Raw genomic sequence first — 57671 nt, forward strand, 5'->3', positions numbered from 1 at the left:
GTACCCCCGGTGAGCCCGGCCAGCCCGGTCAGCCCGGCCAGCCCGGTCAGCCTGGTGAGCCCGGCCAGCCCGGTCAGCCTGGTCAGCCTGGTCAGCCTGGTCAGCCCGGTCAGCCTGGTCAGCCCGGTCAGCCCGGTCAGCCTGGTACCCCCGGTGAGCCCGGCCAGCCCGGTCAGCCTGGTACCCCCGGTGAGCCCGGCCAGCCCGGTCAGCCTGGTACCCCCGATCCCAGCCTCCCCGATAACAACAAGGGTGGTGGCGACTGGAACATCGGTGGCGGCGGCTACTACGAAGGTGACTTCAACCTCAACGGTCACTACCAAGGTGGCTGGGACTTTGGCGCAACCGTTCCCGGATGGGGCCAGTGGGACAACGGCGGTGACGACTGCTTCCAAGGCGGCGGTAATTTTTTTCAGGTAACTCCTGGGGAAAATAATGCCGTAACGCCCGCACCTAACGGTCACGGCGGTCTTGGTTGGGTAGGCGATAACGCTACTCCTAACACCCCAGGTAATGCTGGAAATACGCCCGCACCTAACGGTCACGGCGGTTTGGGTCAGACTGGCGATACCCCGCAGTCGGTAGCTCCTGACACCACTGGTCAGGGCGGTCTCGGTCAGGTTGGTGGCAACACCACCACCGAAACTGGACAGGCTACCGGAAGCGAAAGCCAGGGTGCACAGTTCGGTCAGCTGAGCGAGAGCTACACTCGCACTTCTGAAGGCGAAATCCTCCAGGAGCAGCAGCGTCATCAAGATCATGGCGGACTGGGCCTGACTGCTGATAACGATTCCGACAACGGTCGGGGTGGTTTGGGTCAGACCGGTGACAACCGGGCTCCCCAGCGTCAGGGTACTGTGACCATCAGCAACGATGTCGATATTGACCTCAACGCTGGCGCGGTATCCCGCGGTAGCGAGGCCGTGAACACCAATGCTTCTGAAGATGTTAATGGTGGCGGCGCCGGTCTTGTTGGCAACGGTTCTGAGAATAACAATGGTGGCGGCGCTGGCCTCGTCGGCAATGCTCCCAATGTTAATGGCGGTGGCGCCGGTCTCGTTGGCGATAACGGCAACGGCGGTTCCGCACAGGTGAACGGCGGCGGCAACGCAGCTGTTAACCAGGCCACTCAGGCAGACAACGGTAGCTCCGCGAGCTCCCAGAAGTCAGGAAGCTTGGCACACACCGGTGTCAGTGGCGTTCTGTTCGCCGCTGGGCTGGGTCTGCTCTCCCTGATGACCGGACTTGTGGTTCTGTTGACTCGCCGCAACAAGGCCTAATTAACGACGAATTGTCGTTATAGAGGTTACAAATTCGGGGTGGGTATCTCTCTCATGAGGTATCCACCCCGTTTTTGTGCGTAAAGGCGGTTATTGCCTAGATGGGGGCAGTGTACATACAGCTTTCGAAGTGGCGTAGCACGTATGAGAGATGTAGTATTAGAGCTTGATTAGAAAAATTTAGGCATCATTAGAAATACTTCAGGATGCCGTAACGGCGTTTCTTCAGAGGATACGTACATAAGATCTTCCGGCTTAGATATTGAGGGAACACCATAAGAAAGCTGATGGCTGTGTGACACCCGCATATCTGGGAAGTTTCAGAATAGAGAGAAAACAATGGCACAAACTTCACAACAGTCTTCGCCAGCATCGGATGCGAGTGATGTTGCCGCAGATACTGATCTGAAACGCGGTCTTTCTGCACGTCATATGCAGATGATCGCCATCGGCGGCGCTATCGGCACCGGTCTGTTTGTTGCATCCGGCAAAACTATCTCTACCGCCGGGCCGGGCGGCGCTATCGTTGCTTACGGGCTGATCGGTATTATGGTGCTGTTCCTCATGCAGTCTCTGGGTGAGATGGCAGCGCATCTGCCCGTCCCAGGTTCGTTTCAAACCTACGCAACACGTTACGTTTCATCATCCTTCGGGTTTGCCATGGGGTGGAACTACTGGTTTAACTGGGCAATCACCGTCGCGGCCGAGCTTGTAGCGGTCGGGGAAGTGATGAAGTATTGGCTTCCTGAAACTCCCTCGTGGGTGTGGGCGGGCATCTTCTTAGTTCTCTTGACGGGGCTTAATGCTCTTTCTGCCAAAGCCTACGGTGAGGGCGAATTCTGGCTTGCCACTATTAAGGTGGTCACCGTTATCGTGTTCTTAATTGCGGGAATTGCGATGATCTTCGGGGTTCTCGGAGGCGCATCACCGGGTACTTCAAACTGGACCACGGGCGAAGCTCCTTTTGTAGGCGGGCCCGTCGCTATTTTCGCTATCTTCATGGTCGCCGGGTTCTCTTTCCAGGGTACCGAGATGATCGGTATTGCCGCCGGAGAATCCAAGAACCCCCGTCGCGATGTGCCGCGCGCACTCACCAGCGTATTCTGGCGCATCATGCTGTTCTATATCGGTGCCATGGTGGTTATAGGATTCCTTATTCCTTACACCGATCCGAATCTGCTCACCGCAGCCGAAGGCGATATTAACATTTCTCCCTTCACCCTTATCTTTGAACGCGCTGGTATTGCCTTCGCCGCTGCAGCGATGAACGCCGTGATTCTTACCGCCGTGCTCTCTGCAGGTAACTCGGGCCTCTATGTCTCGGCACGCATGTTGTTCTCACTCGCGCAGGAGGGTAAAGCCCCCAAGATTTTCACGAAGGTCAATAAGGGGGGCGTGCCGATGCCCGCTCTCATGGCAACTTCCGCCGTGGGAGCTATCGGATTTATCGCCTCCGTTATTTCGCCGGATGCGGCCTACCTGTGGCTAGTCAATGTTTCGGGTCTAGCCGGTTTCATTACCTGGGTTGGTATCGCGGTGGCACACTATAGGTTCCGCCGTGCATATATGCGGCAGGGGCATAACCTTAACGACCTTCCCTATACGGCGCCCTTCTTCCCGGTGGGGCCGATTATTGCCTTCATTATGTGTCTGCTGGTGATCGGTGGGCAGAATTACGAGGCGATCCTTGCGGGAGACTGGGTGGGCGTGATGAGCTCATATATAGGCCTGCCGGTCTTTGTGGCAGTTTGGGCTATTCACGCTATCGTAACCCGCGACCGTTTGATTCCGCTGGAACAGGTGGATGTCTCGGGCCTTGAGGTTAAAACGAGCAAGTAATTTCGGCGAACGGAATTATCAATAAAAAGACCGCCGGAGGAATATCGTGAGGTATTCCCCGGCGGGTTTTATTGCTATAAAATCACATTTTGATAAAGAGTTTCACGGTAAACTATTATGCGGTAGTACCATTTTTAACGGTATATATGTTTTAACTCCGTGGGTAAATATAAAGATATAATAAAGTTTGCCCGAAATGCTTTACCTCCGTGTTGTGAGCAGGGTATGTTTGTAAAGACATAGAACGTTCACTATTGTGAACCTTCTCTTATGTACGATATGAAGCTTCCTGACCTTTGGTTCGTGCATGCGTAGGTTTACGATCGGTTAAGCCTCATGTGAGCGCTCTATGAGAATACCCCGTAAGGTATCGTCGGGGATGTATAGATTCGTTTGAAGCACTCACTGTTTTCAGGGGATGTGCCCTCTGGGAAAAAGCACAGACATGAATGCTCAAGCTAGGATAAGACCCCCGTAGCGTGTTTAGGGTAGAGGCACGGCGGGGGTCTAAGCCTGCCCGTGCAGGAATTGATGTGAACGCACTAAAACTGGGGATTTAGACGCGGCAGTATTTTCTTTTGATGATGAAAATTTTTATATATACTCCACAATAAAATTAGAAAATACTTTCGTCCGGAAAATATCATATATATAGAGCATGTAGTCATACATCGATAATATACATATCCTGGCGGGCCACCTATCTTAACGTTAGGTGTACCAGACAGATTCTCCGGCGTAGGATTGGCACTATGGATATAGTTATTAAGCGCATATATGAAGAGCCTTCCCCGGATGACGGATACCGGGTACTCGTTGATAGGCTTTGGCCGCGCGGAGTCTCAAAAGATAAGGCTCATCTTGATGAATGGGCGAAGGACTTAGCTCCTTCGACGGAGGCTCGCCGAGATTTTGGGCATAAACCAGAGAATTTTGAATCCTTCAAACAACGCTATCTGAACGAGCTTGACAGTAATTCAGAGGTGTACCCCGAGCTTGAGCGTATGGTTGCGGGTGCGCAGAAGCTCCAGTCCTCTCGCGTTACGCTTTTGTACGGCGCTAAGAGCCCTACCTGCAACCACGCGGTCATTCTGCGTGATTACCTCATAGACCGGCTGAAGAGCCTCTGAAATTTTGGCTGATACGCGCTGTACATAAGCTACTGTAGAAAGATGGTTGATGAACATTCAGCAATTGATACGGCACAGAGAATTGTGCATGTTTCTGCAGTGGTAATCCGCAATCACGCCGGGCACGTACTGACCGTGCGTAAAGCCGCCTCACATGGGTTTATGATGCCCGGAGGTAAACCCGATGCGGGGGAGAGCCCCTTGTATACGGCGGTGCGTGAGGTTACTGAAGAGCTGGGATTTGCGCCGGATCCTGCCCAGATGGTGTACCTTGGCAAGTTTGACGCCCCCGCCCTGAACGAAAGCGGATTCGTGGTACGTGCCGAAACTTTTGAATATATGCCGCATCCGCAAGAGGAAAAGATACTTGAGCAGCTGAGCCCGCATGCCGAAATTGCTGAATTACGTTGGGTAGACCCCGCAGCGGACTATACCGATCAGGCACCTCTGAACACTGAGTGTATATTCCCGCTTATCTGCAGAATAAGTCCTGGCGAAACGCCATCGGTGCCGCTGTGAATCCGCTGAAAATATGCGCGATATGAGCGATAAGGCTTGCGCTCGGCTGCGCGGGGGCGGTAGGGTGCATAGGGATAAATCACCCGTAAAAATTTTACGTTGACGCACGCGTTCCGCGCACCGTCGCGTGTATGAACGCATCCGATGAAAGAAGCAGAACATGAGAGATAGTTTTAACCTTGCCGTGTATTGCGGCGCTACTATGGGCAATGACCCCGATTTTGCCGCCTGCGCCCGTGAGTTGGGAACCCTATGCGCAAAACGTGGCGTGGGGGTAGTTTATGGAGGCGGACGCACCGGTCTGATGGGAACCGTCGCGGGCGCGACCCTGGATGCGGGCGGCAAAGTCTACGGCGTGGTCACCCACCAGCTCGTGGAGTGGGAGGGTGTGTACCCCGGGCAGACAACCCTCGATATTGTCGATACCATGCATCAGCGTAAGATCGCCATGATTAATAAGGCCGACGCCTTCGTTGCGATGCCCGGCGGCCCCGGAACCTTGGAAGAATTCTTCGAGGTTTTCAGCTGGCAATTCCTCAAGATTCACACGAAGCCTGTGGCGCTCCTGAATGTTAATGGGTACTGGGATAAGCTCGTTGAGGCGATGCAATATATGGCCAGCACCGAGCTTTTGCGCCCTTCATACCTGGAACGTTTGATTGTTGTTGACACTCCCGAAGAACTTATGAAGGTTCTTGGGAAATAGCCCGTTGAAGTTCTGGAGAACCTAGCCTTTTACATGCCCGTAGCCTGAGCGCTGCGGGCGTTTTTGCATCACCCGTCGGTTAGGTCGTGGACGCGTCTAGTTTTTACCGCGCGCCCTGCTCAGAAGCGAAGAAAGCGGCAGAATATGCACAATAATCCATACGGGCGTGAGCGTCATCATCAGCATATAGAGAACCCGAATCAGGGACTCCATGTGAGGGTCTTCTGAGAGCATGCCCAGATAGACCGTCAACCCCAGTACCACGCCGGTGGTGAGTATCAAATAGAGTAATGCCCACAGCACTTCGGAGCGGCTGGCGTGCCCGCGACCGAGCGTATAGAAGCGGTAAAACCGCCCCACCGCCTGAAGGAACGAAGCACCTTCTAACGCCTGCGCGGGTTCACGAACAGCGGCTAGCGCCTCCTGCTCATCATCAACGCCGATTTCGCGCAGGGCATCGGGGGTATCCTGGAGAAGAAAAACGGGTTCTTCTTTGTGACGGTGTGTGCGTGCCATACCTCTAGGGTACCCGACGACGTGTAAAGGACAACGATGACAAAGACCCTTCTCATCACCTATTTCGGCCCGTTTCCCGGCGTGAGCGTGAACCCGAGCGGGGTAACAGCGCGGCAGGTAGCTGATGTACTCGCCAACGAATCTGCGGTACGGGTTATAACCCGTGAGGTTCCGGTGAGCTATACAGGGTCTTCAGAGGCTTTAGGAGAGATGCTGACCGATATTCGCCCGGATGCGGTGCTCAGCCTGGGCGTGGCAGTCGGGCGGGATAAGGTGAGCTTTGAGAAGGTCGCCATCAACCTGGACTCCGCCGATATTGAGGATAATGACGGTGTGGTGCGTGTGGATGAGGCGATCGCCCCGGATGGACGCGAAGCGTATTTTTCGACCCTGCCTGTGCGGGCAAGCTATGAGCGTTTGCGCGGTGTGGGGCTACCGGTTGAGATTTCGTACACCGCCGGAACCTATGTGTGCAACCACGTATTTTATGAGGCACACCGTATTCTGGAACTCCAGGGGCGGCGGATTCCTGCGGGGTTTGTGCATATTCCCGCCACGCGAGTCGATCACGAACCTGCTGACGCACAGACAACGCTCACTGCGCATGCCGATGCTGGGGGAGTAGAGAGCGAATCGGTGCCGACTCTGCCTGAGGCAGTGGTTGCGCGCATCGTGGCGGAGCTGGTGCGCGACACCCTCAAGGTTATGTAGGCTCATTCATGCCGTAGAACTGGGAAGACGAACGAAAGCGGCGGTTAAAACGCGGTGCCCCCGATGAGAGATTCATCGGGAGCACAGCGCATATTAGCCTAGGGCACTGCTACTTGCGGTGCTTAAGGTAGTAGTCGATCAGGGATGCGGTCGAAGAATCCTGGCGTGCCAGAACCTCGCGGTCGCCCTTGATAGCGGGCACCAGATCGAGCGCCAGCTTCTTGCCGAGTTCGACGCCCCACTGGTCGAAGGAATCGATACCCCACACGATACCCTGCACAAAGGTGATGTGCTCATAGAGGGCAATCAGCTCGCCCAACACACGCGGGGTCAGGCGGGAGGCCATGATAGAGGTCGAAGGACGGTTGCCGCTGAAGATACGGGCGTTTACCACATGCTCGGCGGTACCTTCGGCGCGTACCTCATCCTCGGTCTTGCCGAAGGCAAGCGCCTGAGTCTGTGCAAAGAAGTTTGCGAGGAAGAGCTCGTGCACATCCTGCTCGCCATCCTTGGTGGGGTGAGCCGGGTTGGCGAAGGCCAGGAAGTCCGCAGGGATAAGGCGGGTGCCCTGGTGGAGCAGCTGGTAGAAAGCGTGCTGACCGTTGGTGCCGGGCTCGCCCCAGAAAACCTCGCCCGTGGAGTAGTCCACGAAGGAACCGTCGGCGCGTACGGATTTGCCGTTGGACTCCATGGTGAGCTGCTGCAGATAGGCGGGGAAACGGTGCAGATATTGGTCGTAGGGGAGAACCGCATGGGTTTCGGCACCCAAGAAGTTCACGTACCATACGTTAAGCAAGCCCATGAGTACGGGCACGTTCTTTTCAAAGGGGGCGGTGCGGAAGTGCTCGTCCATGGCGTGGAAGCCCGCGAGGAATTCCTCGAAAACCTTCGGGCCGAAGACGATTGCCAGCGAGGTGCCGATCGCCGAGTCTACGGAGTAGCGACCGCCAACCCAGTCCCAGAAACCAAAAGCATTTTCGGGGTCAATGCCGAAGGCAGCAACCTTATCGAGCGCGGTTGAAACGGCGATAAAGTGCTTAGCCACGGCTTCCTCTGCGGTTTTTCCCTGCAGGGCGTTCGCCTCGCCAAGCGCGGTGAGCAGCCAATCGCGTGCCACACGAGCGTTGGTCAGGGTTTCTAGGGTACCGAAGGTCTTCGAAGCGACGATGAACAGAGTAGTTTCGGGGTTAAGATCAGAAACTTTTTCGGCAACATCGGTCGGGTCGATATTTGAGATGAACCGTGCGGAAATCCCGGCATCGGCGTAAGGCTTAAGCGCCTCGTACACCATCACGGGACCAAGGTCAGAACCGCCAATACCAATATTCACCACGGTCTCGATGCGCTTGCCGCTCACACCGGTCCACTCGCCTGAACGCACACGATCGGCAAAAGCGTAGATCTTGTTCAGAACGGCGTGAACATCGCTATCGACATCCTGCCCATCAACAACGAGGGCGGGGGAGTAGCCTTTGGGGCGGCGCAGCGCGGTGTGCAGAACCGCGCGGTCCTCGGTCACGTTAATGTGTTCGCCAGTGAACATAGCATCGCGGCGTTCGGCGAGGTTCACCTCTTCGGCGAGTTTGAGCAAAAGCTGCACGGTCTCTTCGGTGACGAGGTTCTTCGAGAGGTCTACGTGCAGGTCTGCGGCATCAAAACTAAGTTTCTGGGCGCGGGAAGGATCCTGCTCGAACCAGGCTCGCAGATTCGGAGTGAGCGATGCTTTGTGCTGGGTTAGTGCTGACCACGCGCTGGTGGTCGTCGGGTTCGTAATAGTCATGGTTCTTATTTTCTCTCTTTCAACCCGGTGATGTCACCTTCATACAGGCGTTTACCTGAAGGTTTTGCGCGTTCTTGCGCTTTTGGTGACCACAACGTTTGGGTGCGGCACATAATTCCCGCCAGGCATTATCTAATGAACGGCGCGCATTGGAAGAGAACCTTTACGAACCCTCAGGATGCCCTTAAGAGTTAGCAAATCGTCCTCTAAATGCACACGAAAATATGCATACATTTGGGAAAATACCGGTGATAGACTGGGAGAGTTTTCATGAGCCTGTCCTAGGTATCCGGTAATGTGGGCATGAGCGGGCAGGCTTTCGCACGGCGTGCGTGGAAATTCTCGACGACGCGGCGCATTATGAAAACTCACTCACGACTACCATATTCACTCCAGGATATTTTTATGCCTATAAACCCGCTGCGGGGAATTCGTGTACCCGTTGCAGAGCACACCCCGCCGTATGAATCGTTTCTGGAATCTCGCGGATTCCGCCCCGAAATTCAGGGTTTGCGCGCCTTCGCCGTGCTTCTCGTGATGCTTTACCATGTGTGGATTGGCAAAGTTTCCGGTGGTGTGGATGTTTTCCTCTTCATTTCGGCTTTCTTGCTTTCGCTCTCGTTCATGCGGAAAATCAACGAGGGCAAAGCGCTGAACCTACTGGCCTACTGGACTCATGTGTTCGCGCGCCTGTTACCTGCCGCAGCCGTGGTGATCGTGCTGACTCTTGCGGCTTCCTTAGCTATCTTGCCAGCGCTGTATTGGAACGCGCGCGCCGTTGATGCCCAAGCCTCGCTGTTTTACTACCAGAACTGGAACCTGGCGAATGGTGCGGTCAATTATTTTGCTCAGGGTATAAGCGATAAATCGCCCTTCCAGCATTTCTGGTCGCTCTCGATTCAGGGACAAATTTTCCTGCTCTGGCCGGTACTTTTCGCGGTGGCTGCGTTTCTTGTGCATCGGGTACGTTTCAAGCCCGTACCCGCGGCGGTAACGGTATTCGGCACTGTATTCATGACCTCGTTTGCTTTCTCAATCTGGGAGACAAAGCAGATTTCCGCCTACGCATATTTTGATCCCCGCACCCGCCTGTGGGAGTTTGCGATTGGTACCCTGCTTGCGGTGATGACGCTGAAATGGAAGCCTCGCCATGTGAGAACCCGCGTGGTGATGGGATGGGTGGGCGCCCTGGGACTAGTAACCTGCGGCGCTGTTTTACCGGTTGAACGAACCTTCCCCGGCTACCTGGCGCTGTGGCCCGTGCTCTCCGGCGCGCTGGTGATGATCGCCGGGCGTACCGACCATAAATTCGCGATCGACCGTCTGCTAGTCTCCACGCCGCTGCAAAGCTTGGGCAATATTTCTTACGCCCTGTACCTGGTGCACTGGCCCCTGCTCGTGCTCTACAGTGCTGCGGTTAATAAACCTCGCGTGAATTTTCTGGAAGGCACGGTGATTATCGCCGTTTCAATCGGTTTGGCATGGGTTTTGAGCACCTATATCGAGAAGCCGCTGCGCAGCCGATCCAGCGTATTTCTTGATAAAACGGTCTCGAAACTGCGCGTGACCACGATTTTCACCCCCACTCTCTGGGTGAATCAGCTCGCCTATGTACTCGTGATTCTGCTGGTGATCGGAGCGCCCGTTCTGAGCGTTCGCGCCTGGGCACAGCAACGCGATATAACCGTGATCCAGAATACTGAAGAGCTAGTGAAAAATGATGAGGCAACATATCCAGGCGCCCGAGCAGTCGGCACGGACCAAATGTCGCGCGTATCAAAGCCTATTCCGCAGGATATCCCCATCTACGGCATGCTCGCTGACTGGGGAGGGGATGCCCCGCACCCTTTACCCCCGTGCATGAATCTCTGAATACATCCTGCGCCGTCAAACAGAACGGGGACGATTCGGCACCGCTCACCATTGTTGTTGGCAGCTCGCACGCATTACAGATGACGGCTGCGTTCGAGCCTATCGCCCAGCGCACCGGCACCAATCAGATGAACCTTCTAGAGACAGGATGCCCCTACCCGTTCGCAGCCCCCGAGGGCTACCTCAACGACCGTAAGAAACGCTGCATAGCGTTCTCACAGAACGCCACGGAAGAAATTCTGCGCCTTAAGCCGACGACCGTAGTGATTATCGCAACCACAACCGACACAAGCGCTGACGCCGAGACCGCAGACCCCAACCTCGACGAAACCCTGCGCGTCTTCACCGATGCGGGCATCCAGGTGATCGGTCTGCGCGATAACCCGCGATTTGCCCAAGATATGTATGTGTGCGCAATTAGGGCTCAGGGGGATAAGAGCAGCTGTTCTGAACCCATTGAGCAGAAATATGGTGATAATCCCGCCGCACCAATTTTCGAGAAATATGCAGACCGTGGAGCCTATCTGCTCGATTTGAAGGATATCTACTGCCCTGACGGTCTATGCCGCTCGGTTATCGGCAACGTATATGTGTACGCGGATACTAACCACCTCACCAAAGCCTTCGAACATACCCTCGCAGAGACAATATATGAGCGTGCCCTCGCCGCAGGCTGGAAGCCGGAAGGATACCCAGGGTCATAACTCTCAGGCCGCCGGGCTAGTGAATAGACTGCAGAGATACGCTCTCGCTTATGCCAGATGAGCAGGCGTATCACGTGCGCAGACAACGAGTTGGTGGTTTTAGGTATATTTTTCAGACCGCATGGGCACAGGAGCGAAGACCGCATGCGGTAGAGTGGAAACTATGAGCGTGCAGCAGAATCTTTACCTGGTTATTTCTCGACGTGGAGAAACCCTTATAAACCGTGACGGAACCGTTCATTACCTGCCCGAAGCGCCACAAAACACCATCATCGAAACCAGCCTGGAACCTAAATTTAGAAAGCCCTCCGACCGGGAAGGCACCGATTATTGTGCAGCCTACCTGGAGGATGAAGAACTGCTCGCGCTCGCAGAAGATCTCTCCCGCGCTAACGCGGATGCGCCCATCACCGCATCGCAGAACGGGTTCCGCTTCTACCCCGTGCACAAAGACTCCGCCGGGCGAGCCCGCTACGCCGCCGCCCTTGCCAAGCGCGACTACCTTCTTGAAATGGAGTATTCCGCGTATTCGGGAGATCCCGCCCTGATCGACAGGGAACGCCAGGTGCGGCGCACCGCATCCGGCGAGCTCGTATTCCCGCGCATCGAACCGGCGGTTATGGCGCTCGTCCTCAGCCGCGACGGCGAACGGGTACTCTTGGCGAATAATCGGCTCTGGCACGAAAACCGCTTCGCCCTCATCGCCGGGTTCGTGGACCCCGGCGAGAACCTCGAACAGGCAGTAGCCCGCGAAGTCTACGAAGAAACCGGGCTGCAGGCTCTCAACCTTGACTACCGCATGAGCGATGTATGGCCCTTCCCGCGCTCGCTCATGATCTGCTACCGGGTGACGGTCGATGACACCCAGCCCGTGGAACATCTAGACGGAGAAATCCGGGCCGCACGCTGGTTCACCGCGCCCGAGTTGGCGCAGGCTATCGCCGAATCTGAAGCTATACGCCAGAAACAGGGAGTGCCCAAACTGGAGCTGCCCGGCACGAATGCGGTTGCCCGCCGCATGCTGGATGACTGGCTGCACGAGAAAAATGCCGGGCGCTGAGTCGAAGCCGACTAAAACCTGCACTCAAGACAAACTAGGGCAAGTGGTACACTAGATAGGTAAGCCCGAGACAGAGGCGCGTTTTGGCGCGCCCGCATGAGAACGCTCGGGCATGCAGCACTGATATCCGCGTCGCGTATCTAAGCTCACGCACCTAACGCGGCGTGCCCCTAGTATTCCCTAGATTTAAGCGAGAAAAATTACGCATGTCTGAAAACACCGCTTCGCGCCCTGATTTGCGCAACGTGGCGATCGTGGCACACGTTGACCACGGCAAAACCACCATCGTGGATGCGATGCTCAAGCAGACCCACGCGTTCTCGGCGCACGCAGACGTCGAAGACCGCGTGATGGACTCCGGCGACCTTGAAAAGGAAAAAGGCATTACCATCCTCGCGAAGAACACCACCGTGTTCTACGATGGACCCTCCGCGAACGGTGAAACCATCACCATTAACGTGATTGATACCCCCGGACACGCCGACTTCGGCGGCGAAGTCGAACGCGGCTTGTCTATGGTCGATGGCGTGGTGCTGCTCGTGGACGCCTCCGAAGGTCCGCTGCCGCAGACCCGCTTCGTGCTGCGCAAGGCACTCGCCGCGAAGCTGCCCGTCATTTTGGTGGTGAACAAGGTGGACCGCTCGGATGCGCGCATCGACGAGGTCGTCAGCGAAACCATGGATTTGCTGCTCGGCTTGGCATCGGACCTGTCCGAGGAGGTGCCCGACCTTGACCTCGACAGCGTGCTCGATGTGCCGGTCGTCTATGCTTCCGGCAAAGCCGGTGCCGCATCGCTGAACCAACCCGCCGACGGCGCCCTGCCCGATAATGACGATTTGGAACCGCTGTTTAAGACCATTATCGAGCATGTGCCCGCCCCCACCTACAACCCTGATGAGGTGCTGCAGGCGCATGTGACCAACCTTGACTCTTCGCCGTTCCTGGGCCGTCTGGCGCTCGTGCGTATCTTCAACGGCACCCTCAAGAAAGGGCAGACCGTCGCTTGGGCACGTCAAGATGGCGATATTAAGAACGTGCGTATCTCCGAGCTGTTGGCAACCAAGGCGCTCGAACGTGTTCCCGCCGAAGAAGCAGGCCCCGGCGAAATCGTGGCGGTCGCCGGTATCGAAGACATTACCATTGGTGAAACCCTGACCGATGCCGAAAACCCCAAGCCTCTGCCGCTTATTAAGGTGGACGACCCGGCGATCTCCATGACCATCGGTATTAACACCTCTCCGATGGCGGGCCGGGTCAAGGGCGCGAAGGTGACCGCACGCCAGGTCAAGGACCGTCTTGACCGCGAGCTTATCGGTAACGTCTCCATCAAGGTTCTGCCCACCCAGCGCCCGGATGCTTGGGAAGTTCAGGGCCGCGGCGAACTCGCCCTCGCTATTTTGGTGGAGCAGATGCGCCGCGAGGGCTTCGAACTGACCGTGGGTAAACCGCAGGTAGTCACCAAAACCATCGACGGCAAACTGTACGAGCCGATGGAACACATGATTATTGATGTGCCCGAAGAGCACCTGGGTGCCGTAACCCAGCTGATGGCGGCACGTAAGGGGCGCATGGAGAACATGTCGAACCATGGCACCGGCTGGGTGCGCATGGAATTCGCGGTACCCGCGCGCGGCCTGATCGGCTTCCGCACTCAGTTCCTCACCGAAACCCGCGGCGCCGGTATCTCGTCGTCGTACTCGATAGACCCCGAACCCTGGGCTGGCGATATTGAGTACCGCACCAACGGTTCGATGATCGCCGACCGTGCCGGTGTGGTTACCCCTTACGCCATGATTAACCTGCAGGAACGCGGCACCTTCTTCGTGGAACCGACCTCCGAAGTATACGAGGGTATGGTCGTGGGCATGAACTCCCGTGCGGACGATATGGAAGTGAATATCACCAAGGAAAAGAAGCTGACCAATATGCGTTCCTCCACCGCAGACAGCTTCGAAAACCTGACCCCGCCCAAGAAACTCACGCTGGAAGAATGCCTCGAATTCGCCCGCGAAGACGAATGCGTGGAGGTCACCCCCGAAGCTATTCGCATCCGCAAGGTTATTCTGGATGCGAACGAGCGCGTGCGTGAATTCCGCCGCCGTGCCCGCGCCAACTAGGGCACACAAGCATAGCTAACCGCCGGGAGCAGTACGGGCGTTTGTCGTCATGACAAGCCACGATAACCGTACCGCTCCCGGTTGTGGTTTAAGATATAGAAGAACTGTTCTTTGACAGAAGGTCACCTGACACTATGCCTGAAACTTCCGCGCCGCAGTACCCCGCCCAGGGGGAACACCTGATGAAAAACGCGAAACGCGACCTACTGCCGAGCGGCTACACGCCCTCCGAGGCAGTGATGTTGTTCGTACACGCGCATCCAGACGACGAGACCACGGCAACAGGCGCAACGATGGCGTACTACGCCAAGAAGGGTGCCAAGGTGCATTTGCTGACCCTCACCCGAGGCGAAATGGGAGAAGTCATTCCGCCGAAGCTGCAGCATCTTGAAGTGGGCAAACCCGGCAACAGCGACAACGGCGAGGCACTGGGGGAGTACCGAACCGTTGAGCTCAACAACGCGACGGCAAAGCTGGGTGTGCGCAAGCGTTTCTTCCTGGGAGAGGAACCCGCCACGGCGCCGGGCGCGCTCAACATCTACCGTGATTCCGGCATGGCGTGGGGCAAAGACGGTAAACCGGTGGCGAACCCGAAGGCGAGTGAAGATTCCTTGACCGCCCAGCCGATCGCCCCGCAGGCCGAGGCTATTGCTAATGCCATTCGCGATATTAAGCCCGATGTTCTGATCACCTATGACCTCGACGGTGGCTACGGGCACCCCGACCATGTGCGCACTCACCAGGCTGTGCTTGAAGCACTCAAAATCTTGGGCGATAGTAACGACCGCCCCATACTGACCTGGGGCATTGAAGGAGAATTCTCAGAGCAGGATGCGCGCCAACAATGCGCTATCACCGGCTCAGTCGAGGCCAAACGTGAAGCGATGAAAGCCCACGGAACGCAGATCGTGGTAACCGGGGACACCACCTTTGAATTCTCAAACAAGGTAGAGCAGAAAATTTCGGCGGTTGAAACCTACCGCCTGCTCGACGGTAACGCACAGCGCAAAATTCCCGAAACCCCCACGCAGGCAGGCATCGTATCGCTTCTGATAACTTGCATTCTTCTGGGAACCCTCGCAGGTATTGCGGGCTCAATCTACCACGCCTGGGTCATGTATACGGGCGAAACTCCGCTTCCTGTCGGGCTCGTGTTCGGCTTCGCCACCGTATTTTTTGCATCGCTGTGGGCTTCCCTCGCGCTATGTCGCGGCGGGGCAACGGTTATCACCGGTGCCTTCGCATTCCTGGTGATATATGCGCTTGCCTTTATGCGCCCGGATTCGCCCTTCGTACTGGTAAACCCGGACTACCCGCCGATTGGTTTATACGGCACACTATGGCTTTTGGGTACGCCCGTTATCTCTCTGCTTGCCTTTTTCGTCTTTACCCGTACCAAAGAAGGAAACGCCTTCTATAACACCCCGCGGCAGGTCCATTTGCGCCATCGCAGGGCCGAAGAGAAAGCGCGCCGAGCTCAAACGCTTAATAATTCTTCGCGCACTGCACCATAAGCTGTGATGAAGCTAAAGAATGACATAGAGGCGTCACGAAAAATGTTGTGATGAATATAACTTTCAAGAGTATTTATTTTAATTTCTTGGCTTTGACTAGGGTAAATAATATTTGCTCGCAGGAAAGCCTAGCCTAAAAAATACCGGCTAAGGGTCGTATTATGGCTGTCTGCTACGACACGAAAATCTGCTTAAATGCCCTGTGCAAGCTAGACTTATACACAGACTTCCACGAGGTCATAACCCTCGTGATAACGTGCGCCGGACGACGACCCTGCAGGATTACAGGGCAGGCACACGCTGCTAGGTTTAGAAAGGCACCCATGACTTACGTAATTGCACTGCCCTGCGTAGACGTGAAAGATCGCGCCTGCGTTGAGGAATGCCCCGTTGACTGCATCTACGAGGGTGACCGCACACTGTATATCCACCCCGATGAATGCGTGGACTGCGGAGCCTGCGAACCCGTTTGCCCCGTCGAGGCTATCTACTATGAAGATGACGTACCCGAAGAATGGTCCGAATACATTACCGCCAACGCCGAATTCTTCGACGACCTCGGCTCACCCGGCGGCGCCGCAAAGATGGGACCAACCGGTAAAGACGTCCCCTTCATCGCCGCCCTTCCGCCGCAGGGGGAGTAGCTGGCGCATTCGGCGCACCCTTACGTTGAAAACTTAAGACAGGCTAAAGCCCCCGAATCTCGCACGCTGGGAACGGGGGCTTTGCCGTACCCTCAGCACTCAAACGCGCGATACAATGACTACGCACGAAAGAACAGCCGGTATCTGCCGGTTTACAACGCCGCACAAGGAGAACCATGCGTGCCTACGGTCTAGATCTACCCGAATACCCCTGGGAAACCCTTATTCCCTACCGCAAACTTGCTGCCGAACATCCGGGTGGGACTATAGACCTCTCCATCGGCACCCCGGTCGATGACACCCCGCAGCTGATTCAGGATGCGCTCACCGCCGCATCCGACGCCCCCGGATACCCGACCACGCACGGAACTGTTGAACTGCGCCAAGCGATCGTGGACTGGTTTGCACGCTGCCGCGGGGTCACCGGGCTAAGCACCGACCAGGTGATGCCTACGGTTGGTTCCAAAGAACTTGTGGCGTGGCTTCCGTTTCTACTGGGACTAGGAACTGACCCCGGCACTCAAGAGCGCGATGTGGTGGTTTACCCACGCGTGGCGTACCCAACCTACGATATAGGGGCGCGCTTCGCTGGCGCGCAGTCCGTGCCCGCAGATTCGCTTGATGAGCTGCCCGAAGATGTGCGCAGGCGTGTGCGGTTGGTGTGGGTGAACTCGCCCGCCAACCCGAACGGCGTGGTGCGTGATGTTGCTGAGCTTCGCGAGATTGTGCGGCAGGCACGCGATATCGGTGCCGTGGTAGCCAGCGACGAATGCTATGCGGAACTCGGCTGGGGCGCGTGGGATGAAGCTCGCGGCGGTCAGCGGGTGCCCTCTATTCTTGATCCCCGCGTATGCGACGGCGACTTTACCGGGCTTTTCGCCGCATATTCGCTCTCAAAACAGTCGAACCTGGCGGGGTACCGTGCCGCGTTTATTGCGGGTGATGCGCAGCTTATGCCTAACCTTATCAACTCCCGCAAGCACGCCGGGATGATTGTTCCCGCACCCGTGCAGCGTGCGCTGATTGCTGCCTTGGGAGATGAAGCCCATGTGGCGGCGCAGAAAAATAAGTACCGCGCGCGCCGGGAAGAGCTTCTCGCAGCTATTACCGCCGCAGGCGGGCGCGTCGAAAACTCTGAGGCTGGGCTGTACCTGTGGACCACTTTCGGTGAGGATACGTGGGCATCTATCGAACGTTTGGCCAAGCTGGGAATCGTTGCGGGACCGGGGGTCTTCTACGGTGAAGACGGCGCCGGGTATGTGCGTATCGCGCTGACCGCATCCGATGAGGATATTGCGAAGGCATCCGAGCGTCTTACGGCGAGCGCTGGGATAGGAAATGCCGTAAGAGAATAAATACCGCCTGAGAAACAAAGATACCCGGAACCCCCAGTGCAGGAAGTTCCGGGCATCTTTTATACCGGATGCGCGCCTCCGATTATTTGCGTTTGCCGGGGAGCAAGAACATCTGGAGGGTGGGCGGATTCGGGTTATCGACCTCGCCGGGAACCAGATCCACCTTGCGAACCTTCGAGGAAGTACGTGAGGCGAGGAACGAGGACAGCCAGGTTGCCAGCGCCGTGAGCGCGAAGTTCACGATGACGAAGAGCGCCGCCGCCAACAGAAGGGTCTGCAGCACGTTGCCGTCACCCGAGCCGATGCGTCGTGCGGATGCCAGCAGCTCGGGGTAGGAAATAATGTACCCGAGCGCGGTGTCCTTGAGAATCACCACGAACTGGCTGAGCATCGAAGGCATCATGGCGTTGAAAGCCTGCGGCATAAGAATCGTGCGGAGGGTCTGACCGGGGGTCAGGCCGATTGCTAGACCCGCCTCACCCTGACCGCGCGGCAGCTGTTTGACACCCGAACGCAGCAGCTCTGCAATCACGGATCCGTTATAGAAGGTCAAACCGATCACGACCGCAAGGAACGGCAGCTGTGAGGGGTTAATCCAGCTGAACCGGCTGAGGAACAGCCAGAAGAAAATCATCATCATCAGCACCGGAACGGCACGGAAGAACTCAACCACAATGGTGCCGAACCAACGAAGCACGCGGTTCTGCGCCAGGCGTGCCATGCCGAAGATAACACCGAAAGCGATAGAGGTAATTACCGAAATACCCGCCGCCTGCAGGGTTGAAACCAGACCGGGCAGGTAGTAGGAACCCCAAGCTTTTGCGGTGAAGAGATCGGTCCATTTTTCTGCCTCAAGCTGGCCCTTAGCGCCCATCACGCTCAGCACATAGACAGCGAACGCGATAAAAACCAGAATCGCCGCGATATTGAAGACACGGGTGCGAGCCTTCGCACGGGGGCCGGGAGCATCGAAGAGGACAGTGGTGCTTGTGGTTACATCAGAATTAAAGAATTTCATCGCTTCACCGCCAATTTACGTGAGGACCAGGTGGTCAAGATACCTAGAGGCACCACAATCGCCACGAATCCCAGCGCGAAGATCAGGAAGATCGCCAGCACCATGTTCGCATCGAACTCAATCATGGACTTCATCATGCCTGAGGCTTCGGCAACGGATGCTACCGATGCGACCGTCGTGTTCTTCGCCAATGCAATGAGCGTATTGCCCAGCGGAGTGATGGAGCCGCGCAACGCCTGCGGAAAAATAATCATGCGCGCAGTATCCATAAAGCCGAGGCCGATGGCACGAGCCGCCTCCGCCTGACCGGTGGGAACCGTGTTCACACCCGAACGGATTGCCTCACACACAAAAGATGCGTGATAGATCGACAGCACGATCACGGCGTACACGAAGAAGTTTGTCTCAAAATCGGTCGAGAACGACAGCTGAAACTGTGTCCACACGCCCAGCAACGCTAGAGTCATCAGAATCGTCAGCGGGGTATTGCGGAATAAGTGCACATAGATCGTACCCGCCCAGCGCAGCGAGGGGACCGGGCTGATACGCATCAGCGCTAGGATCGCACCGAGTACGAAAGACCCGATCGCGGCCCAGAACGTTAGCTGAATATTCACCCAGAACGCGCCCAACACATCGTATTTGGCGAAGAGAGCGCCGAGTTGGTCAAAGAATGACATCGTTTTCCTCTCTTCCGTGCCTAAGCGCAGGACGCCGAAGGCTTTGGCGGATTCTTTTCGGTGTTGTAGCTGTAGCCGGTGCCGTCCGTGTGCTTCTTCACCAGGTTCTCCCAGGTGCCGTCTTCTACCATCTCGTTAATAGCCTTATTGATGGCTTCACACTTATCGGTACCCTTAGGCAGACCAACACCGTACTTCTCAGTGGTGAATGTTTTGCCAACCAGCTTGAGTTTGCCCTTATTCGCCTTGGTCGCGGCAAGACCCGCAAGAATAATATCGTCGGTCGTAACCGCATCTACCACGCCGCCGTTAAGTGCGACCACGCAGTCCGAGTAGCTATTCTGCTTCACCAGGTTCACGTTTTTGGCGTAGGTATCCTGAATCTTTTTGGCGCTGGTCGAACCGGTCACCGAGCATAGGTTCTTTCCGTTCAGGCTATCGGGCCCGGTAATGCTCGTTTCATCGGCGCGCACGAGCAAATCCTGCCCGGCAACGTAGTACGGACCAGCAAAATCAACACTCTTCTTACGGCTGTCGCTAATGGAATAGGTCGCCAGAATCATATCGACCTGACCGTTGGAAAGCATATTCTCACGGTTAGCACTGGGGGACTCTACGAACTCGATCTGGTCCTCCGAATAGCCGAGCTTACCAGCAATGTAGCGTGCCACATCTACGTCAAAACCGGTGTAATCCTGCCCGTCCTGGTAGCCCAAGCCAGGCTGATCGTACTTAATGCCGATGCGAATCTTAGGTTTAGAGTCCGAGGCGCTGGAGCACCCGGTCAACGTGAAACCGAGGGCAAGCGCAGCTGCTGTACTCGCGGCGAAAAACTTGGTGGCGGCGCGGTTAAAGAATGATTTTTTCATGGCACACCCCCTAGTGGTCGATGATCTTGGAGAGGAAGTCGCGGGCGCGCTCGCTCTTGGGTTTGGTGAAGAATTCATCCGGAGTGGCTTCTTCAACAATCTCGCCGTCCGCCAAGAAGACGATGCGGTCGGCGGCCTTACGGGCGAATCCCATCTCGTGGGTTACGACGATCATGGTCATGCCGTCGCGGGCGAGGGAGACCATGGTATCGAGCACTTCGTTCACCATCTCGGGGTCAAGTGCACTGGTGGGCTCGTCAAAAAGCATGACCTTGGGTTTCATCGCGAGGGCGCGGGCGATGGCGACGCGCTGCTGCTGACCGCCGGAAAGCTGGGCAGGCATTTTTTCTGCCTGGGAATCTACCCCGACCTTGGCGAGAAGTTCCATAGCTTCGGCTTCGGCCTGCTCTTTGGAGAGTTTGCGGATGCGGCGTGGGCCTAGCGTCACGTTATCAAGGATGGTTTTGTGCGCAAAGAGGTTGAAGGACTGGAATACCATACCTACTTCTGCGCGCAGCTTGGCGAGCTCGCGACCTTCTTTGGGCAGTTCTTTTCCATCGATATGTATAGAGCCTGAGGAAGTAGTTTCGAGGCGGTTGATGGTTCGGCAGAGGGTTGATTTGCCGGAACCGGAAGGGCCGAGAAGGATAATAACTTCGCCTTTATTGACCGCTAAATTGATGTTCTTGAGCACGTGGTTGGTGCCGTAATATTTATTGACCTCGTTGAGCTCTACGAGTGGTTTTTCTGCGGGTGCAGATGCCTGTGTCACGGTGATAACCCTTTCATGTGAGATGCATCTATGACGTGGGTTTCATAAAACGAATGAGATTCTAGCTTACGTCAGGTTTGTAACGGGTATGTAACAGCTGCCGGGTTTTCTGTAAAAATTATTGAAAAATTTATCTTCTGTGCATAGTTATAGTTTTGGTGACTCGAAATAGAAGCCATATAAAAGCAATAAATACCATGTAAATATATGAAACTCACGCAATACCGTATGTTGTTTTTATTGTACTTCAGGTGTACTTACGTAGAGTTAAAAATATAAAAGCCGGGTGCCTTATGCAAACTTATGCATAAGGCACCCGGCTTAGGAACCTCTCAGTGAGGCAGTTGGCTAGGCGTCGTACCCATTCGGGTTATTTTTCTGCCAGTTCCAGTGATCGCGCACCATAGTGTCAATATCTCGGGATGCGCTCCACCCCAGATCAGCAAGCGCCGAGGAAGGATCGGCATAGGAAACGGCAACATCGCCGGGGCGGCGTGCCACGATCTTATAGGGCAACTCTTTACCGCAGGCTTTCTCGAAGGCATGCAGCACCTCAAGCACCGAGTAGCCGTTCCCGGTACCCAGGTTCCAGGTGTGCAGACCACCGTGCTCGCTAATGTAATCCAGCGCCTTAAGGTGACCATCGGCAAGATCGACGACGTGAATGTAATCGCGCACACCGGTGCCATCGACGGTGGGGTAGTCGTTGCCGAACACGTTCAGATGCTCGCGGCGGCCGACTGCAACCTGAGCGATAAATGGCACCAAGTTGTTGGGAATACCCGAGGGATCCTCACCGATACGCCCGGATTCATGCGCACCCACGGGGTTGAAGTAGCGCAGCAGAGCGATATTCCAACGGTCATCGGAAGCTGCCAAGTCTACGAGCATGTCTTCAATATGCTCCTTGGTGCGGCCGTAGCATGACTGTGCATCCATATTCAGCTTCTCAATGAGCGGCATGGATTCGGGCTCGCCGTACACGGTTGCGGACGATGAGAACACGATAGAACGGCAGTCTGCGGCATCCATGGCGTAGAGCAAGTTCAGGGTACCGGCGACATTTGTCTGGTAGTACCATAGCGGCTTCTCGGCGGATTCACCCACGGCCTTCAATCCTGCGAAGTGGATAACTGCATCCGGGCGGATCTCGAGGAAGAGTTTCTTCATGCCCTCAAAATCCAGCAGATCAACCTTATGGAACTCGGGTGCGCGACCGGCGAGCTCGGCAACACGCTGTAGCGAAGTTTCAGAAGAATTCGACAGGTTATCCATGACGACAACCTCGTGTCCGGCATTGAGGAGTTCAAGAACGGTGTGAGAACCAATGTAACCGGCGCCACCGGTGACGAGAACCTTCATCATTGTCCTTTCGCGGAAGGCGCGAGGCTTTGCCCGTGCTTCCTCATGGTGTGTGGGTGAGTGTTCACCCCGTGATAACGTCGCTTAATATAGTAGCCCGCCCACGATGCGCGTGCCGGATTTTCCGTGGCCTGTGAGGCTGTGTTGTGTATGTCTTAACGGTATGCTGACCTGGAGGTTCTTCGCGTATTTCACGTTTGAAAACCATCTGTACCACTTAGCCCTGATCCGCGTGACTTTTGGAATACTTTTTATGCCGAAAAGCCGCCCACCGGTTGAACATGTGAGACCAATAGGCGACTTTTCGTGTGAAAAATTTAGGGGAGCGGCATTAGTTCAGGTGCAGCGCATCGTTGAGTTCCACGGTGTTCTTGGCACGCGGCAGAACCTCGATTGCACCCGAGACCGAATTGCGGCGGAACAGTAGGTTTGAGACCCCAGAAAGCTCGGCGGCTTTGACCACGCGCGGTTCCTCGCCCGGAATGAGCACGCTCACGCGCGACCCGGCGGTCACGTACAGACCGGCTTCCACCACACAGTCGTCGCCGAGCGCGATGCCGATCCCCGACTCCGCACCCAGCAGGGAACGTTCACCAATCGAGACGCGCTGCGTGCCGCCGCCGGAGAGCGTGCCCATCGTAGAAGCACCGCCGCCCACATCGGAACCGTCGCCCACCACAACGCCTTGGGAAATGCGACCCTCAACCATCGACGTACCCAAGGTGCCCGCATTGAAATTCACGAAGCCCTCGTGCATGACTGTGGTGCCGGGGCTCAGATGCGCACCCAGACGCAGGCGGTCGCCGTCGCCCACACGCACCCCGGCGGGAACCACATAATCCACTAGGCGCGGGAACTTATCGATATGGCTCACGCTCAGGTGCCCGAGCTTACGAAGCCCCAGCGCAAGTTTCTGAAACTCGCTGGCGAGTACCGGCCCGTGATTCGTCCACGCCACGTTTGCCAGCTTGCCGAACAGTCCGTCCAGATTGATGCTGTTCGGGCGTACCAGCGTATGCGAAAGTAAGTGCAGGCGCAGGTAGGCATCGACCGCATCCTCGGGGGCCTCATCCAGGTTGATGGAGGCAGTGCGCACCTCAGTACGGGCGTTACGTTCGGGGTGGTCGGCGACGAGCGCATCCAGCTCATCGGCGAGAGAAAGGTCGGGGGTCTGGGTTAGCGCGGGAGCGGGGAACCAGGCATCGAGTACGGTCCCAGCCTCATTCCCGGCGGCCACGACATTCACCAGCGCGACACCGGAAGCATAACGTGATTCGGAAGATAGGTTTTCAGACATGCCCACCATTATAGATGTGCTATCGGGCGCCGTATAGGGAAAACGCACGGCCTCCCACGGGTTGAAATGCTAGGGTTGAACACGAAGACTGTTGCGCAACTACGGAAGACCCCTTGATGACCATTTCGCTTGATCTGAACGTTTCGATGCCCGAACTCACCCGCACGCTCCTTGATATTTATTCGGTCTCCGGGGAAGAAAAAACTATTGCAGACGCCGTTTATGAATCCCTCAGTGCATATCCGCATCTGCATCTCACCCGTGATGGTGACGCTATGATAGCCCGTACCGAATTTGGCCCCCGCAACGGTGAGGAACGCACGCGCATTTTGCTGGCTGGTCACCTGGATACCGTACCTCTGCCCAAGGTTGCGGGATCGCTCGGAACCGTACCCGCAAGCATTGTTGAAGATAACGGGGACTGGATTCTCTACGGGCGCGGTGCCACCGATATGAAGGGCGGCGTTGCGGTGCAGCTCAAATTGGCGGCAGAACTGGGCGAGCACGATACCGACTACAACCTCACCTACGTGTTCTACGATCATGAGGAAGTCGCCAGCGAACTTTCCGGCATGGCGCGGCTCATTCGCAACCACGGTGAACTTCTGACTGACGCTGATTTTGGTGTGCTCTTGGAACCCACCGACGGCACTATTGAGGGCGGATGCAATGGTACGATGCGTTTCTACCTGCGCACCGCCGGGCTCGCGGCGCACTCCGGGCGTGCCTGGAAGGGTGAAAACGCGATCCACAAACTTGCTGGGGCGCTGCGTGTTCTGGAGGAATACGAGCCGCAAACTTACAAGGTTGAGGGGCTAGCGTACCGTGAAGGGCTCAACGCCGTTCAGGTTTCCGGGGGAGTCGCCGGGAACGTTATTCCCGATGCTGCCGCCCTGCACATTAACTACAGGTTTGCCCCGAATAAGACCCTGGATGAGGCAAAAGCGCACGTTACTGAAATTTTCGACGGCTATGAGCTCGACTTCGTAGACCTTTCTCCGGCGGCGCGGCCCGGATTAGATACCCCGCTGGCGGCATCACTTATCGCGGCTGTCGGGCAGGAACCCAAACCCAAATACGGGTGGACAGACGTGGCACGGCTCAGCGAGATCGGTATTCCTGCGGTGAATTTTGGTCCCGGCGATGCGCTCCTTGCTCACACCGACAACGAGCACGTGAGCTTCAGCGCGCTTACCCGCTGCTATACCGATCTGCTTTTTTGGCTGCATACCGAAGTCGACGAAGACTAGCCGATAAACCCCGCACCGATGCAAATACGCGCTTTAATATCTGTGCCAGCCGGGCAGGTAGGCTAGACTGAACAGATAGAGTAAATCTATGAGCCGCGATGCGCCGCCCACCCGCTGGATGCGTTATTGTATGCAGGCAACGGCGATCAGCAGCTACTTTGGGAACGCCTTAAGAAACGTACGTGTTTCCTAGGGCAGGCGTATCTGAGGGCTCATAGGATCCGTGAACCGAACCTGAACTGAAAAGGTATCCCATGAACATCCTGATCACGCTTCTGGCGGTGGTGGTTCTGATCCTCACCCTGCTGGGAACTTTTGGTCTCACCAGCCAGCGACTATACCCCGGCAAGAAGTTAGCGGCCTATATCGCTCGGGATGGACTAGACGTGTTCGCGGATAAAACAGCACCTCGGGAGTCCGTAAGCGACGAAAGTACCTTGACCTCATCACCGGTTCTACCCCAACATTCCCGATGAACAATCCCTCTGATAAAACTCCCCAGCAGCACACCACCGTGCCCTCTATTCCCTGGAGCTCAGCGAACAAACCGGTGTCACAGACTAAGCCTGCCAGCACATCCAGCCGAGATGAGGATAAAAACCCCTCAAAAACTTCTACCCTCAATGCCGATATCACATGGTTGTATATAGCATCGGGGGAGCGTTTGCGCCGTATGGGCGATGCCTTTCTAAGACTTCCCGCTTGGCTGCAAGTCATGCTCGTTTACGCTTTCAGCCGCGTCTGGGGATTCATTATTTTTTCTGTGGTTGGCAACCAACAGCTGCTCGGTCCCTGGGGTCAGCATCTGGGGTACCTTCCCTTCATTAGCACCTGGGATTCCAGCTGGTATGGGCAGATTGCGCAATCCGGGTACCCGAGTAAGCTGCCCTATGATTCCACCGGAGCGGTGGCGCAAAATCCCTGGGCATTTTACCCGCTATTCCCCCTGATCGCTGGCGGTATTAACCGGATCACAGGGATCGGTTACTATCCAGTAGCGGCTACAGTGGCGCTCTTGGCTGGGTTCGCTGCCGCATGGGTTATCTACCTGCTCTTCACCACGAGCCTGAATATTGTGGGTTACCGAGACCAATCGCATGGCGAAAAGGTATCTGAGGCAGCGTCGAGCACCGAAGACTCGAAGGATGTAAAAACTTCACGGCACAATCTGGCGCTCTGGGCGGTTGCGGCGGTAGCGTTTCTGCCGGTTGCCCCGGTGCTGCAAGTGCCCTATGCCGAATCCTTAAACCTCGTATTCCTCGTTTGGGTTCTACTGCTGATGATGCGCAAGCAGTATCTGCTCATGATGCCCGTCGCGCTCCTGGCATGCTTGTCTCGCCCGGTTGGGGTGCCCTTGGGTGCCACCGCCGGGCTATGGTGGTTCGCCTGCCTGATTACAGAGGCTAAGGCACAGCAGCAACGCCGTCAGCGCGGCGAAGACCAAGAAAGGTTCGAGAGCGTTTTCTTACGCAGCCTGCCGCAGCTTGGCAGTGCCCTTTTCATCTGCTTCTGCGCGCTCATTTGGCCAATCTATGCCTGGCAAATAACCGGTCGTATTGACGCCTACACCGCCACCGAAACCGCCTGGCGCCAGGGCGATCTTGCACCCGTGGCACCCTGGATTTCTCAGGGTATAGCATACTTCGGGTACTTCACGATCCTCCTTTTCCCGCTCCTGATTGTGGGGTATGCAGCCTTTCTGGCAAGCCCGCTCGTGAAACGGGTTCTCGCAAGTCCCATCATCCTCTGGTGCGCATGTTATGGCGCCTATCTACTGATTTTCCTCAACCCACAGTCTTCAACTTTCCGGCTGCTTCTGCCCCTCTTTCCACTCATGCTTCCCATCGTGGCGATATCCTCTTCGCGCGCCTACCGGTGGCTGCTGATTGGGTCCGGGGCTCTTCTGCAGCTTGTCTGGGTGGGCTGGCTGTGGCATTGGAAGCAACTACCGGGCGGCGGGGACTACCCGCCCTAAACCGAACGGTATACCCAGGCGCATCCCGGCGGGAGATTACGGCGGGATGCGCATCACATATAGACGATAAAACCGTGCGGCTCAGTGCGAAACACCTCATAAAAGCCCTCGTGGCAATTCCCGTCGCACTCAAGATGCTGGTACTCTATATCTTGTGTTTGGTATTAGTGGCACTGAGTTCGTCGTCTTAGCCGTTCTCACGTTCTTCGTGATCGGCCCCGAACGCATGCCCGAATACGTGCGCCAAATCAAGGAACTCATCAAAACAGTTCGTCGAATGGCCTTCGAAGCCCGAGACGAGTTTAAAGATACGCTGGGGGATGCAACACTCAACGAAATCAACTGGCGTCAGTATGATCCCCGTCAGTATGACCCCCGCGTTATTGTGCGCGAAGCCTTCGCGGAAGACGATGCAGAACGGGCACGTGAAGCTAAAGAACGCTCCGAAGCGAACAAGCCCGCCGCATCAAATCTAAACCGGCTGCCGCGCGGTGCCTATGCTCCCTACGATACGGAAGCGACCTAAACAAGGCTTAGATTCTATGGAAGATCCCCTAGCCCTACGGCAGGGGATTTACTATGTGCGAAGCTCTAGCGACAGTCACATAGATAAAGCCTTGAGAAACATAAAACTTCAGTAAAAACATCACCTAACTTCCGAGACACCGCACCGCCCAGGAGAATACGCCGATGAGCGAAAGCCTTGATAGCCCCACGTATGGTGAGGCGGAAAAACCACGGGGCCCCATTTCACCGCTAAACCCGCGCAGGGCAGAACGTTTTAATCCCACTCGTTTTACCTTACATACCGGCGGCTTCTTCTTTTTCGACTCCCTCGGTACTTCCGCGACTGCTGCTCTGCACCGGGTGGCGCATCGTTTTGCTGCGTTACCGGCCTGGGCTCAGGTGCTTAGTATTTGGGCACCCAGCCGCCTATGGGGGTTTATCGTTTTCTGGGTTGTCGGTATGCAGCAGGTTGCCGGTCAGCAGAAAATGGGCGACGGCCATGTGCCCACCCTTCTTGAATATTTGGGGTGGTGGGACGCCGAATGGTACGAACGGATTTACAAGAACGGATACCCCGTCCAACTACCCGTATACGATAACGGAGTTGTTGGGCATAATACGTGGGCTTTCCTTCCTGCCCAACCTACTATTGCGGGGTTCATAGCCGATACCACGGGTATTCCTTTTGCCCTCAGCACCGTGATGCTCAGCGTAGTAGTGAGCTTTGCCCTCGCGTGGGTCATCTATCTGCTCTTCGTGGGATGCCTCAACTGGCGTGAGCACGGAGTATTCGAGATTCGTGCGAGCCAGGAATCACCGCATCGTTCCCTGGCACTATGGTCGGTTGCTGCCTATGGTTTTTGCGGACCAGCGGTTATTTTTGGAACCGGGTATGCGGAGTCTCTGACCATTTTCGCGATTGCCCTGTTTATCCTACTTTTGGCATATGACCGGTACCTTTGGGCTATACCGGTGGCGTTTCTCGCCACACAGTCCCGACCCGTCGGCGTTCCCCTCGGCGCGCTCGCTGGTATATGGTGGCTGTATTGTGTGGCCTCTGAATACCATGTTCGCCGCGCGGCTGATGGACCTTCGGCCCTCAGCACTGGGCAAGCTCTGATGGGCGCATTTGCGGCACGATCCTTGCACCTTATCAGCGCCTTGATCGTGTGTTTCTTCGCGCTGGGGCATGCGCTTCACGCAGCGATTGCGACGGGGCGGATAGACGCTTATCTTGCCACTGAAATAGGCTGGAGCGGGCGTACTGTCGATGACGGGCAGCACTATGTGGTGCAGTGGGTTACTAACCTGAATATCTACCTGCCGCAGTGGAACATGTGGGCTGTTGCCCTGCTGGTTGCCGTAGGCTTCTTCGCCTATTTCTGCTGGATTTTTTCACGTAGCACCCGCTCTCTGCTGCATCCCGTCATGCTGATCTGGTGTGCTGCCTATATGGTTTATCTGGGGGTCTTCTGGCTTCCGCAGACCTCAACATTCCGTATTCTGTTGCCTCTTTTCCCACTTGCACTCGTGCTCATAAACTATGGAAAAGACTCAAGGGCGTATCGCTGGCTTTTGGTGTTCTTCGGGCTTGTTTTACAGCTGATATGGGTAGGTTGGCTGTGGCATAGTCACGGTCCGGGGGACTTGAATATACCCTAATACTTTTACCCTCTGAGCGTTCGGGTGGGTGGTCCCCGGGATGCTCTTGTCCTAAACCCTGAGGCGTTCGGCTGCGCATAAGTATGCTGGGCATCGAGAATACGAATCTCGATACCCAGCATACTTATATTCTTGTGAGCTCTTCTGCGAGCTATCCGGAAAACTCTACACGATTAGCGACAGCGGCTTGCCCGCCAGAGAATCCTTGCGGCGCAAGAGCTGCGCAGCAATATTCCTAATTTCTACAGAAGTTGCGGACTCCGGGTGGCCCCACACCACGGGCATACCCTCATCACCGCCGGTACGCAGGGCAACATCAAGCGGAACCGAACCGAGCAGCGGCACCGAATAGTCCAGCGCCTCGGTCAGACGTTTCGCCAGATGCTCGCCGCCGCCTGAACCGAACATCTCTAACACAGTACCGTCGGGTAGAGTCATCGCCGCCATATTCTCGATCACGCCCACCACCTTTTGCTGTGTCTGCAGGCTGAGGGTACCGGCACGTTCGGCGACATCCACCGCCGCATGCTGCGGGGTGGAGACCAGAATCAACTCGGCGTTGGGAAGCAACTGCGCCATTGAGATCGCAATATCGCCGGTACCCGGGGGAAGATCAAGCAGCAGAACATCGAGCGCGCCAAAGTGAACGTCAAGAATGAACTGTTCAAGCGCCCGGTGCAGCATCGGTCCGCGCCAGGCGACGGGCTGATTATCCTTGAGAAACATGCCAATTGAAATAACTTTCACAAAACCGCCGGATGCGCCAGTCGCCGACTCTTGCCCGCCCGTATCGTCTTTACCTCGTACCGAGGCAGGAACGTCTACGGTCGGGGGAATAATGAGGTCATCCAGTCGGGTGGGGGCTTCCGTAATGCCCATGAGTCCCGGGATCGAGAAGCCGTGCACATCCGCGTCGATAATGCCGACGGCAAGACCTCGCGAGGCAAATGCCGCCGCGAGATTTGCGGTCATGGAGGATTTTCCTACACCTCCCTTACCGGAAACCACCCCGAAGATGCGGGTGAGCGAACCGGGTGCGGTAAAGGGATTGGTACGTTCGGGCTTGAGCCGGGATTTGAGGGCGCCGCGCTGTTCGGAGTTCATGGCACCAAGCTCAAGCTGCACGCGATCGATGCCGGTGACGGCGGCAGCCGCCTCGCGCACTTGGGTGTCGATTGTGTTTTTGAGCGGGCATCCCTCAATGGTCAGCAGAACTTTCACCTGGGCATAACGCCGCTGCGGGTCGTCTTCTTCGGCGAGAACCCGGGCATATTCCACCATGCCAAGTTCGGTGATAGGACGGCGCAGCTCGGGGTCTTCCACGCGCGCGAGCGCCGCCCAGAGCGCATCCTCCAGGGGATTATCGGGCGCCGGTTCGTTTTCGCGGGAACGATCGTGCGGTGTGGCGTTTGGGCTACTCATGGTATCTCCTCAGCGCGTTCATAAGAGGGTATGTATCGTCGCGGTGACGATGCCGCACCGGGCGATAAAAACACTGCCGCGTAGATGGTTGGCTGCGGTGCTACTATCATGCGCGTTTGCGCATTATTTGTCTAGGCTGGTGTTCTGCGAGCTTAAGAGCTTAACCGGGTTACAGAACACGCTTTAGGATGTGGGTCGTTCGCCTTTATGCGCCGTTGGTGCCTTGGCGTCAGGAGAATTTTCGGTATTAGCAGTGTGACTCTCAGCCTCGGTGTTTTCTTCCCCGTCCGCATCTTCAAGTTCTTCGATATCGTCGCCAATATCCTGCAGCTGTTCGGCTTGGCGTTCCTGCTCTTCTTGAATAGATTTCAGCTCTTCCAAAATATCCCGAAGCTCGCTGCGCACGAAGTCGCGGGTGGCAACCTCGCGCAGGGCGATGCGCAGCGAAGCGATCTCGCGCGTCAAATACTGTGTCTCCTCAAGGTTTTGCTGATCGCGTTTGCGGTCCTCGGAGGCAACCACGCGGTCGCGGTCATCCTGCCGGTTCTGCGCCAACAGCAGCAGGGGAGCGGCGTAGGATGCCTGCAATGAGAGCATCAGAGTGAGCAAGGTGAAGTTGAGGCTTCGCGGGTCGAACTGCAGCTCTTCGGGGGCGAGCGTATTCCAGCCCAGCCACACTCCACAGAAGACGGTCATCCACAGCAAAAATTGAGGCGTACCCATGTACCGGGCGAACGCCTCAGTCATACGTCCGAAAGCGTCCGGGTTCGGGTTGTACGCAAAAAGCTTGTTCTTGCGCTCTGCCGGGGTGCTCAGTTGAGACTCAGCGCGGTTCCCGCTCCTGCTGGTTTCCCGGGTGTCGCGGCTGCGTTCGGCGTATTTCTTTTCGAGACGGTCTTTGAGGATGCGCGCTTTATCGATCCTCGGATTTTCCTCGTGCTTCAGGTTTTCGTTGCGGCGGTTCTGATCAGACAAAGCGTCGCCCTACCTTTCGTACGGGGGTTCCGTCGTCGAATGTGCGCCAGTCTTCGGGCAGGAGCGCATCGAGTACGTCGTCAATCGTGACCGCACCGACCAGGCGGTGAGATTCGTTCACGATGGGGATAATGGTCAAGTCGTAGGCGGCGAGTACGCGCGCTAATTCCGCAAGACTTGCCTGGTCAGAGACCGGTTCGGTGTCTGTGTCTAGAATGTGGCCAATCGATTCGCTCGGCGGCACCCGCAAAAGCTGCTGCATATGCACCAGCCCCAAATATTTGCCAGTCGGCGTTTCGAGGGGCGGTCGGGCCACCAAAACTGCGGCAGCCATCGCGGGCGAGATTTCTTCAGCGCGAATATGCGCCAGCGCCTCGGCAACTGTGGCTTCGGGGGAGAGGATAATCGGTACCGGGTTCATGAGCGAACCGGCGGTGCCCTCGTCATATTCGAGCAGGCGGCGCACATCGTCTGCCTCATCCGGTTCCATGAGTTCCAGCAGCTTTTCACGCTGCACGTCGTCGAGCTCAATCAGCAGGTCGGCGGCGTCATCCGGTTCCATCTCTTCAAGAACCTGCGCGGCACGTTCGTCCGCTAAGTAGGAAAGAATTTGTACCTGGTCCTCTTCGGGCAGCTCTTGAAGCACGTCCGCCAGGCGCTCATCCTGCAGCTCCGCCGCGATTTCGACCATGCGTTTATCGTTCATCTCATGGATCGCATCGGCAAGGTCGGCAGGTTTAGAATTTTCGTGGTTCGCCACGAAAGCGGTCGCGGCCTGCGGCTCCAACTCGGTGGAGAGCATCGCCTGATCCCAGTCCACCACCAGGGTTTCTTTGGAGCGACGGCGCCACCCGCTGGAACTACTCACACGGGATACGAAAAGTTCGGTCACACCCCAATCGCCGTTGCGGCGCTGTTCAATGGCGACGTCTTCGATCACGGCATCCCCGCTGCCGTCGAGCAGGCGTACACGGCGGTCGAAAAGTTCGCCCACCACCAGAGTCTCGGAGTTGCGCTGTTCAAAGCGGCGCAGATTCACGAGCCCGGTTGAAATAATCTGGGAGGCGTCGATGCTGCGCACACGAGTCATTGGCATGAAGACACGCTTTTTGCCGAGCACCTCAATAATGATGCCCACGACCACGGGCTCGCTGCCTTTGCGCAGGTGAGCACCAGCCGCCAGCGCCGCGCCAAAACCGCGCTTGAGTACGACCACATCACGCAGGCGACCGAGGCGATCACCGAAGGGGTCGAAGACATCAAGACCGAGCAGGCGGGCGATATAAATTTTGCTGGGGGCGCTGAATTTAGTATTGCTCACTCTATCTAGGGTACGCTGTGAACCCCGAATACGCACTTCACCAGTGCTTTAGGCAAGCTACGAGTCATGACCGGTGTGGGGCTGCAGGCCCTAACCGATGCGCAAAATTTTTCTATGCGTGGGGAACTAAGCCCATCGCAAATATCCCGCCGTCTACAGGCCCTCTCCCGGTAAAATATAGGGCATGACTCAGATGCCTCCCAATATGCCCCCGTCTTCTTATTTAGCGTCTCGCCTGGCGCAGGCTAACGGGCAGCTTATGCCGCAGGGCGAACCCGTGGCAGCCTTTAGCCGCCGTGAAGAAGCCTTCGCTGCTTTTGATGTGCTTGCCGCCGCAAACTACCCTATCACTGCGCTTTACCTTGTGAACGAAGGACTTAAACAGGTCGAATACCCCACCCAGCAGGGGTACGGCCGTCCGCTTCTGGTTGCTCTTATTCAGGGTATTCTTGCGGGTCTATTCTATTCGGCGCTGGTTTCTACCGCGGGCACAAACTTCTTATCCGCCGCCTCATCCGCCGTGCCGATCGCCGTTGCGGTCTTCGTGGTCTGGAAAATTTTTGAGCTTCGCCGTGGCGGTTCCGGTCGCTACCCGATGCGCGGTGAGGCAGTCCCGGAACGTACCATAGTCTACGCCCTGAGTGATTATTCTTCGGAGGCGCGGCGCATCCTCTCGGCAAACCCGCTGTTCCAGAAGGCGGTAGCTGCGGTATCCTCGGGAACACCGAGTGCAGGTACCGGGTTGCCCCATGCCGCCAGCCCCTATGTCTCTTATACACCAACGCCTGCCGGTGAATCTTCGCAGACCCCGAGCACCCCGTCGACTGTGACGGACCAGCAGGGCGGCTACCCCGAAAACCACGAAAGTGCCGCTAAGAACCCGAATCCCGAGCAAGCGGATGCGGACGGACAACAGAGCAGTGCGGCACAAGAGATTCCGTGGCAAAGCCCAGCCGGTGGGGATTCCCAAGCGCCACAAACCGCTGCATCACAGACTGCCATGCAGCAAACCCAGCCCGACGACTCTTCTGAGCAGTCTTCGCCCGCCGCCGACGCCCGCGAACGCAAGCCCCAGGCACCAGCAGCGCAGCGGTTCGGTCTGCGCATTGACGATCCGGAAGAATATGCCAAAACCATCCGGCAGGCTCCAACTCGCGAGACCCCCAAACCTAAAGGCGTCAAGGAAGACTAGCTTCCAACGCCACAGAGGCATCTGATACAACGAAAAGTCCCCGCAACCAGGACATTACTGGCTGCGGGGACTTTCGTCTGCGAAACTAAGAGACTACTGGGCGAGCTTCGCCATCCACTCCTCAATCTCTTCAACCGTGCGGGGCAGTGCCGCCGAGAGGTTCACATTGCCGTCCTCGGTGCACAGCACGTCATCCTCCAAGCGAATACCGATACCGCGGTACTCCTCAGGAACAGACAAATCCTCATCCTTGAAATATAGTGCGGGCTCAATCGTGAAGACCATGCCCGGCTCCAAAGTTGCGCCGGTGTACAGCTCCGCCTTAGCTTGCGCGCAGTCGTGCACATCCAAGCCCAAATGGTGGCTGGTGCCGTGCGGCATCCACCGGCGATGCTGACCACCCTCAACCGTCAAAGAAACCTCAGCCGAAACGGGCAGCAGCCCCCACTCCTCTAGGCGGTGAGCCAGCACTTCCATCGCGGCATCGTGAATCTCATGGAACTTACGACCCGGCACAGCGACCTTGAACGCCGCATCCGCAGCATCCAGCACCGCGTTATAGACCTTCGCCTGAACCTCGGTAAACTTGCCGTTCACCGGGAACGTGCGGGTTACGTCGGCGGTGTACAGGGTATCGTCCTCAACACCGGCATCCAGCAGCAGCAGCTTGCCCTCATCCACGGTGCCGTTATTGCGAATCCAGTGCAGAATCGTCGCGTTATTCCCGCACGCCGCAATCGTGTCATAGCCCAGGTCGTTGCCGTCGGTACGTGCTACCGAGAAAAACGCTGTCTCAACCACGCGCTCACCACGATGATGTGCCACCGCCTTCGGAAGCTCACGCACGACCTCCTCGAAGCCCTTCACCGTCATATCAACCGAACGCTGCAGGTTCTCAACCTCGATTTCATCCTTAATCAGGCGGGCCTCAGAGAGCGCCACCGTCAGCTCGGAATCGAGCTTATCGGATTCCTCCAGCGCAACGCCCGTGTTATACCGGGAAGTATCAACCAGCGCATCAATGGAAGGATCAACCTCACGCACCAGTCGGATACGCACCCCGCCCAGTGCCTGAGCACCGGCGTTCTTCGTGATCGCAACTTCAAGCTCCGAAAGGTCCTTCGTCCGCACACCGTAACGCTCTGAAAACTCCTTGAGCGTGGGGCGCGGACCAACCCAGAACTCGCCGTAGCGCGCATCCGCATAAAACTGCGTGGTGTCACGGCCAGCCAGCGGGCGGAAATACAGGGTAACCTCATGGTTCGAGCCGTTATCGCCGGCACCTTCATCTACAGGCTCAAAGACCAGCACGGCATCAGCCTCATGATCAACACCCAACCCGGTCTGATGTGCAAACGCCGAATGTGGGCGGAAACGGTAATCGCAATCGTTCGAGCGAACCTTCAGTGGTCCCGCAGGCAGAACCAGGCGCTCACCCGGGAACTTTTGGGAAATCTTCTTACGACGTTGCGCCGCAAAATCGGCGACGCGCTCGCGGGTATAGCCATCATCGGCAGCGGGCTCCCAATTAGATGCGATGAACTCCTGAAAAGCTGATGCTTTGGGGGTATCGCGGTGATCTGTTGTTGGAGCTCCGGTGCTCTTCTTCGTATTTTCAGTCATAGTTGTATTCTATCCCACGCGCCGTGAGAAATCGCCGGTATACCGCCGCTATTTTCCGCGGGAAATCGCCTTGAGCAAGGCGCTATCGCGGGTGATGCGGACGTGGGGTGCGTTAGAGTTAGAACTATGACCGAACGTTACGATCTGCATATTCACTCTGCAATTTCTGATGGTACTCAGCCGCTCACCGAATTAATTCCGCTTATTCGTAAGGCGGGACTGACAGGATTCGCGCTTACCGACCATGACACCGCGTGCGGATGGTCGCAGGCGGCCGAGCTGGCGGGGGAGTACGGGCTGGATTTTCTGCCCGGTGCCGAGTTTTCGTGCCGGTACACGTACTGCGATGAGCAGGGACGAGAGCGTACTAAGAGCGTGCATCTGCTGGCCTACGGGTATGACCCGCAATCCTCCGAGCTGGCACGGCGAGTTGAGGAAATTCGGCGCTCGCGTGCGGGGCGGGCACGGCGCATCGTTGAGCTGCTATCCGCCGACTACCCGCTCACCTGGGAGCATGTGCAGGAACAGACGGGTGAAGAGAACGCATCGGTGGGGCGACCCCATATTGCGGATGCGCTGATTGCCGCCGGAATCGTCACCAGCCGTGAGGAGGCGTTCGGTCGTATTCTCTATGCGGGCTCACCCTACTATGTGCCGCAGGAGAGCATGGACCCGCTGGAGGCGACTCGGTTGGTGCGCGCGGCGGGCGGTGTGCCGGTGGTGGCGCATCCGATGAGTGAAAATCGTGGGCCTGCGTTGCCGCTTGATTACTTGGGGCAGATGGCAGATGCGGGCCTCGCCGGAGTCGAGGTCTACCATCGCGAAAATTCTGAACCGAACCGTGCGCGTCTGCTGGAATTTGCGCGCGATCGCGAGCTTTTGGTGACAGGCTCCAGCGACTACCACGGCGCGGGCAAACCGAATAGGCTGGGAGAGAATACCACTGCCCGCGAAACTGTTGAGGCGATCCGCGCCCAGATTCGCAGCTAAGGCTCGCCTCCGACAACTAAAGTAATCAACATAAGTCGTACACTTTGCCGCATATCGTACGGTTAAACCCTACGAAGATGCAGCAAAGTGTACGGCATACGCCGGGTCAGTCCGCTATGAAGACGCCGCCGTCTCCTTGACCTGCTTCCGTTTCTTCGTCAGCTCTTGGCGTTTGCGGTCTTTACGCAGTTTTTCGCGGGCCTGGGCGCGCAGCTCGCGTTCCAAAACATCGGTCGAAGGATGCCGCACAAACTGGCTATGCGCCCCGTCTATAGGCTTAACCCGCTCCCGAATCTTCTCACTCTGCGCCGCCAGGGCACGCCGCGATGCCGCCGTGAGCGCATCCCGAGAGGTACCCCCGCGAACCCCCACGTGACGATGCGGAGTAAACAGCACCGCCGCACCGCGCGGCACACCGCGGTAGTCGGCAAACGATTCGGCATCCACGTTTAGGCGTTTCGCCATAACCTCAATCGCGGGCGGGTTCTGATCCACACACACAAACCTGCGCCCCAATGCCGCCGCAGCCGCACCGGTGGTACCGGAACCAGCGAAGAAATCCAGCACCCAGTCGCCCGGGCGTGATGAAGCAGCAATCATCCGCTTGAGCAGACCCAGCGGCTTCTGCGTGGGGTACCCGGTCTTTTCCTTACCCGTGGGCGAAACGATCGTATGCCACCACACATCGGTGGGGAGTTTTCCGCGTGCCGCTTTCTCTTCGGTCACCAGACCGGGTGCCATATAGGGTTCGCGGTCTACCGCATCCGCATTGAAATAGTATTCCTGCGGGTTCTTGACATACATCAAGATATTGTCGTGCTTAGTGGGCCAGCGCTTTGTCGATTTTGCGCCGTAGTCGTAGGCCCAAATAATCTCGTTGATAAAACAATCGCGCCCAAAAATCATGTCGCACATAACCTTGGCGTAGTGAACTTCACGCCAATCGAGGTGCAGGTAGAGGGTGCCCTCCTCTGTGAGCAGACGGTGAGCCTGCCTAATACGCGGCTCTAAGAACGCCCAGTAGTCCTCAAAAGCATCGTGATAACTCGCAAGGGTTTGCAGGGCACTCGTGTAGCTTTTGCCCTGAAATCCGGTACGATTACCGTTGCCTTTACCCTGTTCTTCGCCTTCTGCAGCGGGGGCGGTTTTGAGGGTACGCCGAGTTTGAGTTTTGCCGGTATTAAACGGCGGATCAATGTAGATCACAGTGAACGAGGCACTTGGCAGCTCGCTCAGATATGCCAAATTATCAGCCTGAACCACCAGCGATGAACCATTCGGATCGAAAATTGGAACATCGCCGGTGCCCGACCGTTTGGGCACAGATGCATCGGCGGAGGATACTGCTTCGCTCACTCGCTATTTACTCCTCACCCGATGCGGCATCAGACTTTTTTCGACCCGCTTTCTTGGCTGTGGTCGAGTCTGCTTTGCCCTTGTTTCCAGAGCGGCGACGGGGACGGCGGCGCGACGAGCCTTTAGACTCTGTTTTCTCGACCGAGCTATCCTTGGCAGAGCCGGATTTCTTAGCCGATTTTTTCTCGGCGGACTTCCCCGCGGTTTTCTCGGCGCGCGTCTCAACAGCTTCACCCTCAACGCGTCGAGTACGACGACGCGGTCGGCGTTCACGCTTCGGTGCGGCATCCTTCGAGGGCGAATCCTCCCCGCGCTTTTCGGACTTCGCCTTGCGGGAACCGCCGCGGGAGCCGCGGGGTTTAGAACCGCGCGAACGCGAGCCCCGAGAGGAACGGGAACCGCCCCGCGAAGAGCGCGAGTCGCCATAATCATCAAGGTGCTCCGCATCCAAACCTTCGAGAGTCTGCTCGGAACGCGGCAGGCGGCCCTTGGTTCCCGGCGGAATATCCAGATCGTAGAACAGATGCTCAGAAGAAGAATAAGTTTCCACTGGGTCGGAAACGCCTAGGTCGAGCGCATCGTTAATGAGGCGCCACCGGGCAATATCCTCCCAATCCACGAAGGTTACGGCGGTACCCTCATGACCCGCACGGCCGGTACGCCCGGTGCGGTGCAGATAGGTTTTCTCGTCTTCGGGCACGCGATGATTAATCACATGGGTCACGTCTTCCACATCGATACCGCGAGCCGCAACATCGGTCGCCACCAGAATATCCACCTTGCCGTTGCGGAAAGCACGCAAAGCCTGCTCGCGAGCGCCCTGGTTGAGGTCGCCGTGCAGGGGAGCGGCGGCGAATCCGCGCGCGATAAGCTCATCGGCAACGCGCGCGGCATCGCGCTTGGTCTTCGTAAAGATCACGGTGCGTCCGCGTCCATGAGCACGCAGGATGCGACCGAGCATTTCGTCCTTATCCATATGGTGCACGCGGTAAACCACCTGACGAATCGAGGCCTTGGTCTTGGCGTGATCTTCCGGGTCTGCCGCGCTAATATGCATGGGCTTAATCATGTATTTGCGCGCCATCGTGATCACCGGGCCAGGCATTGTCGCGGAGAACAGCATGGTCTGGCGGTCAGTGGGCAGGTACCCCATAATTTTTTCGACGGAAGGCAAAAAGCCTAGGTCAAGCATCTCATCGGCCTCATCCAACACCACCGTCTTAACCTGGGTGAGGGTGAGCGCACCATGCTGGTACAGGTCGATCAGACGCCCGGGAGTGCCGACTACAACTTCCAGCCCCTTGGCGAGCTGCTCAACCTGAGGCTCGTAGGGAACGCCGCCGTACAGGGTTGCCACGCGGGCGTTGCGCAGTTTAGAGGCTACCGCTAAATCGTTACCCACCTGAATTGCAAGCTCGCGGGTGGGTACCAAGATAAGTGCCTGAGGCGCCCCCGGCTTCTGCAGCGAACCCCACTGATCGTCGTCACGGCCCACCACACGCTGAATCGTGGGGAGACCGAATCCGAGGGTTTTACCGGTACCGGTTTTTGCCTGCCCAATAATATCATGCCCGGCGAGTGCGACCGGCAGGGTCATTTCCTGGATGGGGAAGGGGCTCACAATGCCCACGGCGGCGAGTGCATCGCTAATATCTTGGCGGACCCCAAAATCGGCAAAGGACTTGGGGGAAGACTGTGGTGTTGAGGAAGGCTGGGCCTCATCGGTCGTCGCGTTTTGAGCGTCGGTCATCTCATATCTTCCTGCCCTGATCGGGCGGTTTGCGCCGCACCCGTACCTGTGCGTGAGTGTGCACAGATGTTATGCCGTGTAGCTGCCCGAGTACTGCGGGGAGCACGGTGTGTTCACGACGCCGGGCTGGCGCGAGGTGAAGGAAGCCGATCGCGGGAAATTCATGTTCCGAAGCCGAGTTCTTGAAGATGTACCTGCTGTAAAAGAACTCAGGCTCTCGGAAAGACGCGGTGTCTGGTATATCAAGAACGACCGGGCATCCACTTAACCCTTAAATCTTAACCCGTCTTGGCGTCAGATGCACCCTTACAGGTCGATATGTCGAGTATGCGTACTGTCATAGGAACGCTCGAAGCCCGCATTCATACGGCAAAACCGTGAAATGCAGGCTTCGTAAAAATTATTGGGTGTACCCCTGCTGTTAGGCGCCGACACCGAACCCAACGCGGCGCTTCTCTTCGGAGCCGAGCTCAACATAACCGATCTGCTCACCGGGTACGAGGGTGGTTGCTCCCTTATCGTCGGTGATCTCAAGGAGGGAACCGTTCGTAATGGCGTCGGCTACCTTGGTGCGAATAGTCTCGACGCTTTCCTTAGTTTCGAGCGTAACTTCGCGGCTAATGTGACGAATGCCAATTTTGATTTCCATGATGACCCTTCAAGCCGTCAGCGGTGTTTTCTTCTGGATTTAGTGTACCGTGCCTGCCAGGCGGATGCCGCAAGGATACGCGCATGATTCGCCTGTGGCTTAGGGCTGCGGTGGAATAAAGCGCAGCGTGCAGAAGATTATCCCGCAATTAGCGGTCGTCGATGGTGATTCCGTAGAGCGTTTCGAGCGCCGCAATGTAGTCGGAGGTTCGCCCCTGGGTTGCGAGCTGTTTCGCGCGTATCGTGGGGGTGTGCAAAAGGGACTTCACCATGCGGCGCATTGCAAGTTCGAGCTGCTCGGTGGCGGCTGTACAACCGAATTGGCTGCGTACCTTATCGAGCTCTTCGTCCAGCACCTCCATAGTATGAGAACGAAGCGCCACGATCGCCGAATCAATATTGCGGGTCTTTTGCCGTGCAGCAAAGGCTTGAGTCTCAGACTCGACGATGCGCTCGGCGGTAGCGACCGCCTCCTCAGTTTCTTCGGGGGCGGCTAAACGCACGGACTCTAAGGTAATAAGTTCCACTTGCGGCAGATCCGCAATGGCGGGGTCAAAATCTCGGGAGAGCGCCAAGTCGAGGATCGTATGATGACCCGGTGGAATTTCGGCGGGGGAGAGCGGGTCAGACCCTCCCGAGCAGCCAACAATCACATCCGCCTGTTCCATGGCCTTATACGTTTCACCTTTGGGAACCGCGCGAACATCGCGTTTTGCGGCAAACTCCGGGGCGCGGCCCGAACGGGAGTTAACCCAAATGTCTTCGCATCCGCGTTCACGCAGGGCTGCAATAGTAGCACCCGCGTAGGCACCCGTTCCAAAGACGAGAGCACGGCGGGTTTTCCAGTCTTTTTCGGCGACCGCATCCGCCAAATCCAGGGCGACCGAGACGATGGAACGCCCCTGTGACCCGATAGTGGTGTGCTGCCCAACCTGACGGGCGGTGTGTGCCGCATGCTCGAAAAGCTGTACAAGCTCTCCGGGAACCGTCCCTTCTTCTTGGGCGTAGGCAAGCGCACGGCGCACCTGCCCGGCGATTTCGCGCTCGCCGACCACGGCGGACTCTAGCCCTGATGCCACTGTAAAGAGATGTTTGGCGGCTTCAAGGTTTTCGTAGATTTCAAAACTATCTGCAATAAGTTCTGCATCGAGTTCAGATTTTTGCGCAATCTCGGCGTAGAGCATATCGCTAACGGGGCTTAAATGCTCGGCCACCGAGAGCTGCACATAAATTTCGAGGCGGTTGCAGGTTGCCAGCACAATAGTGCCGGTAACGCCCAAGTTTTGCGCGGTTTCGGTACGAAAAAGCTCGGGTATGCCAGCTGCACCGTTGCTCAGTAGAGCGACGGTGGTGAGATCGATGATCCTGTGTGATGCAACAAATGAATACGTAGCCACTAGACAATAATCATAAACACATTTTTAGTCGGTGAGTGTAACCTAACGTGAGCTGGCTCCCAATAGTATGAGTTTGTGTGAAAAGGTCTGAAACTATGCCCAACAAGGCCCAGCAAAGGACCGGTGTATAAAAACTTAGGGTAAATAAATTTTGAGATAGCTAAAACAGCTTTAAAAATAAGGTAACCCTACACCGAAATTTACACGGGTTATGAAGCGGTACTTTATGACACCGTGTCATAAAAACAGGCGCGAAAACCTGTCAAACTAGAGGGTATGACCGAAACCCAGCAGCCTCAGCGAGCCGCCAATGGTGCAGATTCTCAGCAGTCGCGCTCTACGGTGGGTGCTCACCCGAGAGACCGCCAGCGTGATTTGCTGACCGAGGCGCAGCTGTCGCGCCTGGATGCATCCCACCCGCTGCGTGCCGCTCAAATCGCCGATTCTCCGATGCTGCGGGCGCTCACTGGGCGCGCGTCTGAGCATCGTCCGGTCTGGTTTATGCGCCAGGCGGGGCGTTCGCTGCCCGAGTACCGCAAGGCGCGCGAGGGAATTCCCATGCTGGATGCCTGTTTGACACCCGAACTTGCCGCCGAGATTACCGTGCAGCCGGTGCGCCGTCACAACGTCGATGCCGGTATTTTCTTCTCGGATATCGTCATCCCCATGAAGCTCGCGGGCGTGAATGTCGATATTGTGCCCGGTCGCGGTCCCGTACTCGAAAATCCCGTACGCACGCTTGATGAAGTGCGTTCCCTGCCCGAGCTGACCGATGCGGCGCTCGAACCCATTCGTGAGGCAGTCGCAGCAACCGTCGACATGCTCGGTTCCACCCCTCTCATTGGTTTTGCTGGTGCACCTTTCACCGTTGCCGCCTATATGGTTGAGGGCGGTCCCTCCCGCGATCACCTGCGCCCCCGCACTATGATGCACGCTGATCCCGTTGCCTGGCGCGAGTTGGCGCAGTGGGCCGCGCGCACCTCGGGGCAGTTTTTGCGGGCTCAGATTGAGGCGGGTGCATCCGCCGTGCAGCTCTTCGACTCCTGGGCTGGGTCGTTGGGTGAAGCAGACTATCGCCGGTATGTGCAGGAACACTCCGCCACCGCCTTGAGTATGGTCGAAGAATTTGGGGTGCCGCGCATCCACTTTGGTACCGGAACCGCCGAGCTGCTGCCCGCCATGCATGAAGCTGGTGCCGATGTGATCGGGGTGGACTACCGCCTGCCCCTTGATGAGGCAAACCGCAGGCTCAACGGTGCGGTGCCGCTTCAGGGGAATATCGATCCCGCGCTTTTAGCTGCTGGGCGTGAGACTCTATATGCTCACGCGGACGAGGTACTCGCCGCCGGGGCGAGCGCCCCCGCCCATATCGTGAACCTGGGGCACGGGGTGCCGCCTACAACGGACCCGCAGGTGCTCACCGATCTAGTGGCATATCTTCACGAACGCACCCGACGCCCATAAAACGGATACTCTTAAGAGAGGCAGTTAGAACCGAAACATTAACGGGGATGAATATGGTACATCAGCACAAGAATCATCATGCACCAAGCGCCATCGTAGTTGGCGGCGGCATTTCTGGGTTGTTGGCGGCGCGTCGTCTTACCGATGCCGGAGTGAACGTGACCGTCCTAGACCAGAACGATTATCTGGGAGGCGCCCTCGGCGCGCATAAGGTCGCCGGTTTGGTGCTGGATTCCGGTGCGGAATCCTATGCGACCCGAACCCCAACCGTGACAAACCTCGTCAAAGAGCTTGGTCTAGACGACCAGATTGTGCATCCCAACTCCCACGGTTCATGGCTGTATCTGCCTCAAGGTGCCCGAAAGACCCCGAGTACTGGAATTATGGGCATTCCCGGCGATCTTTCCGATAAATCTTTGGCTGGTGTGCTCGGTAAAAGCGGTTTGCGCCGCGCTCGCATGGATAAGGTGCTTCCCGCCTCGGTTGGGGCAAACGCAAAGACGCTGGGCGAACTGGTACGTGCCCGTATGGGTAAAAAAGTACTCGACAACCTGGTAGCGCCCGTGGTCTCCGGGGTGTACTCGACCCACCCGGATATGCTCGATATTGATGCCGTTATCCCCGGCTTACGCGAAGGGCTGAAAAAACATAAGTCCCTAGCTGCCGCCTCCGCCGCGATACGCGCTCAAGCACCCGCAGGTTCCCAGGTCGCCGGACTTTCTGGGGGCATGCACTTGCTGATCGAACAGCTTATCGAGAAGATGCCCGCACCCGTGCGGTACATCCCCGAATGCGGCGTGATTGCGGTGGATCGTGACCCCATCACCAATGAATGGGTGGTAATTCGCCGCCGCAGCGACGGCGAAAAAGCCGCCTCGGTGGGTGCAGATTATTTGGTGATTGCTACCGATGGTTCCACCGCTGCGCGTCTGCTCGGACCGCATATTAAGGGAAGTTCTCTGCCTAATATTGACCCCGGCCCCGAGGTTGCTCTCGTAACGCTCGTCGTCGATCAGCCCGCGCTTAACTCGAACCCGCGTGGTACGGGTCTGCTGGTTTCCGAAGCTGTGACGAATGTGCGCGCCAAAGCGCTCACCCATGCCACCGCTAAATGGGCGTGGGTCGCTGAGGAAGCAGGCAAGAACCGCCACGTGGTGCGACTTTCCTACGGCCGCGGGGGAGAACAGAGTACCTTCTCCGACGTTTCTCTTGACGAAGACCAGCTGATCACCCTCGCCTTGCGCGACGCCTCGAAACTGCTCGATGTGCCCATTACCGCCCAAAATCTGGTGGATGCGGATGTGGTTCGCTGGAACGGCGTGCTGCCTCTCTCAACGCCCGGGTACCGCGAGCGGGTGCAGCTTTTCCGCGAACGCGCGGCAGAACTCGATACCGTCTGCACGGTTGGTTCGTGGGCCGCAGGTTCCGGACTCGCCGCCGTGGTGCGCGATACCCAGGAACAGCTGGATCAATTCATCGCACACATAACACAAAAACGCGCCTCGAAGTGACGAAGATACTTGCGGCTGCCCGCACAGTACAGGCACCGTGTTAACCAAAGAAAACAGAAGACAAAACCTCACGAGTGAGGAGCATAAACCGCAGGCAGATTAAGGTCTGTCTGACCAAGGCTCGCAGGTGAACAGGAAATATTCAGCGAATCTTGGGCGGTTTTCACCGAAAGGAAGAAAATGTCTCACGAAGAACATCAGAATGCGGCTCACGGCTCTCATGGAAGCGGGTACGGGGGCGCGCCCAAAGGATATGCCGTGCAGCATTCCCCAGCTGATGAGAACAAACGCGGTCGTGAAGAAGGCGAAACCCTGCACTATACCCTGTACACCGTCTTCGCCCGTGCCGGGCAGCGTGCCGAGAGCGCATCCTCAGCGGAGGCTATCGCCGAGTTTGAGCAGCTCATCGAAGAGCTCAAAGCGGACGGCGTAACGCTGCGCGGACTCTACGATGTTTCCGCTATGCGCGATAACGCAGACGTTATGGTGTGGACCCACGGGCCGACCCCCGAAAAGCTGCAGGCAGCCGTGCGCAAGATTCGCCGTACCGCGCTCTTCAGCGCGACCACCATCGTCTGGTCGACTATGGGGGTGCACCGCGAGGCAGAATTCACCCGCAACCATGCACCCGCCTATGCACGCCAGAAGGCACCCGAGGCATGGGTATGCGTGTACCCCTTCGTGCGTTCCTACGACTGGTACTACATGAACCCCGAACGCCGCGCCGAAATGCTCAAGAACCACGGCATGAAGGCTATCGACTTCCCGCAGGTGCTCGCGAACACTGTGGCAACTTTCGGTCTGAACGACTACGAATGGGTACTTGCCCTTGAGGCTCCCGAACTTGTCGATCTTGTCGATATGATGCGCCACTTCCGCAATACCGAGGCACGCCTGCACGTGCGTGAAGAAATTCCCTTCTACACCGGTCGTCGTGTGAACGCCGCCGATGTCGCCGAGGTGCTCGCGTGAGTGAGACCGTACGCGCAGGGTGTTGCGGGAACGTCCCGGACAATGTTTGCCCGAACGCTACAGACCCCGCGAATACCGCCTCCAACGGCCCGGCAGTGCTCACCCCCGAGACGCTAAAGTCGTACCGGGGGGAGTACGGTATTACCCGTTCTCGCACCGCCGTACCCGCCCCCTATGACCTGGTGATTCTTTCCTCCTTCGGCGGGCCCGAAGGACAGGAAGATGTGATTCCCTTCCTGCGCAACGTTACGGCGGGGCGCGGCATACCTGATGAACGTCTGGAGGAAGTCGCCACCCACTACCGCGCAAACGGTGGTATCTCACCCATTAACGAGCAGAACCGTGCACTTTTGGTAGCACTTCGAGAAGCCATGCAGGAACGCGGGCCGCATATTCCGATCGTGTGGGCAAACCGCAACTGGAAACCCTATGTGACCGACGTAGTCCAGCAGGCTTATGAGGAAGGGCACCGCAATATTCTGGTGCTCGCCACTAGCGCCTACCCCGGGTATTCCAGCTGCCGCCAATACCGTGAAGACTACGGCGTGGCGCTGGAGAAACTCGGTCTTCAAGACCGCATGCGCATTGATAAGATTCGCCAATTTTTCGATGCGCCCGGGTTCGTTGAGGCCTTTACTGAGGGGTTAGAGAACGGGCTGAAACAGGTTCGCAGTACCGTGGCGGAGCGCATCGCTGACGGAACAGCGACCGCCGGGAATGGGCGCATTCGCATTATGTTCTGCACCCACTCGGTGCCGACCTCTGCCGCTAATGAGGCGGGCCCGCGCGGAATCGACTACGAGGGTGGTTCCGCCTATGTGGAGAAACACCTGCAGGTGGCGCGCGCTATTCTTGCAAAGATCCGCGAAAAGGACGAGAGTCTTCTGGATAACATCGACTGGGAGCTCGTCTATCAGTCGCGTTCCGGCTCACCCTCCACCCCCTGGCTCGAACCCGATGTTAACGATGCCATCGACAAAATCGCCGGTGACGTAGACGGCATCATTATGGTTCCGCTGGGATTCGTCTCTGACCATATGGAAGTCCTCTGGGACCTCGATACCGAGGCGATGGAAACCTGCCGTAACCACGGTATCGTGGCGGTGCGCACCCCCACTCCCGGCGTGCACCCCGCCTATGTAGAATCGCTGCGCCGCCTGATTGTCGAGCGTATGGCCGAGCCCGCAGAATCCGATCACGACAGGCGTGAAAGCGTTTTCGGGGAGTCCATATCCGGCGAACTCGGTTGGTTCGACGAATGCGACCCTGACTGCTGTAAACCCCTGCGCGGTCAGGAAAAGCCTGTAATTGCGGAGTACACCCCTAAGAAAACCTGCGCCTGCTGCAATGAGCGCGTATAAGCGCCGCCGTATATGCGGGATCCCATCCGAGTGATGAGCCCGCATATACAGCACCCATAAAACCTGAGGAGAACCATGAGCGACCCCTATATTCTCGGCACCCGAGGCTCAGCCTTGGCGCTCACCCAGAGCACCCTTGCCGCCGAACACATCGTTCAGGTGTTCAACACTCACTCCCGCGAACACGGCGCCGAACGCACCCTATCCTTTGACATCACCACCGTCAAAACCGACGGGGATGTGCTCACCGGACCGCTCGCAACCCTCGGCGGTACCGGAGTCTTCGCCGCCGCACTGCGCCAGCGCCTTCTCGACGGCGATACCCCCGACGGAGTCGATGTTGCGGTGCACTCGCTCAAAGACTTACCTGCCGAACCGTGCCCCGGGCTCGTCATCGCGGCAATTCTTGAACGTGAAGACCCGCGCGATGCCCTGGTAGCGCGCGATAACCTCACCCTCGATACCCTGCCTACGGGCGCTCGCGTCGGTACCGGATCACCGCGTCGCGCCGCACAGGTACGTGCTCTGCGCCCCGACCTTGAAATCGTCGATATCCGCGGCAACGTGGGCACTCGCATAGCCCGCGTGAAAGGGCTCGAAGAACACGGAAACCGCCAAGTCGTCGTGCGTGACAGCACCGAAACCGACAAAGCCGCACACCGTGGAATCGGTACCGAAAACACCGGTGATTGCGATGCCGTTATCCTCGCCGTTTCGGGGCTCAAACGTCTCGGCAAAGAATCCGTTATTACCGAATACCTTGACCCCTCCCGCATGCTCCCGGCCCCCGGGCAGGGCGCGCTCGCTATTGAGGTGCGCGAAACAGAATTTGTTAACCCCGATACCGCGACTTTATTCGACCCTGAAATTTCCCAGCCTGTGCGCACCCTGGGGGAAGCTCTTATTGCTGCCGACCACTTTGAAACCCACCTTGAGGTCACCGCCGAACGTCGTCTTCTGCGCCGTCTTGAAGCCGGATGCGCCGCCCCTATCGGTGCCTATGCCACCGTCAAAGACGGCGACCTTGTGCTCACAGCAGTTGTCGCATCGCCTGACGGTACCGAAAGCTTGCGCCACACGTCCGCCACCGGTGAGCTTGATGTTCCCGGCGCTGAACGATTGGGTATTCGCGTTGCCGAAGACCTGCTTCAGATGGGCGCCGCAGCCCTTGCCGGTCTTGAGGTGAAATAGAGCGTGGCTCGTGTTCTGCTGACCCGCACGGCGGCTCAAGGCGCGCCTTTTGAGCGTGCTTTGAACGATTTGGCTGCGGAGCGAGGCATTCCGAAGATTCAGGTGGATTTTGCGCCCATGCAGCTGCCTCGTACAGTTGTGCCCGAGTATTCGCTGTTTTCCTTGGTGAGCTTAGCGGCGGAAGGAGCCTTCCTCTGGGCAACTTTCACGAGTGCGAATGCGGTGCGTTCCTGCGCCGAGCTCTTTGGCACATCCTTTGCGTGGGCGCTGCGCGATGGCGGAACCCGGATCGCTTGTGTGGGGTCCGCAACGGCACGGGCGCTACGTGAGATCGGTTTGGAACCCCATTTCATGCCCGAAAAGCAGGATGCTCTGGGTATGCTCGCAGAATTTCCTACCGAGGGTGCCAATCCTGAGCTGGGCATCCCTGAGAGCCTGCGTAAGCCGCAGAATACCCCGGAATCTGCTGCATTGGGCTGGGACGATATGCTTTCTGCGCAGGCGAATGTACTCGTCTTTGAAGGGGCAAACGCCCGCCCAACTCTGCGTGAAGGGCTGGTGGGGTTAGGCTTCCGTGCTGTGCGTGCGGTGGTATACGAGATGGTGTCGGCGACCGCTTCCGCACTTGAGGCGGGAGAGCTCTCTTGTGTGAATGCGCGTGAACTTATTGCCGGTATTGGCTCGAATTCCGCCGCGGTAGACGTTATTGTTGCCACCGCTCCGTCAAGGCTCAAAGAGCTGGTGGGGGAGAACCCAAACCCCGAACGAATCCCGCCGGTGGCGGCTATCGGCCGCACAACAGCCCGCACCTGCGAGGAACTGGGGCTGCGCCATAGGATGGCCGATTCTCCCACCCCGGAGGCCCTAGCTCTAGCAACCGTTGAACTGCTGCATTCAGCCTAGATGCATCTCGCTAAACATAGAAGTATTTTGTGAAAGGTTATGTCGATGAATCTTACCCGACGACCCCGCCGACTGCGCACCACCGCCGCCATGCGCGCCCTCACCGCCGAGACCGCGTTGCGTCCCGAGCAGCTTATTCAGGTGTTTTTCGTGCGCGACGGCATTAGCGAGCCGCAGCCGATTGCATCAATGCCCGGCCAGTACCAGCACACGCTAGAGTCCTTAATTCCCGCCGTGCGCCAGGCCGCGGAGGCGGGCATTAAATGCATTGACCTCTTCGGGGTTCCGCTGGATGATGATAAGGACGAAGTAGGCTCGGCGGCTTGGGACGACAGCGGTATTTTGAACCGGGCTATCGCTGCCTGCCGTGCCGAGTTTGGCGATGAGATTGTTATTATGGCCGATACCTGCCTGGATGAATTCACCTCTCATGGGCACTGCGGCGTGCTTGTTGATGACGGTTACGGCACCATGATTGTTGATAACGATGCAACCGTGGAACTGTACTGCAAGATGGCGGTGTCTCAGGCACGCGCCGGGGCGCACACGGTATCGCCTTCGGGCATGATGGACGGGCAGATTGCCGCGATGCGCGCCGCGCTGGACGAGGCCGGGTTCCAGAACGTCTCTATCATGGCGTATTCGGCGAAGTATGCCTCCGCGTTCTTTGGCCCGTTCCGCGATGCGGTGGAGTCTAGCTTTACCGGGAACCGCAAAACGTATCAGCAGGATCCGGCGAATCGCCGCGAATCTCTCCTAGAGGTGCAGACCGATATTGATGAGGGCGCCGATATGGTGATGGTCAAGCCTGCCGGAAGCTATCTCGATATTGTGCGTGAGGTCGCCGAATTTTCACCTGTTCCGGTGGCGGCGTACCAGGTGTCGGGGGAGTACGCCATGATTGAGGCCGCCGCGGCAAACGGCTGGATCGACCGCCGCGCCGTGGCGTTAGAGGCACTGCGTTCGATTCACCGTGCAGGTGCAGACATGATTCTCACTTACTATGCAGCCGAAGCCGCCCACTGGCTGCGTGAAGAGTAACCCTAAGGACCCGTACTGAGGACCGAACCCCCGCACAGGTATACGTAACCCGAGCAACCTGTGCGGGCTTGCTGTGTTCAGCCCTGCCTGATGTGGTACTCATCGTTCCTGCGCTGCCCGCGACGGACGATAATTACCGCATCCGTAATTTGTTGTGCGTTTTATGCATACCAATAGAGAAACATTAGGTTTTTACCTTTCTCACCGTGCACAATAGAAACGCTATATCACCACATCAATCAGGACTGGACATCTGATGCAGACTTATTATGACCGCACCTATATTCAGGGCGAACTTAGCCGTTTCACACAGCAGTGGCGGCAGAAAATTGACAGTCATAGACGGTTATCTCGCAAGAACTTTGAAATTAGCGAGACCCAAACCTTCTGGAATTCCCTTCTTGCGTGTTTTGGTATTAAACCCGGCACCGTCGCCGAGTTTGAGCGCCCCGCACGCCGCGCAAGCACTGGTAATCATGGGCGAATTGATGTGTTTTGGCCTTCTGTACTTTTGGTCGAGCAAAAGACCGAAGGTAAAAACCTTGAGGAAGCGCTCGACCAGGCTCGCGATTACATAGCTGGTGGGAGTATTCCCGAAGAGAACCTGCCGCGTTACCTTGCGGTTAGTGATTTTGAGCGTTTCATATTCGTGAACCGCCGCACTGGTGACCGGGAAGAGTTCACACTCGAACAGTTACCGGAACGCTACGACACTTTGAAATTCCTAGCGGGCGAAGAAGCCATCAGTGCTGAGGAACAACAGGAACTCACGATAGCCGCATCGAAAATTATGGCGAACCTATACCAGGCGATGCTTGGCGATACTGATACTCCTGTCGGTGAAGAAGCCGCGCAGAATGCCGAAGATGAAGACCTTCGCGTGCAGGAAACCTCGATGTTCCTCACCCGTATTCTTTTCCTTCTGTTTGGTGATGACGCCGGTATTTGGGAGCTGCATCTTTTCACCCGTTTTCTGCGTAAACATACCCGCGAAGACGGTTCAGACTTGGGAACACAGATTAACGCCTTGTTTGAGTACCTGGACACTCCCGAAGCTAAGCGCTCGCGGATGCGCCACGTACCTGAGCTAATGGCCCGGTTCCCGTACGTGAACGGTTCGCTGTTTGCAGAGCGCACCCCGACCGAGTATTTTACGCGTGAGCTGCGTGAGCAGCTGTTGATTGCGTGCGGTTTTGACTGGTCGCAGATTTCAACCGCTATTTTCGGCTCGATGTTCCAGCTGGTGAAGTCGCGTGAGGCGCGCCGCGCGGCAGGTGAGCATTACACGTCGGAAGAGAACATTCTTAAAACCATTAACCCGCTTTTTCTGGATGATTTGCGTGCCCGCGCAGAAAGTCTGATTGCTTCCACCAAGGGTTCTAAGGCTAAGCGGGCCGGGCTTGCGGCGTTTCTTGATGAGCTTGGGAACATACATTTTATGGATCCGGCGTGCGGCTCTGGGAACTTCCTGCAGGTTGCGTATATGCAGCTGCGTGAACTTGAGACCCGTGTGCTCACTGAGATTCACCGTCTTGAGGAGTCGGGTGGCTTGACGCTGGATGCGTCTTGGAGCACGCGCCTTTCCATTTCGCAGTTCCACGGGATTGAGATTAACTGGTGGCCTTCAAGGATTGCGGAAGTCGCCATGTTCTTATCGGAGTTTCAGGCTGACCGTGCCTTGGCGCGCGCGTTGGGCCAGGTTCCCACACGTTTGCCGATTACCTCGGTAGCTCATATTGTGCATGCGGATGCGCTCACCACCGACTGGTGTGAGTTGATTCCGGCAGGAGCCACCAAGGTTTTTGTCTTTGGTAATCCACCGTTTTTGGGACAGTGGACGATGTCTAAAGCACAGACTTCCGCTATGAAAAAGGTGTGGGGCAAAGATTATGACGGCTACCTGGATTTTGTGACCGCCTGGTTTTGGAAAGCGGTACAGTTCTTTGATCGTGATTATGATGGCGAATTTGCTTTCGTATCGACTAATTCCATTGCGCAAGGACAACCGGTTCCGGCGCTTTTTGGCCCGATTTTTCGGGAAGGGTGGCGCATTAAATTCGCTTATCACACGTTCCCATGGGATTCTCAGGCGCCCGGTCAGGCAGCGGTGCACTGCGTGATTACCGGATTCACCCGCTCTGAGGATTACAAACCGCGCCTATTTGAGTATGACTGGAACGCAAAACAGACTCGTGAAGCGGCAGACGTCAAAAGTATTAATGCTTATCTTCTGGATGCTCCCAATATTCTGGTGAAGAAACGGTCGAAACCGTTAGCGCATTTACCTGAAGTAAAGTTTGGTACTAAACCTGCTGATAACGGAAACCTCATTGTGGAAGAAAAAGATTACGCAGAAGTATCTGCTGATCCTGTTGCTGTAAAATATCTTCAGCCTTTCCGTATGGGTAAGGAACTCGTGCGTGGACTTGATCGATGGTGCCTCTGGCTCGAAGACGTAAATCCGGCAGATATTGCTAAGAGCCCAGTGCTTAAAAAGCGCATTGAAGCTAACCGAGAATGGCGCAGCAAACAGACACCAACGGGAGACGCATATAAATATCGAGACACCCCACATTTAATGCGTCCAAACACGAATCGTCCGTTGGATAACTATGTCGGTATTCCTGCCGTAGTTTCAGAGACTCGCCCCTTTTATACGGTGGCACATCTTCCCGCTGAAGTTATCGCTGGGAATCAGCTTTATACCGCCCTAGACCCGGACGGTTTCTTTTTCGCCATCATGAGCTCGTCCATGTTTATTACCTGGCAACGTGCTGTTGGGGGTCAACTAAAATCTGACTTACGTTTCTCAAATACTCTTGTGTGGAATAACCTTCCTCTTCCTGAAATCTCTGAGGATTTGCGCACCAAAATTATTGCGGCGGGGCAGAAAATTCTTAAAGTCCGCGAGGCACTTGCGGAAAAGCACGGTGGTCGCGTTTCACTCGCAGATATGTACAATCCGCTGGCGATGAATTCTGAGTTATTGAAGGCTCATAAGGAACTGGATCGTCACGTCGACAAGGCGTTCGGAGCCGCCAAGCTGTGCGCGTCCAACAATAAACGCCTCGAAATCCTCTTCGCCCGCTACGCAGAACTCACGGCAGAATAACTGCTACTCACCAGTTCGGTGCAGAAACTTCATAGTTTCTGTACCGAACTTTTCTACACCATTTTTACGGTTATGGGTTAGTTCGCCGTAATCCATAAGATGATGTAGACAATAATATTAGTCGCGGCGTACACCACGAACAATGCCGTATCCTACCAGGCATAGCACGCCAGCAAATCCAAAAAATTTTGCTGCGGGAGAAACTACTCCAGTTGAAAATGCGAGTAAAACGGCTAGAACTAAGAGAATAATCCCGTAGCTTAAAAGCCCATCGCCCGGTTTGCGATTTTTGAAATTCTTCCGTTGTTCTTTCTGAGAGTGAGTCATATTTTGAAGATATACCTTGCGGATTTTATATACAAACCGCACCGTATTTATGTCTTTGAATATAAGTAATGTAAAGTCTATCGCCACGTCTTTTTCGGATAGGCACTTTAGCGCGTTATTGTGCAACTAGGTACCGCATCTATATCGTCCGTCGTAAGTTTGGGGGCGCAGGAACGAGCACACCCGTCCATGTCTGAATAGGGACGATTGTGGATGCAAGCCTAGTGAGCTCTTGCCATACTTACGGTTTTTCCGAACTCCGTGTACTTATGTGCACCGAAGACAACTTATGTATCTGTAACCAACCTACAGTTTCGGTAAATCCCCGCCAGTGCATCCATCATGAATGTACCGGCGGGGGTTAATACGTTTAGGAAAGCAAAATCTAAGAGTTATTTCTGGGCTTGCTTGCGGGTAATGCTGTCGATAATCCAACCTGTTTCTTCATAATGAACGGTGAGCGTGTAAAGATTATCGGCATAGTTGGTATTCCTGCTGCGTTTGTGCCGCCCATCTGCGCCTACGGTGATGATATAGGACCATCCCACGAAGAAATCCCAGGAATACACGCCGTTACCCTGATGAACGGGGTCATTTCTGAAATCATAAGAGCGCTGCTCACCGCCAATAATCCACCCACCGTCGTGGTACAGTTTTGCATCTGCGTTGTAAGCATTAATCTCTTCGACGAGGTTTTTAGACACAAACTTATATGCCTCGGTGTAATCACCTGTCTGCATGCCGTAATTGCGCCATTGCGTCCATGCCTTCATGCTTTTCATCATGCCGTCAAGGGTGGGTTCGGTGTAGCCAGGTGGATTTGTGGGTTTAGGAACATTCTGTGCCGGGCCGTAAATATCGGCCGCCCGGAACTCTCCCGCAGGAGCTTTAGACTTGCCGGAATACTTGGGGCCGGATGAGCTGGGGGCGGCACTGGGTGAATCGGCAGGTTCTGGAGGCTCGGTCTCAGGCGCGGCAGCGCTGCTGGTTGTCGTGCTGGGCCGTGCACCGGGCTTGTCCTCGTCGTCGCAGGCGGTCAAGAGCGCTACCAGAGACGAAGCTCCTAGAAAACCGAACGCGGCTCGGCGTGTACAGGTGGTGAAGTTATTGCTGATGCTCATCGGTGAATTGGCTTTCTGAGTTGTAGTGGTTGGTGAATAGTCGGAAGTGATATGTACCCCCACAGAAGAACCTCAGTGTTGCACAGCAGGCGAGCTAACCGACGATGGTGTGACGCATACTCTCGGCCTGAATTAGCCGATCCGGAAGGTTTGCGCCCAGCCGCAGAACGTTGTGATCTTCTTTAGGGAAGGTCAAGGAAATCTTTGAGGATTCGCCGAGTACCTTGCGAGAGCCGCATCTTATATCCGCATTTCATGGTGCGGATGCGCAAAACGGTACGCACAATACAGGGCAGAAGATCCTCAAAAGAGTACCTCTAGTGCAACTGTACGACGAATAAACGTTTTGTGCGAACCAATCACAAAGTTTACGTAAAAAATATTTAATTTAATAGGATATTCTCAGAAAACCGTTGAAGAAATGTAGAAGATTTACTTTACTGTCATAACTTTTAGTGCCGGATTGAGAAGATATCGGCAAAAAGCGAAGAATATTCAAAGATAGGCTCTCCATAAAACGTGAAACCAGCATTTCTGCGATAGCGTCACGACAATAGAGAACCCATTTGTGCCTGTGCAGCAGAGTGCGGAAAACTCTAATGTGTCTGCTTGAAGGATGCGCGATCTGCCGCCTCCTGCGCGTGTTTACCGGCCGGAATATAGCCCTTAGTGATGCACACGAGGCGCGCATCCCGGCCATATTCTTCGAGCCGTTCTCGGTCGGCAGGGGAGTTATCGTCAGCCCAGCGTTCTTGCTCCACGCGGAAGGCAATCTGCCGAACCAAATACTCAAGATTGGGGTCGCGTAGCTCTTTCGTATATTTGTTGGCCCGAGGTACCTTAAATTCCAGATTCCACTGCGATAAATCTTTGGTATCAGGGTCAGTGGCATCTGGGTCTTGAGGCACCACGCGGTAACTCCTCAGCTGGCGGTATGGAATATCGCGCGGGTTGCGGAAAGGTCCCCGGCCGACCTGCAGAAGAGTGGGGGTGGAGACAAGGTACGAGTTCGTATACGAGACGAGCGCGACGATACCGGCAATATATCCGATTCCCAGAATAATAGCGTTATAGGGAACCGGCGGCGCGTATTCAAAATCGATATCGGTCAGCCGAAGCAAAAACAGGGCAATGGACGCGAAAAAGATAAGGCCGCTTATCAGCGCGGTAGTGCTCAGGTCATGATCTAGCGTTAGTCCAGATTGATGACCCGTCGTACGCAGGGGCTTGCTGAGCTTACCCAGGGTAGCGCTGTAGATTTTGGGCATACCCACAGCGCGGTCGTCTGGAGAAGCGCCGTGGAAGATGCGGTAGTTGCGCCGCCCAATACGTGCCGCTGCATATACCATCAGGAACGGGAGAGATAGGGCTATGGGGCGGAGTATTTCATTAAACTCCCAGAACAGCATGAAAAGGGACGCGTTAACAATCCATGCCCAAAGGTACAGGAAAAAGTGTTTATACGACCAAAACCACTTAGCGTGCTCGGTTTTGAGCGCATACTTTTTACGCACCCGCACCGGATAGACCGCCTCAATGAGCAGGCATAACCCCAAATACACGATGAATGCTATAAGCCAAATATCCCGAAAGTCCATAACAGCATTCTACGTTGTTCGCTTTCGCGACGCTCAACAGTATGGATGAATATCTCAGAAAATACCCGCCGCCAGCAAAGCTGAGAAGCTGCTGCTGACGGCGGGCAGAGTTCGGAATTTATAACGAGATTTTGTGGGAAAGCACTGGGTCAGAGGATGTTGCTACGCCTTAGCCGCTGCACGTGCCGCGCCCGGGAGTGCCTCAATGATGCGTTCCATCGCGGTATCGTCGTGTGCCCCTGAGAGGAACCACGCCTCAAAAGCACTCGGGGGAAGGTATACGCCGGCATCAAGCATGGCGTGGAAAAACGCCGTGTATTTGGCGGTGGCAGAACCCTTAATATCGGCATAGTTGTGCACGCCGTGTTCGCTGGTACCAAAGGCAACCGAGAACAGGTTGCCTGCCGTCTGAATCGAATGATCCACCCCGGCATCGGTAAGCGCCTGCGCCAGCGCAGCCTGCAGCTGTTCCGAACGTGTATCGAGCGTGCGGTAGAGGGTATTATCGGCAAGTTTGAGGGTCATAATGCCGGATGCCACCGAGAGCGGATTACCCGAGAGCGTGCCCGCCTGGTAGACGGGACCGGTCGGTGCCAGATGCTCCATCACCTCACGTTTACCGGCGAGTGCGGCGATCGGCATACCGCCGCCGATCACTTTACCGAAAGTGAAAATATCGGGAACCCAACCGTTATCTTCGGGAGCAAATTTACCCCAGTACCCGGCGGACGAGACACGGAAACCGGTCAGCACCTCATCAAAAATTAACAGGGCATTATTGCTCTGCGTAATTTCGCGCAGACCGCGGTTAAAGCCCGGTTCGGGAGTCACCACGCCCATATTGCAGGGGGCAGCTTCGGTAATGACGGCGGCAATTTCTCCCGGATGCGCGGCGAAAGCCTCGCGCACGGCGTCAAGATCGTTGTAGGGGAGCACGATAGTTTCGGATGCGGTTGCTGCGGTCACTCCCGCCGAGCCGGGTAGGGCGAGAGTCGCCACGCCGGAGCCTGCCTCAGAGAGCAGCGCATCCACATGCCCGTGATAGCAGCCCGAGAATTTGATAATTTTATCGCGCCCGGTGATGCCGCGTGCCAGGCGAATAGCAGTCATGGTGGCTTCGGTGCCAGTAGATACCATACGTACCTGCTCGATTGCGCCGGGGATCGCGGTGTTGATGCGATCGACCACAAGCTCTGCGAGCTCTGCCTCGGGCGCGGATGCAGCGCCGAATGACAACCCGCGTGAGGCAGCCTCTTG

The 57671-nt window shown here is 56.5% G+C and carries 47 protein-coding genes and 1 pseudogene (1 of these 48 running past the window's edge); 28 read left to right on the plus strand and 20 right to left on the minus strand.

Annotated elements, in window-relative coordinates:
* The 5 genes and pseudogenes from HMPREF2554_RS04540 to HMPREF2554_RS04560 all read left to right on the plus strand — a co-directional run.
* Positions 1-1280: pseudogene (locus tag HMPREF2554_RS04540) on the plus strand (hypothetical protein); the annotation flags it as partial.
* Between the two features lie 339 nt (positions 1281-1619).
* On the plus strand, positions 1620-3119 hold the full coding sequence (locus HMPREF2554_RS04545) for an amino acid permease (RefSeq protein ID WP_013397499.1): 1500 nt from the start codon (positions 1620-1622) through the stop codon (positions 3117-3119).
* Positions 3120-3871: 752 nt separating this feature from the next.
* Positions 3872-4249 carry a DUF488 domain-containing protein gene (locus tag HMPREF2554_RS04550; protein WP_004005141.1) on the plus strand — a complete coding sequence of 126 codons (378 nt, stop codon included), beginning with the start codon at positions 3872-3874 and terminating at the stop codon, positions 4247-4249.
* A gap of 42 nt (positions 4250-4291) precedes the next feature.
* Positions 4292-4768: an NUDIX hydrolase gene (locus tag HMPREF2554_RS04555; protein WP_013397498.1), complete on the plus strand. Its 477-nt coding sequence runs from the start codon at positions 4292-4294 to the stop codon at positions 4766-4768.
* Between the two features lie 160 nt (positions 4769-4928).
* Positions 4929-5474, plus strand: coding sequence for an LOG family protein (locus HMPREF2554_RS04560; RefSeq protein ID WP_004005139.1), 546 nt, complete (start codon positions 4929-4931; stop codon positions 5472-5474).
* Between the two features lie 96 nt (positions 5475-5570).
* Here the strand turns inward: HMPREF2554_RS04560 and HMPREF2554_RS04565 are convergent, their stop codons facing one another.
* Positions 5571-5990, minus strand: coding sequence for a hypothetical protein (locus tag HMPREF2554_RS04565; protein WP_013397497.1), 420 nt, complete (start codon positions 5988-5990; stop codon positions 5571-5573).
* Positions 5991-6026: 36 nt separating this feature from the next.
* Here HMPREF2554_RS04565 and HMPREF2554_RS04570 point away from each other — a divergent pair, with 36 nt between their 5' ends.
* Positions 6027-6701, plus strand: coding sequence for a pyroglutamyl-peptidase I (locus HMPREF2554_RS04570; protein ID WP_013397496.1), 675 nt, complete (start codon positions 6027-6029; stop codon positions 6699-6701).
* 109 nt (positions 6702-6810) lie between these two features.
* Here the strand turns inward: HMPREF2554_RS04570 and pgi are convergent, their stop codons facing one another.
* Positions 6811-8481, minus strand: a complete 1671-nt coding sequence (gene pgi, locus HMPREF2554_RS04575; protein ID WP_013397495.1) for a glucose-6-phosphate isomerase — start codon at positions 8479-8481, stop codon at positions 6811-6813.
* A gap of 405 nt (positions 8482-8886) precedes the next feature.
* Here pgi and HMPREF2554_RS04580 point away from each other — a divergent pair, with 405 nt between their 5' ends.
* From HMPREF2554_RS04580 to dapC, 7 genes are all read left to right on the plus strand, one after another.
* Positions 8887-10353 (plus strand): acyltransferase family protein, encoded by a 1467-nt coding sequence (locus HMPREF2554_RS04580; RefSeq protein ID WP_246826004.1) that lies wholly within the window; start codon positions 8887-8889, stop codon positions 10351-10353.
* The gene (locus HMPREF2554_RS11765; protein WP_013397493.1) at positions 10338-11057 is read left to right on the plus strand and encodes an SGNH hydrolase domain-containing protein; all 720 of its coding nucleotides are present in this window, start codon (positions 10338-10340) and stop codon (positions 11055-11057) included. Before HMPREF2554_RS04580 ends, HMPREF2554_RS11765 begins: the two co-directional genes overlap by 16 nt.
* A gap of 163 nt (positions 11058-11220) precedes the next feature.
* Positions 11221-12117 (plus strand): NUDIX domain-containing protein, encoded by an 897-nt coding sequence (locus HMPREF2554_RS04585; RefSeq protein WP_115333556.1) that lies wholly within the window; start codon positions 11221-11223, stop codon positions 12115-12117.
* Between the two features lie 206 nt (positions 12118-12323).
* Complete coding sequence (typA, locus tag HMPREF2554_RS04590; protein ID WP_013397491.1) at positions 12324-14234, plus strand: translational GTPase TypA; 1911 nt, start codon at positions 12324-12326, stop codon at positions 14232-14234.
* Positions 14235-14368: 134 nt separating this feature from the next.
* Positions 14369-15748, plus strand: a complete 1380-nt coding sequence (locus HMPREF2554_RS04595) for a PIG-L family deacetylase (protein WP_013397490.1) — start codon at positions 14369-14371, stop codon at positions 15746-15748.
* A gap of 323 nt (positions 15749-16071) precedes the next feature.
* Positions 16072-16392, plus strand: coding sequence for a ferredoxin (gene fdxA / locus HMPREF2554_RS04600; protein WP_004005129.1), 321 nt, complete (start codon positions 16072-16074; stop codon positions 16390-16392).
* Positions 16393-16568: 176 nt separating this feature from the next.
* Positions 16569-17747 carry a succinyldiaminopimelate transaminase gene (gene dapC / locus HMPREF2554_RS04605; RefSeq protein ID WP_013397488.1) on the plus strand — a complete coding sequence of 393 codons (1179 nt, stop codon included), beginning with the start codon at positions 16569-16571 and terminating at the stop codon, positions 17745-17747.
* An 82-nt stretch (positions 17748-17829) separates the two neighbouring features.
* Here the strand turns inward: dapC and HMPREF2554_RS04610 are convergent, their stop codons facing one another.
* The 6 genes from HMPREF2554_RS04610 to dapD form a co-directional block, all read right to left on the minus strand.
* The gene (locus HMPREF2554_RS04610) at positions 17830-18765 is read right to left on the minus strand and encodes an amino acid ABC transporter permease (RefSeq protein ID WP_013397487.1); all 936 of its coding nucleotides are present in this window, start codon (positions 18763-18765) and stop codon (positions 17830-17832) included.
* Complete coding sequence (locus HMPREF2554_RS04615) at positions 18762-19445, minus strand: amino acid ABC transporter permease (protein ID WP_004005126.1); 684 nt, start codon at positions 19443-19445, stop codon at positions 18762-18764. Before HMPREF2554_RS04615 ends, HMPREF2554_RS04610 begins: the two co-directional genes overlap by 4 nt.
* A gap of 20 nt (positions 19446-19465) precedes the next feature.
* Positions 19466-20314, minus strand: a complete 849-nt coding sequence (locus HMPREF2554_RS04620) for a glutamate ABC transporter substrate-binding protein (RefSeq protein ID WP_004005124.1) — start codon at positions 20312-20314, stop codon at positions 19466-19468.
* 10 nt (positions 20315-20324) lie between these two features.
* On the minus strand, positions 20325-21086 hold the full coding sequence (locus tag HMPREF2554_RS04625; RefSeq protein WP_004005123.1) for an amino acid ABC transporter ATP-binding protein: 762 nt from the start codon (positions 21084-21086) through the stop codon (positions 20325-20327).
* A 348-nt stretch (positions 21087-21434) separates the two neighbouring features.
* On the minus strand, positions 21435-22448 hold the full coding sequence (galE, locus tag HMPREF2554_RS04630; RefSeq protein WP_037231082.1) for a UDP-glucose 4-epimerase GalE: 1014 nt from the start codon (positions 22446-22448) through the stop codon (positions 21435-21437).
* A 331-nt stretch (positions 22449-22779) separates the two neighbouring features.
* Entirely contained in the window at positions 22780-23754 is a 975-nt protein-coding gene (dapD, locus tag HMPREF2554_RS04635; protein WP_013397486.1) for a 2,3,4,5-tetrahydropyridine-2,6-dicarboxylate N-succinyltransferase, read from the minus strand.
* A 107-nt stretch (positions 23755-23861) separates the two neighbouring features.
* Here dapD and dapE point away from each other — a divergent pair, with 107 nt between their 5' ends.
* The 5 genes from dapE to HMPREF2554_RS04660 all read left to right on the plus strand — a co-directional run bounded on the left by dapE (position 23862) and on the right by HMPREF2554_RS04660 (position 29139).
* Positions 23862-24995, plus strand: a complete 1134-nt coding sequence (gene dapE, locus HMPREF2554_RS04640; protein ID WP_013397485.1) for a succinyl-diaminopimelate desuccinylase — start codon at positions 23862-23864, stop codon at positions 24993-24995.
* A 254-nt stretch (positions 24996-25249) separates the two neighbouring features.
* A complete protein-coding gene (locus HMPREF2554_RS04645) occupies positions 25250-25471 on the plus strand; it encodes a hypothetical protein (protein WP_013397484.1) in 222 nt (73 codons plus the stop codon).
* On the plus strand, positions 25468-26970 hold the full coding sequence (locus HMPREF2554_RS04650) for a hypothetical protein (protein WP_013397483.1): 1503 nt from the start codon (positions 25468-25470) through the stop codon (positions 26968-26970). The genes HMPREF2554_RS04645 and HMPREF2554_RS04650 overlap by 4 nt, the downstream gene beginning before the upstream one ends.
* Before the next feature lie 154 nt (positions 26971-27124).
* Positions 27125-27496, plus strand: a complete 372-nt coding sequence (locus HMPREF2554_RS04655; RefSeq protein WP_013397481.1) for a twin-arginine translocase TatA/TatE family subunit — start codon at positions 27125-27127, stop codon at positions 27494-27496.
* Between the two features lie 164 nt (positions 27497-27660).
* Positions 27661-29139 (plus strand): hypothetical protein, encoded by a 1479-nt coding sequence (locus HMPREF2554_RS04660; RefSeq protein WP_013397480.1) that lies wholly within the window; start codon positions 27661-27663, stop codon positions 29137-29139.
* A gap of 165 nt (positions 29140-29304) precedes the next feature.
* Here HMPREF2554_RS04660 and HMPREF2554_RS04665 read toward each other — a convergent pair whose 3' ends face one another.
* The 3 genes from HMPREF2554_RS04665 to HMPREF2554_RS04675 all read right to left on the minus strand — a co-directional run bounded on the left by HMPREF2554_RS04665 (position 29305) and on the right by HMPREF2554_RS04675 (position 32857).
* Complete coding sequence (locus HMPREF2554_RS04665; RefSeq protein WP_013397479.1) at positions 29305-30561, minus strand: P-loop NTPase; 1257 nt, start codon at positions 30559-30561, stop codon at positions 29305-29307.
* A 183-nt stretch (positions 30562-30744) separates the two neighbouring features.
* Positions 30745-31536 carry a DUF1003 domain-containing protein gene (locus tag HMPREF2554_RS04670; RefSeq protein WP_013397478.1) on the minus strand — a complete coding sequence of 264 codons (792 nt, stop codon included), beginning with the start codon at positions 31534-31536 and terminating at the stop codon, positions 30745-30747.
* Entirely contained in the window at positions 31529-32857 is a 1329-nt protein-coding gene (locus HMPREF2554_RS04675) for a magnesium transporter MgtE N-terminal domain-containing protein (protein WP_004005110.1), read from the minus strand. Before HMPREF2554_RS04675 ends, HMPREF2554_RS04670 begins: the two co-directional genes overlap by 8 nt.
* 184 nt (positions 32858-33041) lie before the next feature.
* On the opposite strand from HMPREF2554_RS04675, the gene HMPREF2554_RS04680 reads away from it, so the two are divergent.
* On the plus strand, positions 33042-34049 hold the full coding sequence (locus HMPREF2554_RS04680) for a hypothetical protein (RefSeq protein WP_013397477.1): 1008 nt from the start codon (positions 33042-33044) through the stop codon (positions 34047-34049).
* 93 nt (positions 34050-34142) lie between these two features.
* Here the strand turns inward: HMPREF2554_RS04680 and HMPREF2554_RS04685 are convergent, their stop codons facing one another.
* Positions 34143-35672 carry an aminopeptidase P family protein gene (locus HMPREF2554_RS04685; RefSeq protein ID WP_070554215.1) on the minus strand — a complete coding sequence of 510 codons (1530 nt, stop codon included), beginning with the start codon at positions 35670-35672 and terminating at the stop codon, positions 34143-34145.
* Between the two features lie 126 nt (positions 35673-35798).
* Between HMPREF2554_RS04685 and HMPREF2554_RS04690 the strand changes: the two genes are divergently transcribed.
* Positions 35799-36662, plus strand: coding sequence for a PHP domain-containing protein (locus tag HMPREF2554_RS04690; RefSeq protein WP_070554217.1), 864 nt, complete (start codon positions 35799-35801; stop codon positions 36660-36662).
* Between the two features lie 114 nt (positions 36663-36776).
* Here HMPREF2554_RS04690 and HMPREF2554_RS04695 read toward each other — a convergent pair whose 3' ends face one another.
* The 4 genes from HMPREF2554_RS04695 to HMPREF2554_RS04710 form a co-directional block, all read right to left on the minus strand.
* Entirely contained in the window at positions 36777-38018 is a 1242-nt protein-coding gene (locus HMPREF2554_RS04695) for a DNA-methyltransferase (RefSeq protein ID WP_246826005.1), read from the minus strand.
* Positions 38019-38025: 7 nt separating this feature from the next.
* A complete protein-coding gene (locus HMPREF2554_RS04700) occupies positions 38026-39768 on the minus strand; it encodes a DEAD/DEAH box helicase (RefSeq protein WP_070554219.1) in 1743 nt (580 codons plus the stop codon).
* Positions 39769-40189: 421 nt separating this feature from the next.
* A complete protein-coding gene (locus tag HMPREF2554_RS04705; RefSeq protein ID WP_004005102.1) occupies positions 40190-40417 on the minus strand; it encodes a DUF3107 domain-containing protein in 228 nt (75 codons plus the stop codon).
* A 148-nt stretch (positions 40418-40565) separates the two neighbouring features.
* Entirely contained in the window at positions 40566-41813 is a 1248-nt protein-coding gene (locus HMPREF2554_RS04710) for a glutamyl-tRNA reductase (RefSeq protein ID WP_070554221.1), read from the minus strand.
* Positions 41814-42089: 276 nt separating this feature from the next.
* Between HMPREF2554_RS04710 and hemE the strand changes: the two genes are divergently transcribed.
* The 8 genes from hemE (at position 42090) to HMPREF2554_RS04750 (ending at position 53368) form a co-directional block, all read left to right on the plus strand.
* Positions 42090-43277: a uroporphyrinogen decarboxylase gene (hemE, locus tag HMPREF2554_RS04715; protein WP_070554223.1), complete on the plus strand. Its 1188-nt coding sequence runs from the start codon at positions 42090-42092 to the stop codon at positions 43275-43277.
* A gap of 47 nt (positions 43278-43324) precedes the next feature.
* Positions 43325-44788: a protoporphyrinogen oxidase gene (hemG, locus tag HMPREF2554_RS04720; RefSeq protein WP_013397469.1), complete on the plus strand. Its 1464-nt coding sequence runs from the start codon at positions 43325-43327 to the stop codon at positions 44786-44788.
* A 180-nt stretch (positions 44789-44968) separates the two neighbouring features.
* Complete coding sequence (gene hemQ / locus HMPREF2554_RS04725; protein ID WP_013397467.1) at positions 44969-45760, plus strand: hydrogen peroxide-dependent heme synthase; 792 nt, start codon at positions 44969-44971, stop codon at positions 45758-45760.
* Positions 45757-47121 (plus strand): ferrochelatase, encoded by a 1365-nt coding sequence (locus tag HMPREF2554_RS04730; RefSeq protein WP_070554226.1) that lies wholly within the window; start codon positions 45757-45759, stop codon positions 47119-47121. Before hemQ ends, HMPREF2554_RS04730 begins: the two co-directional genes overlap by 4 nt.
* 75 nt (positions 47122-47196) lie before the next feature.
* Positions 47197-48312, plus strand: coding sequence for a hydroxymethylbilane synthase (gene hemC, locus HMPREF2554_RS04735; RefSeq protein WP_070554228.1), 1116 nt, complete (start codon positions 47197-47199; stop codon positions 48310-48312).
* A 3-nt stretch (positions 48313-48315) separates the two neighbouring features.
* Positions 48316-49215: a uroporphyrinogen-III synthase gene (locus HMPREF2554_RS04740; protein ID WP_070554230.1), complete on the plus strand. Its 900-nt coding sequence runs from the start codon at positions 48316-48318 to the stop codon at positions 49213-49215.
* A gap of 45 nt (positions 49216-49260) precedes the next feature.
* Positions 49261-50256, plus strand: a complete 996-nt coding sequence (hemB, locus tag HMPREF2554_RS04745) for a porphobilinogen synthase (RefSeq protein ID WP_070554232.1) — start codon at positions 49261-49263, stop codon at positions 50254-50256.
* Between the two features lie 256 nt (positions 50257-50512).
* Positions 50513-53368, plus strand: coding sequence for a class I SAM-dependent DNA methyltransferase (locus HMPREF2554_RS04750; protein WP_070554236.1), 2856 nt, complete (start codon positions 50513-50515; stop codon positions 53366-53368).
* Between the two features lie 117 nt (positions 53369-53485).
* Here the strand turns inward: HMPREF2554_RS04750 and HMPREF2554_RS04755 are convergent, their stop codons facing one another.
* From HMPREF2554_RS04755 to hemL, 4 genes are all read right to left on the minus strand, one after another.
* Positions 53486-53782 carry a hypothetical protein gene (locus HMPREF2554_RS04755; protein WP_141744368.1) on the minus strand — a complete coding sequence of 99 codons (297 nt, stop codon included), beginning with the start codon at positions 53780-53782 and terminating at the stop codon, positions 53486-53488.
* A gap of 305 nt (positions 53783-54087) precedes the next feature.
* Positions 54088-54816 carry a DUF6318 family protein gene (locus HMPREF2554_RS04760; RefSeq protein WP_037231075.1) on the minus strand — a complete coding sequence of 243 codons (729 nt, stop codon included), beginning with the start codon at positions 54814-54816 and terminating at the stop codon, positions 54088-54090.
* A gap of 596 nt (positions 54817-55412) precedes the next feature.
* Positions 55413-56414, minus strand: a complete 1002-nt coding sequence (locus HMPREF2554_RS04765; RefSeq protein ID WP_070524376.1) for a hypothetical protein — start codon at positions 56412-56414, stop codon at positions 55413-55415.
* A 162-nt stretch (positions 56415-56576) separates the two neighbouring features.
* A protein-coding gene (hemL, locus tag HMPREF2554_RS04770; RefSeq protein WP_070554240.1) for a glutamate-1-semialdehyde 2,1-aminomutase crosses the window boundary here: on the minus strand, positions 56577-57671 show its 3' portion. 255 nt of this gene lie beyond the right edge of the window; 1095 of the gene's 1350 nt are visible here — the last part of the coding sequence; its start codon lies off the right edge, out of view — the gene reads right to left on this strand; its stop codon occupies positions 56577-56579.

The sequence above is a fragment of the Rothia sp. HMSC071F11 genome, from assembly GCF_001809115.1.
In the GTDB taxonomy this organism is placed as follows: domain Bacteria; phylum Actinomycetota; class Actinomycetes; order Actinomycetales; family Micrococcaceae; genus Rothia; species Rothia dentocariosa.

Bases quoted from the DNA above. Each gene is read 5' to 3' on its own strand.
- HMPREF2554_RS04545 (WP_013397499.1), top strand. From the start codon at position 1,620: ATGGCACAAACTTCACAACAGTCTTCGCCAGCATCGGATGCGAGTGAT.
- HMPREF2554_RS04550 (WP_004005141.1), top strand. From the start codon at position 3,872: ATGGATATAGTTATTAAGCGCATATATGAAGAGCCTTCCCCGGATGAC.
- HMPREF2554_RS04555 (WP_013397498.1), top strand. From the start codon at position 4,292: ATGGTTGATGAACATTCAGCAATTGATACGGCACAGAGAATTGTGCAT.
- HMPREF2554_RS04560 (WP_004005139.1), top strand. From the start codon at position 4,929: ATGAGAGATAGTTTTAACCTTGCCGTGTATTGCGGCGCTACTATGGGC.
- HMPREF2554_RS04565 (WP_013397497.1), bottom strand. From the start codon at position 5,990: ATGGCACGCACACACCGTCACAAAGAAGAACCCGTTTTTCTTCTCCAG.
- HMPREF2554_RS04570 (WP_013397496.1), top strand. From the start codon at position 6,027: ATGACAAAGACCCTTCTCATCACCTATTTCGGCCCGTTTCCCGGCGTG.
- pgi (WP_013397495.1), bottom strand. From the start codon at position 8,481: ATGACTATTACGAACCCGACGACCACCAGCGCGTGGTCAGCACTAACC.
- HMPREF2554_RS04580 (WP_246826004.1), top strand. From the start codon at position 8,887: ATGCCTATAAACCCGCTGCGGGGAATTCGTGTACCCGTTGCAGAGCAC.
- HMPREF2554_RS04585 (WP_115333556.1), top strand. From the start codon at position 11,221: ATGAGCGTGCAGCAGAATCTTTACCTGGTTATTTCTCGACGTGGAGAA.
- typA (WP_013397491.1), top strand. From the start codon at position 12,324: ATGTCTGAAAACACCGCTTCGCGCCCTGATTTGCGCAACGTGGCGATC.
- HMPREF2554_RS04595 (WP_013397490.1), top strand. From the start codon at position 14,369: ATGCCTGAAACTTCCGCGCCGCAGTACCCCGCCCAGGGGGAACACCTG.
- fdxA (WP_004005129.1), top strand. From the start codon at position 16,072: ATGACTTACGTAATTGCACTGCCCTGCGTAGACGTGAAAGATCGCGCC.
- dapC (WP_013397488.1), top strand. From the start codon at position 16,569: ATGCGTGCCTACGGTCTAGATCTACCCGAATACCCCTGGGAAACCCTT.
- HMPREF2554_RS04610 (WP_013397487.1), bottom strand. From the start codon at position 18,765: ATGAAATTCTTTAATTCTGATGTAACCACAAGCACCACTGTCCTCTTC.
- HMPREF2554_RS04615 (WP_004005126.1), bottom strand. From the start codon at position 19,445: ATGTCATTCTTTGACCAACTCGGCGCTCTCTTCGCCAAATACGATGTG.
- HMPREF2554_RS04620 (WP_004005124.1), bottom strand. From the start codon at position 20,314: ATGAAAAAATCATTCTTTAACCGCGCCGCCACCAAGTTTTTCGCCGCG.
- galE (WP_037231082.1), bottom strand. From the start codon at position 22,448: ATGAAGGTTCTCGTCACCGGTGGCGCCGGTTACATTGGTTCTCACACC.
- dapD (WP_013397486.1), bottom strand. From the start codon at position 23,754: ATGGTGGGCATGTCTGAAAACCTATCTTCCGAATCACGTTATGCTTCC.
- dapE (WP_013397485.1), top strand. From the start codon at position 23,862: ATGACCATTTCGCTTGATCTGAACGTTTCGATGCCCGAACTCACCCGC.
- HMPREF2554_RS04645 (WP_013397484.1), top strand. From the start codon at position 25,250: ATGAACATCCTGATCACGCTTCTGGCGGTGGTGGTTCTGATCCTCACC.
- HMPREF2554_RS04650 (WP_013397483.1), top strand. From the start codon at position 25,468: ATGAACAATCCCTCTGATAAAACTCCCCAGCAGCACACCACCGTGCCC.
- HMPREF2554_RS04660 (WP_013397480.1), top strand. From the start codon at position 27,661: ATGAGCGAAAGCCTTGATAGCCCCACGTATGGTGAGGCGGAAAAACCA.
- HMPREF2554_RS04665 (WP_013397479.1), bottom strand. From the start codon at position 30,561: ATGAGTAGCCCAAACGCCACACCGCACGATCGTTCCCGCGAAAACGAA.
- HMPREF2554_RS04680 (WP_013397477.1), top strand. From the start codon at position 33,042: ATGACTCAGATGCCTCCCAATATGCCCCCGTCTTCTTATTTAGCGTCT.
- HMPREF2554_RS04685 (WP_070554215.1), bottom strand. From the start codon at position 35,672: ATGACTGAAAATACGAAGAAGAGCACCGGAGCTCCAACAACAGATCAC.
- HMPREF2554_RS04690 (WP_070554217.1), top strand. From the start codon at position 35,799: ATGACCGAACGTTACGATCTGCATATTCACTCTGCAATTTCTGATGGT.
- HMPREF2554_RS04700 (WP_070554219.1), bottom strand. From the start codon at position 39,768: ATGACCGACGCTCAAAACGCGACGACCGATGAGGCCCAGCCTTCCTCA.
- HMPREF2554_RS04705 (WP_004005102.1), bottom strand. From the start codon at position 40,417: ATGGAAATCAAAATTGGCATTCGTCACATTAGCCGCGAAGTTACGCTC.
- hemE (WP_070554223.1), top strand. From the start codon at position 42,090: ATGACCGAAACCCAGCAGCCTCAGCGAGCCGCCAATGGTGCAGATTCT.
- hemG (WP_013397469.1), top strand. From the start codon at position 43,325: ATGAATATGGTACATCAGCACAAGAATCATCATGCACCAAGCGCCATC.
- hemQ (WP_013397467.1), top strand. From the start codon at position 44,969: ATGTCTCACGAAGAACATCAGAATGCGGCTCACGGCTCTCATGGAAGC.
- hemC (WP_070554228.1), top strand. From the start codon at position 47,197: ATGAGCGACCCCTATATTCTCGGCACCCGAGGCTCAGCCTTGGCGCTC.
- hemB (WP_070554232.1), top strand. From the start codon at position 49,261: ATGAATCTTACCCGACGACCCCGCCGACTGCGCACCACCGCCGCCATG.
- HMPREF2554_RS04750 (WP_070554236.1), top strand. From the start codon at position 50,513: ATGCAGACTTATTATGACCGCACCTATATTCAGGGCGAACTTAGCCGT.
- HMPREF2554_RS04760 (WP_037231075.1), bottom strand. From the start codon at position 54,816: ATGAGCATCAGCAATAACTTCACCACCTGTACACGCCGAGCCGCGTTC.
- HMPREF2554_RS04765 (WP_070524376.1), bottom strand. From the start codon at position 56,414: ATGGACTTTCGGGATATTTGGCTTATAGCATTCATCGTGTATTTGGGG.